This window comes from Paractinoplanes pyxinae, assembly GCF_026626335.1.
Taxonomy (GTDB): domain Bacteria; phylum Actinomycetota; class Actinomycetes; order Mycobacteriales; family Micromonosporaceae; genus Actinoplanes; species Actinoplanes pyxinae.
This window is the reverse complement of the sequence record NZ_JAPNTZ010000014.1, coordinates 113,274-170,944: the sequence shown is the minus strand read 5'-3', so window position 1 is coordinate 170,944 and position 57,671 is coordinate 113,274. Positions and strand designations below refer to the sequence as shown.

50 protein-coding genes (1 of these 50 only partly in view) are annotated in these 57,671 nt (G+C 69.9%); 31 read left to right on the top strand and 19 right to left on the bottom strand.

Annotation, left to right across the window (positions count from 1 at the left end; translation table 11 throughout):
• On the top strand, positions 1–2,101 hold the 3' portion of the coding sequence (locus OWR29_RS34700; RefSeq protein WP_267567669.1) for a putative bifunctional diguanylate cyclase/phosphodiesterase. The gene continues 104 nt to the left of window position 1, outside the view; 2,101 of the gene's 2,205 nt are visible here — the last part of the coding sequence; the start codon falls outside the window, past its left edge; the stop codon is at positions 2,099–2,101.
• Here OWR29_RS34700 and OWR29_RS34695 read toward each other — a convergent pair.
• From OWR29_RS34695 to OWR29_RS34685, 3 genes are all read right to left on the bottom strand, one after another.
• Positions 2,070–2,861, bottom strand: a complete 792-nt coding sequence (locus tag OWR29_RS34695; protein WP_267567668.1) for an SDR family oxidoreductase — start codon at positions 2,859–2,861, stop codon at positions 2,070–2,072. The two genes, OWR29_RS34700 and OWR29_RS34695, sit on opposite strands and share 32 nt — an antisense overlap.
• Positions 2,862–2,870: 9 nt before the next feature.
• Complete coding sequence (locus tag OWR29_RS34690) at positions 2,871–3,923, bottom strand: aldo/keto reductase (RefSeq protein WP_267567667.1); 1,053 nt, start codon at positions 3,921–3,923, stop codon at positions 2,871–2,873.
• Positions 3,924–4,172: 249 nt separating this feature from the next.
• The gene (locus OWR29_RS34685; RefSeq protein WP_267567666.1) at positions 4,173–4,994 is read right to left on the bottom strand and encodes an SDR family oxidoreductase; all 822 of its coding nucleotides are present in this window, start codon (positions 4,992–4,994) and stop codon (positions 4,173–4,175) included.
• Positions 4,995–5,117: 123 nt separating this feature from the next.
• Here OWR29_RS34685 and OWR29_RS34680 point away from each other — a divergent pair, with 123 nt between their 5' ends.
• Positions 5,118–5,678 (top strand): TetR/AcrR family transcriptional regulator, encoded by a 561-nt coding sequence (locus OWR29_RS34680; RefSeq protein WP_267567665.1) that lies wholly within the window; start codon positions 5,118–5,120, stop codon positions 5,676–5,678.
• 287 nt (positions 5,679–5,965) lie between these two features.
• Here the strand turns inward: OWR29_RS34680 and OWR29_RS34675 are convergent, their stop codons facing one another.
• Complete coding sequence (locus OWR29_RS34675) at positions 5,966–6,304, bottom strand: ArsR/SmtB family transcription factor (protein WP_267567664.1); 339 nt, start codon at positions 6,302–6,304, stop codon at positions 5,966–5,968.
• A gap of 197 nt (positions 6,305–6,501) precedes the next feature.
• Between OWR29_RS34675 and OWR29_RS34670 the strand changes: the two genes are divergently transcribed.
• Positions 6,502–6,873 (top strand): hypothetical protein, encoded by a 372-nt coding sequence (locus tag OWR29_RS34670; protein WP_267567663.1) that lies wholly within the window; start codon positions 6,502–6,504, stop codon positions 6,871–6,873.
• Here the strand turns inward: OWR29_RS34670 and OWR29_RS34665 are convergent.
• On the bottom strand, positions 6,848–7,495 hold the full coding sequence (locus OWR29_RS34665) for a TetR/AcrR family transcriptional regulator (RefSeq protein WP_267567662.1): 648 nt from the start codon (positions 7,493–7,495) through the stop codon (positions 6,848–6,850). The two genes, OWR29_RS34670 and OWR29_RS34665, sit on opposite strands and share 26 nt — an antisense overlap.
• A 57-nt stretch (positions 7,496–7,552) precedes the next feature.
• Here OWR29_RS34665 and OWR29_RS34660 point away from each other — a divergent pair, with 57 nt between their 5' ends.
• From OWR29_RS34660 to larC, 5 genes are read left to right on the top strand one after another with little or no spacing between them, the layout of a single operon-like run.
• On the top strand, positions 7,553–8,437 hold the full coding sequence (locus tag OWR29_RS34660; RefSeq protein WP_267567661.1) for an SDR family NAD(P)-dependent oxidoreductase: 885 nt from the start codon (positions 7,553–7,555) through the stop codon (positions 8,435–8,437).
• 24 nt (positions 8,438–8,461) lie between these two features.
• Complete coding sequence (locus OWR29_RS34655) at positions 8,462–10,093, top strand: fatty acyl-AMP ligase (RefSeq protein ID WP_267567660.1); 1,632 nt, start codon at positions 8,462–8,464, stop codon at positions 10,091–10,093.
• A gap of 57 nt (positions 10,094–10,150) precedes the next feature.
• Positions 10,151–10,993, top strand: a complete 843-nt coding sequence (gene larE, locus OWR29_RS34650) for an ATP-dependent sacrificial sulfur transferase LarE (RefSeq protein WP_267567659.1) — start codon at positions 10,151–10,153, stop codon at positions 10,991–10,993.
• Positions 10,990–11,655: a nickel pincer cofactor biosynthesis protein LarB gene (larB, locus tag OWR29_RS34645; protein WP_267567658.1), complete on the top strand. Its 666-nt coding sequence runs from the start codon at positions 10,990–10,992 to the stop codon at positions 11,653–11,655. The genes larE and larB overlap by 4 nt, the downstream gene beginning before the upstream one ends.
• Positions 11,652–12,872, top strand: a complete 1,221-nt coding sequence (larC, locus tag OWR29_RS34640) for a nickel pincer cofactor biosynthesis protein LarC (protein ID WP_267567657.1) — start codon at positions 11,652–11,654, stop codon at positions 12,870–12,872. Before larB ends, larC begins: the two co-directional genes overlap by 4 nt.
• Before the next feature lie 162 nt (positions 12,873–13,034).
• Here larC and OWR29_RS34635 read toward each other — a convergent pair whose 3' ends face one another.
• Together OWR29_RS34635 and uxaC are read right to left on the bottom strand one after the other, a co-directional pair.
• The gene (locus tag OWR29_RS34635) at positions 13,035–14,267 is read right to left on the bottom strand and encodes a mannitol dehydrogenase family protein (RefSeq protein WP_267567656.1); all 1,233 of its coding nucleotides are present in this window, start codon (positions 14,265–14,267) and stop codon (positions 13,035–13,037) included.
• A complete protein-coding gene (gene uxaC / locus OWR29_RS34630; protein WP_267567655.1) occupies positions 14,264–15,661 on the bottom strand; it encodes a glucuronate isomerase in 1,398 nt (465 codons plus the stop codon). The genes OWR29_RS34635 and uxaC overlap by 4 nt, the downstream gene beginning before the upstream one ends.
• A gap of 162 nt (positions 15,662–15,823) precedes the next feature.
• On the opposite strand from uxaC, the gene OWR29_RS34625 reads away from it, so the two are divergent.
• Genes OWR29_RS34625 through OWR29_RS34590 form a run of 8 tightly spaced genes read left to right on the top strand, consistent with a single transcriptional unit; the run spans position 15,824 to position 24,135 of the window.
• Complete coding sequence (locus OWR29_RS34625; RefSeq protein WP_267567654.1) at positions 15,824–17,152, top strand: extracellular solute-binding protein; 1,329 nt, start codon at positions 15,824–15,826, stop codon at positions 17,150–17,152.
• Positions 17,152–18,096 carry a carbohydrate ABC transporter permease gene (locus tag OWR29_RS34620; protein WP_267567653.1) on the top strand — a complete coding sequence of 315 codons (945 nt, stop codon included), beginning with the start codon at positions 17,152–17,154 and terminating at the stop codon, positions 18,094–18,096. Before OWR29_RS34625 ends, OWR29_RS34620 begins: the two co-directional genes overlap by 1 nt.
• Before the next feature lie 55 nt (positions 18,097–18,151).
• A complete protein-coding gene (locus OWR29_RS34615) occupies positions 18,152–19,021 on the top strand; it encodes a carbohydrate ABC transporter permease (protein ID WP_267567652.1) in 870 nt (289 codons plus the stop codon).
• On the top strand, positions 19,018–19,962 hold the full coding sequence (locus tag OWR29_RS34610) for a Gfo/Idh/MocA family protein (RefSeq protein ID WP_267567651.1): 945 nt from the start codon (positions 19,018–19,020) through the stop codon (positions 19,960–19,962). The genes OWR29_RS34615 and OWR29_RS34610 overlap by 4 nt, the downstream gene beginning before the upstream one ends.
• Positions 19,963–19,974: 12 nt before the next feature.
• Entirely contained in the window at positions 19,975–20,802 is an 828-nt protein-coding gene (locus OWR29_RS34605; protein WP_267567650.1) for a sugar phosphate isomerase/epimerase family protein, read from the top strand.
• On the top strand, positions 20,799–21,908 hold the full coding sequence (locus tag OWR29_RS34600; RefSeq protein ID WP_267567649.1) for a Gfo/Idh/MocA family protein: 1,110 nt from the start codon (positions 20,799–20,801) through the stop codon (positions 21,906–21,908). The genes OWR29_RS34605 and OWR29_RS34600 overlap by 4 nt, the downstream gene beginning before the upstream one ends.
• Complete coding sequence (locus tag OWR29_RS34595; protein WP_267567648.1) at positions 21,905–22,840, top strand: sugar phosphate isomerase/epimerase family protein; 936 nt, start codon at positions 21,905–21,907, stop codon at positions 22,838–22,840. The genes OWR29_RS34600 and OWR29_RS34595 overlap by 4 nt, the downstream gene beginning before the upstream one ends.
• Positions 22,837–24,135, top strand: coding sequence for a lactate racemase domain-containing protein (locus tag OWR29_RS34590; RefSeq protein WP_267567647.1), 1,299 nt, complete (start codon positions 22,837–22,839; stop codon positions 24,133–24,135). The genes OWR29_RS34595 and OWR29_RS34590 overlap by 4 nt, the downstream gene beginning before the upstream one ends.
• 54 nt (positions 24,136–24,189) lie before the next feature.
• On the opposite strand, the gene OWR29_RS34585 is transcribed toward OWR29_RS34590, so the two are convergent.
• Positions 24,190–25,194, bottom strand: a complete 1,005-nt coding sequence (locus OWR29_RS34585; RefSeq protein ID WP_267567646.1) for a LacI family DNA-binding transcriptional regulator — start codon at positions 25,192–25,194, stop codon at positions 24,190–24,192.
• A gap of 135 nt (positions 25,195–25,329) precedes the next feature.
• Here OWR29_RS34585 and OWR29_RS34580 point away from each other — a divergent pair, with 135 nt between their 5' ends.
• Positions 25,330–26,298 (top strand): hypothetical protein, encoded by a 969-nt coding sequence (locus OWR29_RS34580; protein ID WP_267567645.1) that lies wholly within the window; start codon positions 25,330–25,332, stop codon positions 26,296–26,298.
• Positions 26,299–26,334: 36 nt separating this feature from the next.
• Positions 26,335–26,790: a hypothetical protein gene (locus tag OWR29_RS34575; protein ID WP_267567643.1), complete on the top strand. Its 456-nt coding sequence runs from the start codon at positions 26,335–26,337 to the stop codon at positions 26,788–26,790.
• Positions 26,791–26,842: 52 nt separating this feature from the next.
• Here OWR29_RS34575 and OWR29_RS34570 read toward each other — a convergent pair whose 3' ends face one another.
• Positions 26,843–27,379, bottom strand: a complete 537-nt coding sequence (locus OWR29_RS34570; protein WP_267567642.1) for an RICIN domain-containing protein — start codon at positions 27,377–27,379, stop codon at positions 26,843–26,845.
• Positions 27,380–27,609: 230 nt separating this feature from the next.
• On the opposite strand from OWR29_RS34570, the gene OWR29_RS34565 reads away from it, so the two are divergent.
• The gene (locus OWR29_RS34565; RefSeq protein ID WP_267567641.1) at positions 27,610–29,103 is read left to right on the top strand and encodes a lysyl oxidase family protein; all 1,494 of its coding nucleotides are present in this window, start codon (positions 27,610–27,612) and stop codon (positions 29,101–29,103) included.
• Here OWR29_RS34565 and OWR29_RS34560 read toward each other — a convergent pair.
• Entirely contained in the window at positions 29,100–30,473 is a 1,374-nt protein-coding gene (locus tag OWR29_RS34560; RefSeq protein WP_267567639.1) for an acyltransferase family protein, read from the bottom strand. The genes OWR29_RS34565 and OWR29_RS34560 overlap by 4 nt on opposite strands.
• A 288-nt stretch (positions 30,474–30,761) precedes the next feature.
• Between OWR29_RS34560 and OWR29_RS34555 the strand changes: the two genes are divergently transcribed.
• Positions 30,762–31,037, top strand: coding sequence for a hypothetical protein (locus OWR29_RS34555; protein ID WP_267567638.1), 276 nt, complete (start codon positions 30,762–30,764; stop codon positions 31,035–31,037).
• Positions 31,034–31,402, top strand: a complete 369-nt coding sequence (locus tag OWR29_RS34550) for a hypothetical protein (RefSeq protein ID WP_267567637.1) — start codon at positions 31,034–31,036, stop codon at positions 31,400–31,402. The genes OWR29_RS34555 and OWR29_RS34550 overlap by 4 nt, the downstream gene beginning before the upstream one ends.
• Here the strand turns inward: OWR29_RS34550 and OWR29_RS34545 are convergent.
• Both OWR29_RS34545 and OWR29_RS34540 read right to left on the bottom strand, forming a co-directional pair.
• Positions 31,399–32,061: a response regulator gene (locus tag OWR29_RS34545; protein WP_267567635.1), complete on the bottom strand. Its 663-nt coding sequence runs from the start codon at positions 32,059–32,061 to the stop codon at positions 31,399–31,401. The two genes, OWR29_RS34550 and OWR29_RS34545, sit on opposite strands and share 4 nt — an antisense overlap.
• Before the next feature lie 66 nt (positions 32,062–32,127).
• Positions 32,128–33,246, bottom strand: coding sequence for a sensor histidine kinase (locus OWR29_RS34540; RefSeq protein ID WP_267567634.1), 1,119 nt, complete (start codon positions 33,244–33,246; stop codon positions 32,128–32,130).
• 146 nt (positions 33,247–33,392) lie between these two features.
• On the opposite strand from OWR29_RS34540, the gene OWR29_RS34535 reads away from it, so the two are divergent.
• From OWR29_RS34535 to OWR29_RS34515, 5 genes are all read left to right on the top strand, one after another.
• Entirely contained in the window at positions 33,393–34,385 is a 993-nt protein-coding gene (locus OWR29_RS34535) for a carboxymuconolactone decarboxylase family protein (protein ID WP_267567633.1), read from the top strand.
• Entirely contained in the window at positions 34,385–34,864 is a 480-nt protein-coding gene (locus OWR29_RS34530; protein ID WP_267567631.1) for a DUF6220 domain-containing protein, read from the top strand. Before OWR29_RS34535 ends, OWR29_RS34530 begins: the two co-directional genes overlap by 1 nt.
• Positions 34,865–34,893: 29 nt before the next feature.
• A complete protein-coding gene (locus OWR29_RS34525) occupies positions 34,894–36,588 on the top strand; it encodes a multicopper oxidase family protein (RefSeq protein ID WP_267567630.1) in 1,695 nt (564 codons plus the stop codon).
• Between the two features lie 29 nt (positions 36,589–36,617).
• Positions 36,618–36,977: a YciI family protein gene (locus OWR29_RS34520; RefSeq protein WP_267567629.1), complete on the top strand. Its 360-nt coding sequence runs from the start codon at positions 36,618–36,620 to the stop codon at positions 36,975–36,977.
• 64 nt (positions 36,978–37,041) lie between these two features.
• Positions 37,042–38,988, top strand: a complete 1,947-nt coding sequence (locus tag OWR29_RS34515) for an acyl-CoA dehydrogenase family protein (protein ID WP_267567628.1) — start codon at positions 37,042–37,044, stop codon at positions 38,986–38,988.
• Between the two features lie 46 nt (positions 38,989–39,034).
• Here the strand turns inward: OWR29_RS34515 and OWR29_RS34510 are convergent, their stop codons facing one another.
• Positions 39,035–40,087 (bottom strand): M48 family metallopeptidase, encoded by a 1,053-nt coding sequence (locus OWR29_RS34510; protein ID WP_267567627.1) that lies wholly within the window; start codon positions 40,085–40,087, stop codon positions 39,035–39,037.
• Between the two features lie 244 nt (positions 40,088–40,331).
• Between OWR29_RS34510 and OWR29_RS34505 the strand changes: the two genes are divergently transcribed.
• Positions 40,332–41,192: an alpha/beta fold hydrolase gene (locus tag OWR29_RS34505; protein WP_267567626.1), complete on the top strand. Its 861-nt coding sequence runs from the start codon at positions 40,332–40,334 to the stop codon at positions 41,190–41,192.
• Between the two features lie 166 nt (positions 41,193–41,358).
• Here OWR29_RS34505 and OWR29_RS34500 read toward each other — a convergent pair whose 3' ends face one another.
• Together OWR29_RS34500 and OWR29_RS34495 are read right to left on the bottom strand one after the other, a co-directional pair.
• A complete protein-coding gene (locus OWR29_RS34500) occupies positions 41,359–42,453 on the bottom strand; it encodes an endo-1,4-beta-xylanase (protein ID WP_267567624.1) in 1,095 nt (364 codons plus the stop codon).
• Positions 42,454–42,547: 94 nt separating this feature from the next.
• Positions 42,548–43,108, bottom strand: coding sequence for a GNAT family N-acetyltransferase (locus OWR29_RS34495; protein ID WP_267567623.1), 561 nt, complete (start codon positions 43,106–43,108; stop codon positions 42,548–42,550).
• A 64-nt stretch (positions 43,109–43,172) separates the two neighbouring features.
• Between OWR29_RS34495 and OWR29_RS34490 the strand changes: the two genes are divergently transcribed.
• Positions 43,173–45,146 carry a protein kinase domain-containing protein gene (locus OWR29_RS34490; protein ID WP_267567622.1) on the top strand — a complete coding sequence of 658 codons (1,974 nt, stop codon included), beginning with the start codon at positions 43,173–43,175 and terminating at the stop codon, positions 45,144–45,146.
• Here the strand turns inward: OWR29_RS34490 and OWR29_RS34485 are convergent.
• Entirely contained in the window at positions 45,139–46,224 is a 1,086-nt protein-coding gene (locus tag OWR29_RS34485) for a phospholipase D-like domain-containing protein (protein WP_267567620.1), read from the bottom strand. The two genes, OWR29_RS34490 and OWR29_RS34485, sit on opposite strands and share 8 nt — an antisense overlap.
• A 66-nt stretch (positions 46,225–46,290) precedes the next feature.
• On the opposite strand from OWR29_RS34485, the gene OWR29_RS34480 reads away from it, so the two are divergent.
• A complete protein-coding gene (locus OWR29_RS34480; RefSeq protein ID WP_324291288.1) occupies positions 46,291–46,842 on the top strand; it encodes a phosphoesterase PA-phosphatase in 552 nt (183 codons plus the stop codon).
• Here the strand turns inward: OWR29_RS34480 and OWR29_RS34475 are convergent, their stop codons facing one another.
• Together OWR29_RS34475 and OWR29_RS34470 are read right to left on the bottom strand one after the other, a co-directional pair.
• Entirely contained in the window at positions 46,843–48,009 is a 1,167-nt protein-coding gene (locus OWR29_RS34475) for an RtcB family protein (RefSeq protein WP_267567618.1), read from the bottom strand.
• Positions 48,010–48,073: 64 nt separating this feature from the next.
• Positions 48,074–49,135, bottom strand: a complete 1,062-nt coding sequence (locus tag OWR29_RS34470) for a hypothetical protein (RefSeq protein WP_267567617.1) — start codon at positions 49,133–49,135, stop codon at positions 48,074–48,076.
• A 109-nt stretch (positions 49,136–49,244) separates the two neighbouring features.
• Between OWR29_RS34470 and dacB the strand changes: the two genes are divergently transcribed.
• Together dacB and OWR29_RS34460 are read left to right on the top strand one after the other, a co-directional pair.
• Positions 49,245–50,729, top strand: coding sequence for a D-alanyl-D-alanine carboxypeptidase/D-alanyl-D-alanine endopeptidase (gene dacB, locus OWR29_RS34465; RefSeq protein ID WP_267567616.1), 1,485 nt, complete (start codon positions 49,245–49,247; stop codon positions 50,727–50,729).
• Positions 50,730–50,738: 9 nt separating this feature from the next.
• Complete coding sequence (locus OWR29_RS34460; RefSeq protein ID WP_267567615.1) at positions 50,739–52,130, top strand: serine hydrolase domain-containing protein; 1,392 nt, start codon at positions 50,739–50,741, stop codon at positions 52,128–52,130.
• A 13-nt stretch (positions 52,131–52,143) separates the two neighbouring features.
• Here OWR29_RS34460 and OWR29_RS34455 read toward each other — a convergent pair whose 3' ends face one another.
• A complete protein-coding gene (locus OWR29_RS34455; RefSeq protein ID WP_267567614.1) occupies positions 52,144–57,585 on the bottom strand; it encodes an ATP-binding protein in 5,442 nt (1,813 codons plus the stop codon).
• Between the last annotated feature and the right edge of the window lie 86 nt (positions 57,586–57,671).

Sequence of the window (57,671 nt, the reverse complement as noted above, 5' to 3'; positions counted from 1 at the left end):
GGTCTCGGTCGGTTCCTGCGCGGTCATGGTGGCCGGTGCACGGCGGCACAAGGCACGGTTCGCGCTCGCCTGGTACCTGTTCGCTGCGGCAGTGGCCGTCTGGAGCAGCGGCGACCTCGTGTTCGCGTGGTTGACCCAGACCAACCGGATGACTTATCCGTCTTGGGCCGATGCTCTCTATCTGAGCGCCTACCCGTTCCTGGTCGCGGCGCTGTTTCTGCTGACGCGGCAACGAGGGCGGGTGCGGGCCGGCACCGCCATCGACTCCGCGATCATCACGGTGGGCGTGGGCATCGTCTACTGGACCACCGTGATCGAGCCGATCCTCATGGACGGTTCGCTGCCGTTCCTCATGCGGGCGGTCACGGCCGGCTATCCGACGGCGGGCGTGCTGTTGTGCGCAGTCATCGTGCCCATGCTGTTGCAACGCGGCCCGCGCACGGCAAGCCTGTGGCTGCTGACCGCGGCCAGCGTGCTGACTCTGGCCGCCAACGCCGTCTATTCACTGCTTCCGGAGTTCTCGGCCAGGTTCAGCTCCGCCGTCTTCACTTGCTACTTATTGGCGTACGTCCTATGGGCGGCGGCCGCCCTTCATCCCTCAGCCGCGCACCCGCCGCCGGCGCAGACCGACCGCCTCGGCCGCGGCCGCCTGCTCGTGCTGACCGGCTCGATGCTGCTGGTTCCCGCGCTCATGCTGGCCCACGGCGAGCACGGCGCCGAGCGGCAGGTCTGGCTGACCGCCGCCTTCGGCTCCATCGCCCTGTTCCTGCTGGTCGCCACGCGCCTGTCCGGCTACATCGCACGGGTCGACCGGCAGGCGGTCCAGCTGCGCGACCAGGCCGAACGGGACGACCTGACCGGCCTGCCGAACCGCCGCCAGTTCGAGCGGCTGGCCGCCCGGGCCGCCGCGGACGGCCCGTGTCAGGTCGTCATGCTCGACCTGGCCGGATTCAAGAACATCAACGACCGGCTCGGCCGCGAGGCGGGCGACCAGGCGCTGGCCGCGGTGGCCGGGCTGCTGCGCGAGAGCGTCCGCGAGCACGACCTGGTGGCGCGAATGGGCGCCGACGAGTTCGCCTTGCTGGTGCGGGACACGCGGCCCGGCGAGGCCACGGCTGTGGCCACGCGAATCGCCGAACTGGTGCGCCGGCCGGTGCACGCCGGCGAGCACGAGTTGCTGCTCAGCGCCCGCCTCGGCGTGTCGACCGGGTCGGAGCAAAGCGCGACCGAACTCGTACGCCGGGCCGACACCGCCCGCTATGCGGCCAAGGCCTCCGGCGGGCAGCTCGTGGTTTACAGCCCTGAACTGGACGAGCGGGCCGAGGCGGCCGAGCGGCTCGGCGCCGACCTGCGCCACAGCCTGTCCGACGGCGACTTCCACGTGGTCTACCAGCCGATCGTCGAACTGTATGACGGTCGCACGGTGGCCGTGGAAGCCCTGGTGCGCTGGGTGCATCCGGTGCGCGGCTTCGTCAGCCCGGCCGTCTTCATCCCGGTGGCCGAGGACAACGGGCTCATCGTCGAGCTCGGCGAGTGGGTGCTGCGCACGGCCTGCGCACAGCTGGCGGTTTGGCGACGGGAACTGGGCGAGCGTGCGCCGTGCTACGTCAGCGTGAACGTGTCGGCTCGTCAGCTCAGTGAGCCCGGCTTTCCCGCGGTGGTCACCGCCGTACTGGCCGAATTTGGTCTGGAACCGCGCGCTCTGCTCGTCGAAGTGACCGAGACGGCCATCTTCGGCGGTGGGGTGGCCATCGAGGCGGTGGAGGCGCTGCACCGGGCCGGCGTGCTGATCGCCCTGGACGATTTCGGCACCGGACACTCATCGCTGGGCTTGCTGCGCACGGTTCCGGTCGACGTGCTGAAGGTCGACAAGTCGTTCGTCGACGAGATCAGCGAGGGCGGCCGGGCCGTCATCGTGGACGCGCTCATCCACGTCAGCAACGGCCTGAGCCTGCGCGCGGTGGCCGAGGGCATCGAGACCGCCGAGCAGGCCGCCTATTTGCGGGCGCTCGGCTACCAGTACGGGCAGGGCTATTACTTCGGCAAGCCGGCGGCCGAGCTGGAACTGGTCAGCGCGCCAGGTCGTGGCGGCGGTGCGTAAGCTTCTCGGCCAGCCAGACCGGCAGCAGCCGCCGCGCCGGGAAGACGAGCGCGGCGTTGCTGCCCACGGCGTACCGCTGACGGGGTTTGTCCTTCTCGATGGCGGCCACGATGGTGGCGGCGACCCGCTCGGCCGAGGTGCCGGCCGACTCGTTGCGGTTAAGCGCGGCCAGCATGCGCTCGTAGTCGCGGCGATGCGGTGAATCGGGCTCGATGTAGCTGGTGCGGCGCTCGCTGATGCCCGTGCTGATCGAGCCCGGCTCGACCGTGGTGAACCAGACCCCGTACGGCGAGAACTCGTGCCTCGCTCCGTTGCTGAAGCCCTTGATGGCCGCCTTGGTGGCGACGTACGACGAGCGGTAGGCCAACGGGAATGACGCCAGCATGGAGCCCACCATCACGACCCGCCCGTAGCCCCGCTCCCGCATGCCGGGCAGGGCCAACTGCGTCAGCCGTACGGGACCGAGGACGTTGATCTGGAAAAGCCGGCGCAACGCCTCGCCCGGCAGCTCCTCGAACGGCCCCGACTGGCTCTCGCCGGCGTTGTTGACCAGGACGTCAACTTCCTTGAGCCGATCCGCCAGGGCCTCGATCGAGTCGGGCTCGGTCAGGTCGAGTTGCAGGAACTCGATGCCCTCATGCGGTTTCACGGACTCCGGGTTCCGGCTGGTGCCGAGCACCCGGTAGCCGCGGGCGGCAAGCGCTTCCGCCGTGGCCAGCCCGATGCCGGACGAGGCGCCGGTGACCAATGCGGTTCGCATGGGCGCACTCTAGCGGGCGCCCGCGTTGATGCCGTTGATCGACGTGCTGCCCTGTTGTGCGGGGACGCCGAAGTCGCGCAAGAAGTTGGCCGGGAAGTTCAGGTCCGGTGTGGTCAAAGCGTTCAACTGTGCGCATTCGGCGACGGTCAAAACGACGCTCAACGACGCCAGGTTGTCGTCGAGTTGAGCGATTGTGCGCGCGCCCACGATCGTGGCGGTGACCAGTGGCTGCTGCCGGACCCAGGCCAGGGCGACCGCGGCGACCGTCGTCGAGTGCGCGGAGGCGATCTCGGCGAGCGTGTCCAGGAGTGCAAAGGTGCCCTCATTGAGGTGGCGGCCGACGAACAGGCCACGGCCGGCGCCCTCGGGCGAGGCGTTCTCTCGCGTGTACTTGCCGGTGAGCATGCCGTTGGCCAGCGGACTCCACGGCATCACGCCGAGGCCGAGCGCCCGGGCCGCGCCGAAGAGCTCGCCCTCACTCGTACGCTCGAGCAGGTTGTATTCGACCTGGATGGCCGCGATCGACGCCCAGCCGCGCCATTCGGCGAGTGTCGCCATCCGAGCGACCGCCCAGGCCGGCGTGTCCGACAGCCCGACGTAGCGCACCTTCCCCCCGCGGACCAGGTCGTCCAGAGTCGACAGCGTCTCTTCGAGCGGCGTGTGCCTGTCCCAGTTGTGCTGCCAGTAGAGGTCGAGGTAGTCGGTGCCGAGCCGCCGCAGCGACGCGTCGATGTGGTGGCGGATCGCCTTGCGCCCGGTGCCGCCGCTGTTGGGGTCGGCCGGGTCCATGCTCAGCGCGAACTTGCTGCCGATGACCAGGCTGTCCCGCCGGTGCGGTTTCTTTCCCAGGTACGCGCCCACGACCTCTTCGGAGCGGCCGGCCATGTAGGCGTTGGCGGTGTCGATGAAGTTGCCGCCGGCGTCAAGATAGCGCTCGAGGATCGCGGTCGAGGTGTCGTCGTCGGCACCCCACGACGGGTCGCCGAAGGTCATGGTGCCGAGCGCGACCGGGCTGACCCGCAGGCCGGTGCGGCCGAGGGTGCGGTAGTCGGTGAGGTTCATGGTGCTCACTTTCGATTGCAGGGTTGTCAGGCTGCTTCGGTTGCAGGGGCTTCAGGTTGCTTCGACTGCATGGGCTCCAGCTGCTGCGACCGCAGGGGCTCCAAGCTGCTGCGACCGCAGGGGTTCCAGGCTGCTGCGACCGCAAGGGCTTCAGATTGCTTCGACTGCAGGGGTCTCGGGCTGCTTCGGTCGCAGGGCTTCAGGCTGCTTCGATCGCAGAGCTCTCAGGCTGCTTCGACTGCAGTTGTTTCAGGCTGCGAAGTCGGTGGAGGCGGCCAGGGCGGGGTCGAGTTCGCCCAGACGCGCATCGAGGGCGGCACGGACTGCCTGGTAGGCGTCGCTGCCGAGCACCAAGCGGCGGGGAGCGGGGTCGACCGCGGCCGAGGCGATGACGGCGGCGGCCACCTTGACCGGGTCGCCGGGCGCACTGCCGGTGAGGTTGCCACCGCTCGCCGCGACGTAGCGGTGGACCTGACCGGCGGGCGTGCCGGCATAAGCGGCCATCGGCTCGGCGATCGACAGCGCCGCGCCGAACCCGGTGCGTACGCTGCCCGGCTCGACCATGGTCACGCCGATGCCCAGCGGGGCGACCTCCGGAGCCAGCGACTCGAGGAATCCCTCGATCCCCCACTTGGACGAGTGGTAGAGGCTCGCCCCCGGGCTGCTGATCTGGGCGCCCATGGTCGTCGTCTGGATGATGCGCCCACCGCCCTGCGCCCGCAGATGGGGCAGCACCGCCCGGACGAGCTGGATCGGGCCGGTGAGGTTGACGGCGATCTGCTCGGCGATCGCCTCGTCGGACAGTTCCTCGGCGGCGCCGACCGCGCCCCGCCCGGCGTTCGAGAAGACCACGTCGATGCGTCCGAGCTCCCCGAACGCCCGGCTGACGACGTCGCGAACGGCTTCGGTGTCCGTCACGTCCAGATCGGCCGTCCACAGGTTGCCGCTCAGGTCTTTCAGACGGCTTGCGTCGCCCGCCGTTGCCGCAACACGGTGGCCCGCGCGCAGAAGTTGTTCGGTGACCGCGCGGCCGATGCCCGCGGATGCTCCCGTGATGAACCAGGTCGCCATTGCTTTCGCCTCTCGATGCTCGGCGTTTCTCGTTTAAACCAACTAGATGGTTGGAAAGGTAGGCGGCACCGCGGCGCGAAGTCAACCATCTAGTTGGTTTGGTCACGCGGTACGCTCTGGCGCATGGCCTACGACTCCGCCGCGACGCGTGCTCGGCTGCTGGACGCCGCCTACGGCGAGTTCGTGGAGCGGGGGCTCGCCGGCGCCCGGGTCGACCGGATTGCGGCGGCGGCGCAGGCCAACAAGCAGGCGATTTACGCGTACTTCGGGTCGAAGGAAGGGCTGTTCGACGCGGTTCTGGCGGCCCGGCTGAGCGTGCTGGCCGACGAGGCGCCGTTCGACCCGGACGACCTGCCGGGGTATGCAGGGTCGCTGTTCGACGCGTTGGCGGCCACCCCCGGCCTGATCCGGCTCACGCAGTGGAGCCGGCTGGAACGCGCCGACGCCACGCCGGGCGAGATCGAGTCACACCAGGAGAAGGCGCGGGCCGTCCGCGAGGCACTGAAGCTGCCCGACGACCTGGCCGCCACCGACATCCTGGAGATCGTGATCGCGATCGCCACGACGTGGTCGAACATGCCGCCGGGCTTGAAAGCCGCACGCGGCGTGAGCGCTTCGGCCCGCCAGCAAGTCCATCGGGCGACGGTCGTCGCGGCCGCCAAGGCGGTCTGCCAGGCACTCTGACCGCCGGACCGGCGGTTCAGACCCGAACGACAGCGACGGCGCGGCGTCCGAACCCGCGCGACATTAACCGCGCGTGTCCGAGCCTGCACGACCATGACCGCGCGGTGTCCGAGCCTGCACGACCATGACCGCGCGGTGTCCGAGCCTGCACGACCATGACCGCGCGGCGTCTGAGCCTGCACGACTGTGACCGCGCGGCGTCCGTGACCGTGCGGCGTTCGAACTGCGCGATAGCGACCGCGCGGCGTCCGAAGCTGCGCGGCATCGGCGGTAGCGAAGCGTGCGGTCTAGTCCGTGGGTGAGTTCGCTCGGAGTTCGGCCAGGAGGCCGTCGCGGTCGGTGAGGACGGCGCTCAGGATGCGGCGGCCGGCGGCGAGCAGGTCGGCCACGTCGGGGGTGCTCAGGGCGTACATGACCAGGCCGGCGTCGCGGAACGAGACGACCACGCCGGTTCGGCGGAGGACGGCCAGTTGCTGGGACAGGCTGGACGGCTCGACGTCGATCTCGGCCAGCAGGTCGCGGACGGGGCGCGGGCCGGCCTGCAGCAGCTCGAGCACGCGGATGCGCACCGGGTGGCCGAGCGTTCGGAACATCTCGGCCTTGGCCTGGTACAGCGGCACGGACATCGGCATCTCCCCCACCCGAAACGCACCGCGCAAATCATGAATTGCCCAGGTGCCGAATTGCAGAATTCTTCAATTCCCGGCGTAATCACCTATATCTTCTGAGCCGCGCGTCGGGAAACGACGGACACGCTGTCCGATCGACTGCGGCAACCATCGGTCATGCTCGTTGCACAGCCCAGGGAAGGAGCACACGGGGAATGGCCGACATGGACGTGGCACTCAAGGACGCGCTGCAGCTGGACGGCGCGCTGGCGGTGGCGATCGTGGACTGGACCAGCGGAATGGCGCTCGCCACGGCGGGTGGCGGCTACGGGTTCGACGTGGCCGTGGCGGCCGCGGCCAACACAGAAGTGTTGCGGGCCAAATTGCGCACGCTGGAAATGCTGGGCCTCAACGAAAACGTCGAGGACATTCTGGTGACCCTCGATTCGCAATACCACCTGACCCGCCCGATCACGGCCCCGGACGGCGGTGGGCTCTTCATTTATCTCGCCCTGCACAAAGACCGCGCCAACCTGGCGATGGCGCGGCACAAGCTGCGCATCATCGAGCAGCAGCTGGAGATCTGAACCCGGCGATCAGCGCGCCCAGCACGCGGACCAGGCGGGGCTCGACGTCGACGACCGCGTGGGCCAGTTCGGGCTCGGATTTGTAGAACTCGCGCAGTTTCGTGCCGGGCGCGGCCATCTGCCACAGCGCGCCGGCCAGACCGGCGGCGGTCGCGACAACGTCGTACGCCTGCTGCTCGCTCAGCCCCTCGCGGCTCGCCAGATCGCCGGCGACTGCGCGCACGGCGGCCAAAGATGTTCGTTTGTAGCTGCGGACCGACGGAAACGACACGTTTCGCTCGAGGTTGAGCGGGATGTGCGCGAGCAGGTCGCAGAAGAGCGGCCGGCTGACGAACGACCGGGCCAGCACGACCTCAGGCGGCCCGCTAGCCCACGACGAACGAACACCTTCAGTCCAATCGCGCCACTCATCGGCGGCCAGCGCCAGGAAGATCTGCTCGCGCGTCTCGAAGTAGCGCAGCATCGCCGACTTGTGCAGCCCGACCGCAGCCGCCACGTCGGTCAGCGTCACCTCGCGGACGCTGCGAGCGGTGGCCAGCGCGCGGGCAGCGTCGAGTATCGCTCGTTCGCGCTGCTGCTTGGCCTCGGCGCTGCGCGCTCGCTGCGGGGTATCGGACGTCACACACCCATGTTACACAACGCGGTTGCGGTATTAACGAAACCGCGTTTCACTAAACCCATGACACAGACATGGTTCATCACCGGTTCCTCGCGGGGCTTCGGCGCCGCCCTCGCCCGCGCCGCTCTCGAGGCGGGCGACCAGGTCGTGGCCACGGCGCGCAAGCCGGCCGACCTCGACGAGCTCGTCCAGGCGTACGGGGAAAGGGTCTTGCCCGTCGCTCTCGACGTGACCGACCGGGAGGCCGCCCTCGCTGCGGTCGACCAGGCCGTCGCACGCTTCGGGCGCATCGACGTGGTGGTCAACAACGCCGGCTACGCGAACGTCGGGCCCATCGAGACGACCGACGAGGACGACTTCCGCCGGCAGTTCGACACCAACTTCTGGGGCGTCTACAACGTCACCAAAGCTGCACTGCCGGTCCTCAAACGACAGGGAACGGGCACCATCGTGCAGTTCTCGTCAGTCGGCGGCCGCGTGGGCGGAACGCCAGGCCTCGGCTCGTACCAGGCGGCCAAGTTCGCCGTCGACGGCTTCACCCGGGTGCTGGCGGCCGAGACAGCGTCGTTCGGCATTCGCACATTGGTGGTCGAGCCGAGCGGCTTCGCCACCGACTGGGCCGGATCGTCGATGAGCGTCCACGAGATCCCCGAGGAGTACGCGGCGACGGTCGGCCTGGTGGCCGGCGGCGGCGCGGGCCGGTCGGCCAACCTGGTCGCGGGTGACCCGGCCCGGGCCGGCGAGATCCTGGTGCAGGTGGTCAGGCGCGAGCACATCCCGACCCACCTGCCCATCGGCGTGAACGCCGTCGAGATGTCGCGCACTTACTCCGTACGGCAGATCGCCGAGGTCGACGAGTGGGGCGCCGTCGGGCGGTCGGCCGACTTCGCCGAGCCCTACCCGGCGAGTTATCCACAGGACGCCGAAGCCGTCACGCGATCATGAGCCGTTCCGCGTAGCGTTCTTCGCGTGAGCCGCTTCGTGGAAAGTGTCGTCGCCACCGCCGGCCGCGCCCGCACGGGCATGGTGACCGGCGAGCCCGGCCCGCCTGTCCGTCGTACGTGGAAAGAGCTGCACGAACAGGCCCGCCGCATAGCCGGCGGCCTGGTCGCGAGCGGGCTGCAACCGGGGCAGGCGGTGGCGGTGCTGGCGGGCCAGCCGGCCGAGACCGCGCCGGTGGCCCAGGGTGTGTGGCTGGCCGGCGGCAGCATGACCATGTTGCACCAGCCCACCCCGCGCACCGACTTGGCCGTCTGGCGTGACGACACGTTGCGGGTGCTGCGGATGATCGACGCGCGGTCGGTGGTCGTGGGCGCGCCGTTCGGGCAGATGGCCGCGGCCCTTGACGCGTACGGCATAAGGAACTTCTCCCCCGCCGATCTGAGCGAGGGGCAAGAGATCGAGCCCGTGCCGGTCGACGAGGACAGTCCCGCCCTGCTGCAGCTCACGAGCGGTTCCACCGCCGAGCCCAAGGCCGTGCGAATAACTCACCGCAACCTGTACGCCAACCTGACCGACTCCAGCCGGCACCTCAGCTGCGGCGAGGACGGCGTGATGGTGTCGTGGCTGCCGATGTTCCACGACATGGGCATGATCGGCTGCCTGGCGCTGCCCATGCTGAGCGGGCTCGAGCTGGTCAGCGTCACCCCGGCCGACTTCCTGGGCCGCCCGCTGCTGTGGGCCGAACTGCTGAGCCGGTACGGCGGCACGATCACCACCGCGCCCAACTTCGCCTGGGCCGTGCTGACGCGGCAGCTGGCCCGGGTCGAGCCGGGCGAGCTCGACCTCTCGAAGCTGCGCGTGGCCTGCAACGGCGCCGAGCCGATCGACCCGGCCACCATGCGCGCGTTCGTCGAGGTGGCGTCCCGCTTCGGCTTCGACCCGGGCGCCGTCAACTGCTGCTACGGCGCGGCCGAGAGCACTCTGGTCATCTCGATGTCCGGCGTGGCCGATCCCATGGCCCTCGACCGGGTCAACGCGGCCGCGCTCGAACAAGAGCGGCGGGCGGCTCCGGGCGCCGAGGGCGGCGCGGTGCGCGAGATTCCCATGCTGGGTCGCCCGTTCCCGACCGTCGAGGTGCGGGTGGTCGACGATGAGGGCAAGCCGCTCGGCGACCGGCAGGTCGGCCGCCTGCAACTGCGCGGCGAGTCGGTGACCGACGGCTACCTGACGCCCGACGGCTGGGAGCCCGCCCGCGACGCCGACGGCTGGCTCGACATCGGCGACGAGGGCTACCTGGCCGATGGTCAGGTGGTGGTGTGCGGCCGGCGCAAAGACGTGATCATCATGGGCGGCCGCAACATCTACCCCACCGACATCGAGCGCGCGGCCGGCTCGGTGCCGGGCGTCCGCGAGGGCAACGTGGTGGCGGTGCGCCTGCTGGCCGGCGACGGCGTGGCCCGCGAGTCGTTCGCCGTGCTGGCCGAGTCCCGCCAGGCCACCGACGAGGCAGCCGTGGCCCAGATCGTCCGTGAGGTCACCTCCCGGGTGGTCTCCGAGATCGACGTCCGCCCCTCGGCCGTCCGCATCCTGCCGCCCGGCTCCCTGCCCAAGACCCCGTCCGGCAAGCTTCGCCGCGCGGCCGCCCGTGGACTCCTTTAGCCGCAACAAATGGCAACCACTTGCCACCGGGCCGGGATCAAAGCGTGGAATTGCGGGGTGACATCTGTGGAGATCGACGAGGCGGCCCAAGCCACGGCGCATGTGGCGGAGCAGTTGCGCAACGTCGGACGGCTCGGCGTGGCGTTCTCGGGCGGGGTCGACTCGTCGGTGCTGCTGGCGCTGGCCGTCCGGGCGCTGGGCGCCGACCGGGTGGTGGCCGTGCTCGGGGTCTCCCCCAGCCTGGCCGCCGACGAGCGGACGGCCGCGCATCTCGTGGCGAAGACGATCGGGGTGCCGGTGGTCGAGGTCGAGACGCGCGAGGACGAGCGCGAGGCCTACCGCGCCAACGGGCCCGACCGGTGTTTCCACTGCAAGGACGAGCTGTTCACCCGGATCGGGGCCGAGGTCGCCGGTCGTTATCGGCTGGACGCGGTCGCGTACGGGGAGAACGCCGACGACGTGCGGCGGCTCGACCGGCCGGGCGCGCGGGCCGCCGCCGAGCACGAGGTGCTGACTCCGCTCGCCGTCGCCGGTCTGGACAAGGCGGCCGTACGGCGGATAGCGCGCACTTTCGAGCTGCCGTGCGCCGACAAGCCGGCCGCGCCCTGCCTGGCCTCGCGCATTCCGCACTATCAGATCGTCAGTCCCCGCAAGCTGAGCCAGGTCGAGCAGGCCGAGGCGGCGCTCCGGCGGCTTGGCTTCGCCGATTTCCGCGTACGTCATCACGGGGAGATAGCCAGGCTCGAACTGCCAGCCGGCGACCTGCTCCGAGCCGCGAGCGAGCCGCTGCGTCACCGAATCCTCCAGGCGGTGACCGAGGCCGGCTTCCGCTTCGTTGCGCTCGACCTGGCCGGCCTCCAGTCCGGGGCGTTCACCAGCGCGTTTGTGCAGAACACATGACCGACGACCTGTCCTCCTACGCCGACCTCGACGTGGACCGGGCGCGGCGGCGGGGCTACCCCGAGGCCGTCTTCTGCGCGGGCAAGACTCCCGAGCAGGTGGCGGGCATCGCGGCCGCCCTCCGGGAGCACACCGAGGCGGTCACGCTGTTCACTCGGGCCGGCGACGAGCACGCCGCGGCGGTTCTAAAGGTGCTGCCGGACGCGCTTCACGACCCGGTGGCCGGGCTGCTCGCGTGGCCGCCCGAGCCGCCCGAGCCCACCGGCGGCCGCGTCGTCGTGGTGGCGGCCGGCACGTCCGACCTGCCGGTGGCCCGCGAGGCAGCGCTGACCGCGCGGTACCTGGGCCGCGACACCGAATCGATCGTCGACGTGGGTGTGGCCGGGCTGCATCGCATCCTCAAACACGTCGACCTGCTGCGCGAGGCCCGGGCGGTGGTGGTGGCGGCCGGCATGGACGGCGCGCTGCCGGGCGTCGTGGCCGGGCTGATCTCGGCGCCGATCATCGCGGTGCCCACCTCGGTCGGGTACGGCGCGGCCTTCGAGGGGCTGGCCGCGCTGCTCACCATGCTCAACGCCTGCGCGCCGGGGGTCGCCGTGGTCAACATCGACAACGGCTACGGGGCGGGGCATCTGGCCGCTCAGATCTCGGCGCCGGCGTGACGCGGCGGCACGCCTGGATCGACGCGTCGGCCGGGATCGCGGGCGACATGCTGCTGGGAGCCCTGCTCGACGCGGGGGCCTCATTGGCGGCGGTGCAGTCGGCGGTTGATGCCGTCTCGGGTGGCCAGGTCCGGGTTCGTACGCGGGAAGTGACCCGAGCCGGACTGCGGGCGCTCAAGGCCGAGGTGGAGCCGCTGACCAGTTCGCTGCCTCACCGCAGCTGGCGCGACCTGCGAGAGCTGCTGAAGAACGCCGGCCCGGCCACCGCCGTGTTCCGGAGGCTGGCCGAGGCGGAGGGCCGCGTGCACGGCATCCCGGCCGACGACGTGCACTTCCACGAGGTGGGGGCGCTGGACGCGATCGCCGACGTGGTGGGCTGCTGCGCGGCGCTGGCCGACCTGGGCGTGGCCACGGTGTCGGCCGGGCCGGTGGCGCTGGGTTCGGGCAGCGTGCGCGCTCAGCACGGCCGGCTGCCGGTGCCCGCGCCCGCGGTGGCCGAGCTGGCCAAGGGCTGGCAGGTGTCGGCGGGCGGCGACGGCGAACTGGCCACGCCGACCGGGCTGGCCCTGCTGCGCACCTTCGCCCGCGCCTGCGAGCCGCTGCCGGCGATGGCGCTCGACCTGGTCGGCGTGGGGGCCGGCACGCGCGACCCGGCCGGGCATCCGAATGTCGTACGCGTGCTGATCGGCGCGGGCGAGGGCTCGGGGGTACAGCCCGATCCGCCCAGCCCGGAGCGGGACGCGGTGCTGCTCGAGGCCAACGTCGACGACCTCGACCCGCGGTTGTGGCCGGGCATCATCGCCGCGCTCCTGGAGCGGGGAGCCTCGGACGCGTGGCTGGTCCCGATCCTGATGAAGAAGGGGCGTCCGGCGCACACGTTGAGCGTTCTCTGCGCACCCGAACTGGTGGACGCGCTGCGCGATCAGATCTTCCGCGACACCAGCACGCTGGGCGTCCGGCACAGCCCGCGCGGCAAGGTGGCCCTCGAACGCGCCTTCGCCGACGTGACAGTGGGCGACACGCGCATCCCGGTCAAGGTCGCCCACCGCGACGGCGTGATCGTGCAGGTCATGCCCGAGTTCGAGGACGTGGCCGCCCTGGCCCGTCGCCAGCAGCGGCCCGAGCGTCTGGTGCTGCAGGAGGCGCTGGCCGCGGCCGGCGTGGCCGGGCTGGTCGTCGGCGCCCCACTCCCGGAAAGCCTGCGTCCCGAGCAGTAGCCCGCGCCGATCTATCAGCGCGCGGCCACGTCCGATCAGCAGCCGGCCACGCGTCCGATCAGCAGCCGGCCACGCGTCCGATCAGCAGCGGGCCATGCGTCGGCGCGACGGGCGTCAGCGCGACGGAAAGTCGTCGGTGCCGACCGGGTCGTCGGCGACGGGCTAGCGGTTGGCTTTCGACTCCTGCACCAGGCGTTCCGTCTCGGCGATCAGGTCCTGGTCGCCGTCCAGGTCGGGGGCCAGCAAGCTCAGCACCTCTCGCACAGAACCGGCCCGTTCGATGTACGGCTGAGCGCCCGCGTCGGACACCGGCGCCCCGAAACCGCGCAAGTGGTCGATCCAAGCGGCCAGGATGCGCACGGCGCCGGTCGGCATGCGGCCGTCCGCCCGCTCGGCGCGCAGCACCGGCAGCACGCGGATCGGGATCTTCTGCGAGCCGTCGGCGGCAATCTGAGCCAGGGTGTGGCGGATCCGCGGGTTGGCGAAGCGTTCGAGCAGCGCCGCTCGGTAGGCAGTCAGCTCATCGTCCGGTAGGGGCACGTGCCGGCAGGCCTCGTCCCACCACTGCTCGAGCCAGGCGCGGCAGTCCGGGTCGGCCACGGCCTCGGCCACCGTCTCGTGACCCCGCGCACTTCCGGCGTACGCGAGCAAGGAATGCCCACCATTGAGCAGCAACAGCTTGCGCGTTTCGTGCGGCACGACGTCGTCCACGAACCGCGCGCCGCCCCGCTCCCACGCGGGCCGCCCGGCCGGGAAGTCGCCGCTCAGGATCCATTCCGTGTACGGCTCGGTGATGACCGGCGCGGCGTCGGCCCAGCCGTCGGCCTCGGCCACCTCGCGTACGTCGGAATCGGTCGTCTTCGGCGTAATGCGATCGACCATGGTCGTGACGAACGAAACGTGCGCGCTGATCCATTCGTCGAGCGCCGGATCGAGGCGAGCGGCCAACTCGTGCACGACACGTGCAGTCACTTCGCCGTTTCCGGGCAGGTTGTCGCACGAAACGATCGCGATCGGACCGGAACCGGCCAGCCTTCGCGCGGATAGCCCCGCCACCAGACGATCGGCGACAACTCCGTCCGGCGCATATGCAGCTTCGGTCATGGTGATCGTCACGACGGACACCGCCGGATCGGCCACCAGTGACCGCCAGGTGGTGGCGTCGCTGCCCGCATAGGCGGCAACCACCGACTCCTGAACCTGCAGATCGTCGGAATCGGGCCCGCGTACGACCAACGTGTACCGGCCGTCCTGCCGGGTCAGCGCCTCGGCCAGCCCCGCCGAGCGACCGGTGAAGGCGGCGATCCCCCACTCCTCGTCGAAACCCGTGTACCAGGCTTGATGAGCGCGGAAGAAACCGCCAAGTCCCAGGTGCACGACGCGTACGGGCCTCACAGCTTGAACACCTCCCGCGGCTGGGTGACGACCAGGCCGGTCAGCGTTTCGAGAGCTTCGTCCTCGTCGAGGCGGTGCTCGGCGACCAGACCGGCCAGGAAACCGGCGTCGAGCCGGCGGGACATGTCGTGCCGCGCCGGGATCGAGCAGAACGCGCGCGTGTCGTCGATGAATCCGGACAGCCGGCTGAACCCGGCGATCTCGGTGACCGACTGCTGATAGCGGCGGATCTCGCTCGGGTTGTCGAGGAACCACCAGGGCGCCCCGGCGTACACCGACGGGTAGAAGCCGGCCAGCGGCGCGATCTCCCGGCTGTAGACGTCGGGGTCGACCGTGAACAGCACGAGGTGCAGGTTCGGGTGGGTGCCGAAGCGTTCGAGCAACGGCTGCAGCGCCGCCGTCAGCTCGACCGCGACCGGGATGTCGTGCCCGGTGTCCGGACCGTGCGCGGCGAGCGTCGCCGGGTGGTGGTTGCGCCAGACGCCGGGGTGCAGGGTCATCACCAGGCCGTCGTCGCACGACATGCGCGCCATCTCGAACGTCATGTGCCGGCGGAAGGCGAGCGCTTCGCGCGGAGTGACCGTACCGCTCAAGGACGAACGATAAATTCGCTCAGCTTCGCTCACTTCCAGCGGTTCCGTGCCGGCGTCGAAATGCCCGTGGTCGGCCGAGACCGCGCCCAGCGAGATGAAGTACCGCCGCCGCTCCTCCAGCGCCGCGATGTAGCCCGCGTAGTCGCCGGTGTCGCCGCCCAGCTCCTTGACCAGCTCGGGCCAGCCCGGGCGGCCCACCTCGAGGTAGCGGTCGGGGCGGAAGGTCGGCACGATCCGGGTCTCGATCGACTCGTCCTCGCGCAGCGCGCGATGCGCGGCCAGATCGTCGGCCGGGTCGTCGGTCGTGGCCAGGAACGCGATGTCGAACTTCTTCAGCAACGCGCGCGGCCGGTGACTGTCCTGGTTCAGCTGACCGGCGATCTGATCGAAAAGCGCATCCGCGTTGTTCGCCGATGGCCGTTCGCTCACTCTGAAGACATCGGCCAGCGACGATTCGAACCAATAACGCACAGGCGTTCCGCGCAACAGTGGCCAGTTCGCGCAGAACAACCGCCAAGCCTCGCGCGCCCGCTGCTCGGGCAGCGGCCCCTCGCCCACCCCGAGGTCGGTCAGCGGCACCCCGGCCGAATGCAACAGCCGCGTCACGTAGTGATCGGGCTGGATGAACAGGGAGGTCGGATCGGCGAACGGCCGGTCGTCCAGGATCAGCCGCGGGTCCACGTGCCCGTGCGGGCTGATGATCGGCCGGTCGCGAACCTCCTGGTACAGGCGGCGGGCGATCGACCGTACGCCCGGATCGGCGGGCAGCAGCCGGTCGGGATGCAACGTGAGGGCAGCCATGCGCCCGAGCCTCACCGCCCGAACGTGCCCCTGGCAACCAATTGCCAAATGTTGCCACGACGGCGGGGCAACAACTGGCAACTCATTGCGCGCAGGTTAACGGGAGTCCCACAGTGACCCCCATCACTGCCTCCGGCTAGCAGCTCAGAGGAGACGTTTTTTATGAACGCGAAGAAGCTTACGGCGCTGGCCGGTGTTGCGGTTCTGGCGCTCGCATCGGCCGCTTGCGGCGGCGACGACGAAGGCGGCGAAGGCGGCGCCGGCAAAACGCTCAACGTGCTCATCGCCGCCAATACCCAGTACCCCGACGAATTCGCGGCCTGGCAGAAGGACATCAGCACCAAGTTCAAGGCGGCGACCGGGGCCGAGGTCAAGTTCGAGACGTTCGCCAGCGCCAACGACGAGCTCACGAAGATCCAGACCTCGGTCGTGTCGGGCTCCGGCCCCGACGTCTACGCGGTCGGCACCACCTTCACCCCCACCGCCTACTCCACCGGCGCCTTCGTGAAGCTGGGCGACGAGGAGTGGCAGAAGATCGGCGGCAAGGAGAAGTTCAACCCGGCCACGCTGGGCATCTCGGGGCCGGACGAGCAGAACCAGGTCGGCATCCCGTGGGTCAGCCGGCCGTTCGTCATGGCCTACAACACGGACATGCTCAAGGCGGCCGGCATCGACAAGCCGGCGACCACCTGGGACGAGCTGGGTCAGCAGGCCAAGCAGATGACCAAGGGCGACGAGTACGGCCTGGCCATCGCGTACAAGGACAACTTCGACCCGTGGAAGTTCGTCTGGGGCATGTCCGTGCAGGCGGGCAACCCGCTGGTCGACGGCAAGACGGCCAAGCTGCAGGACCCGACCGTGCAGAAGGCGTACGACACGTACTTCGGCTGGCTGACCCGCGACAAGGTGGTCGACCCGGCGTCCGTCGGGTGGACGAACCCGCAGGCGGTGGCCGCGTTCGCCAAGGGCAAGACCGGCTACTTCATGCTGACGACGACGACCGCCACCAACTCGCTCGACCAGGGCGCGGTGAAGGGCAAGTGGAAGTTCGCACTGCTGCCGACCGTGCCGCCGGGCGCCACCAGCCGTCCGTCCAACGGCGTCGAGGCCGCCAGCATCCTCTCCGGCGACAACCTGCTCGTGGCGGACTACTCCAAGAACAAAGACCTTGCTTTCGAGTACGTGAAACTGGTGACCGACCAGGAAGTGCAGCTCGACTACTACAAGAAGTTCGGCAACCTGCCGGCCAACGCCGCCGCCCTGCAGACGCTGTCGTCGGACCCGCAGCTGGGCCCGGTGACCGAGGCGGCCAAGAAGTCGGTGGCCACGCCGTTCACCGGCGCCTGGGGTGACATCCAGCTCGCACTGACGAACGTGGCCGTGCAGTCGCTGCCCGACCTGGGCAAGGGTTCGATCAGCACGCAGCAGATCGACTCCCGGATCGCCGACGCGCAGAAGTCGGCCCAGACCGCGCTGGACCGGGCCAAGTAATGACCACCCTCGTCCGGCCGCCGGCTTCGTCGGAGGCCAAAAAGGAACAGCGCCGCCGGGGCGTGACCGAGCGACAGCGTCCGCTGTGGCTGCTCACGCCGGGCGGGCTGCTGATGGTCGTCGTCATTCTGATCCCGCTTGTCCTGGCCCTGTGGATCTCGCTGATCGACCTCGACCAGTACACGCTGCGCCGGTGGGTCGAGGCGCCGTTCATCGGGCTGGACAACTTCGTCGAGTCGTTCAGCTCGGGCCTGCTCAACTCGATCTGGATCAGCGTGTCGTTCGCGGTTTTGTCGACGATCGCCACGGTGCCCATCGGGATCGCGGCCGCGCTGGTCACCCAGAACAAATATCGCGGTCGCGGCCTGGTGCGGGCGGTCTTCCTCATCCCGTACGTGCTTCCGTCGTTCGTGGTGGCGACGGTGTGGCGCACGATGCTGCAACCGGACGGTGTGGTCAACGCCTGGTTGTCGAAGGTGGGCATCGAGGGCGGGTTGTGGCTGACCGGGCCGCGCTCGTACTGGGCGCTGATCCTGGTCGAGATCTGGGCCGCCTGGCCGTTCATCTACCTGATGGCGCTGGCCGCGCTGCAGTCGGTCGACCACGAGGTGCACGAGGCGTCGGCGGTCGACGGCGCGCCTTGGTGGCCGAAGCTGCGCCGGGTGATCCTGCCCTACCTGCGCGGCCCGGTGCTGCTGGCCTGCCTGCTCGCGACGCTCAACCACATCAACAACTTCACGTTGCCGTTCGTTCTGTTCGGGGCGCCCGCGCCCGAGGACGTCAACGTGATGCCGATGATCGTCTACGTGACCAGCTTCCAGAGCCTGCGCTTCGGGCTGAGTGCGGCCATGGCCGTGCTGTCCTTGGTGCTGATCGCCATCCCGCTGTTCATCTACCTGCGGGCCGTACGCCTGGACGTCCACGAGGAAGGAGGCCGGCGATGACCGACTGCACGTTTGTGAGCGACGTTGTCGCAGGGTGCGCGCAGGCGGTGCCGCGATGAGCGTTTCCGCTTCCGCCGAGGCGACCCGGCTGCTGCCGCGCTGGCTGCTGATCACGGTGACGACGCTGCTGGTGGCCATGGTGCTGATCCCGGTGCTGTACATCGTGCTCGCCTCGCTCAACAGCGACGTGGGCGTGGCGAGCGGCGAGTACTGGCCGAGCTCGTTCACCTTGGACAGCTACACGCGCATCTGGACGACGGCCGACCTGTCGACCGGCATCGTCAACAGCCTGATCGTCTGCGCGTTCACGGCGGTGGCCTCGGCGCTGCTGGGCACGACCACGGCGTACGTGCTGGTGCGGTACTCGTTCTTCGGGCGGCTGACGATCCTGCGCGGTCTTGTCGGTTTGCAGAGCATCCCGGGCACTCTGATGCTGCTGCCGGTGTTCGTGCTGTTCTCGTCGGCCGGCAACTACCTGGGGCTGACCGTGATCGGCACGCGATGGGGCCTGTTCGTGGCCTACCTGACGTTCGCACTGCCGTTCTCGACCTGGGTGATGGTCACCTACCTGCGCGGGCTGCCCCGTGAGCTGGAAGAGGCTGCCCGCACGGAAGGCGCTTCGACCGTGGTCATCCTGTGGAAGATCATCTTTCCGCTGAGCCTGCCTGCGATCGTCGTGTCCGGCATCTTCGCGTTCTTGCTCGGGTGGAACGACGTGTTGTTCGCCTCGGTGCTCACCCGGCCGGAGACGCACACCGCCGCCGTCGCTCTGCAGATCTTCGGCTCGCAGCAAGAGGGCGGCGCCCTGCCGGTCTACTCGCAGATGATGGCCGCGGCCCTGATCTGCGCGGCCCCGGTGGTGCTGCTGTACCTGGCCTTCCAGCGCTACCTGGTCGGCGGCCTGACGGCGGGTGGCGTCAAGTGACCTCGGCACTCCCCCGCGTCGCGTTGATCGGCCCCGGCACCGTCTCGGTCGTGCACCTGGCGGCGATCGAGAAGCTGGGGGCGACGCTGGCCGGAGTGTGCGACTCGACGCGCGACCACCGCGCGTTCCTGGACGAAGTACGGCCGGATGTTGTCCATATCTGCACGCCGCACGACCGTCACGTGCAGTTGGCGATGGACGCTCTCGAGCGAGGCGTGCACGTGTTGCTCGAGAAGCCGGTCGCGCACACCATCGAGCAGGCCGAACTGCTCGTGGCGGCGGCCAAGGACCATCCGACGGCCAAGATCGGCGTCTGCCTGCAGAACCGCTACAACCTGACCACCCAGGCCGCCCGCGAGATCCTGGGCGCGGGCGAACTGGGACGGGTCATCGGCGCCTCGGCGAGCGTGCTTTGGCACCGGAACGCTGCCTATTACGACGCTCGTCCGTGGCGTTCCGTGCGCGAACGTGCAGGCGGTGGCGTCCTCATCAACCAGGCGATCCACACGCTCGACCTGCTGCAGTGGCTGGTCGGCGACGTGATCACGACGACCGGGCACGCCGGCCGCTACGGCGGGCTGCCCGGCGACGTCGAGGACACCGCGCATCTGGTGCTCGACCACGCCGGCGGCGCGCGCAGCGTCTTCTTCGCCACGGTCACCAATGCCACCGACTCGCCGGTGACGCTCGAGATCGTCGCCGAGCACGGCACCCTGCTGCTGCGCGGCGACCTCACCGTGGCGTACGCCGACGGCCGGGTCGAGACGATCGCCGAACTGGCCCCCGGCGGCACCGGACGCTCGTACTGGGGCGCCTCGCACGAGATCCTGATCGCCGACTTCTACCGCTCGTTGGACAGCCCCGAACCGTTCTGGATCGGGCCGCAGGAGGCGCTCAAGGCGCAGCGCCTGATCGACGAGATCTATCGAACCACCAGCTGAAGGGCACCGCCGATGTGGACTCTCTCCGGTTTCTCCGACGAGATCTCCCCCGACTTCACCGAGCAGTGCGAGGTCGTCACCGGCCTGGGCATGACGCACGTCGAGGTGCGCAGCGCCTGGGACGTCAACATCCTGGACCTGTCGGCCGAGCAGCTCGACAAGGTCAAGAAGACCCTTTCCGCGTACGGGTTGAAGGTGTCCTCGATCGGGTCGCCGATCGGGAAGATCGGCATCACCGACGACTTCGCGCCGCACCTGGAACGCATGAAACACGCCGCCGAGGTGGCCCGTCTGCTCGAGGCCCCGTACATCCGGATCTTCTCGTTCTTCATCCCGGCCGGTGACGACCCGGCCGTGCACCGGGCGGAGGTCATTGAGCGAATGCGCGCGTTGACGCGCGTCGCCGAGGAGGCCGACCTGGTCCTGCTGCACGAGAACGAGAAGGAGATCTACGGCGACGTGCCCAGCCGCTGCCTGGACCTGATCCGCTCGGTGGGCTCGCCCTACCTGCGGCTCGCGTGGGATCCGGCCAACTTCGTGCAAGTGGGCGTGCGGCCGTACACCGACGGGTACGCGCAGTTGCGTCCGCACGTCGAGTACGTGCAGATCAAGGACGCGTTCCTGAGCGACGGGACGGTCGTGCCGGCCGGGCAGGGCGACGGCGAGGTGGCCGAGACCATCCGGGCGCTGCGGCACGACGGCTTCGACGGCTTCTTCTCGCTGGAGCCGCATCTGGCCGGGGGCCACACCACCGGCGGCTTCTCGGGGCCCGACCTGTTCCGCACCGCCCACAGTGCCTTCACCGGCCTGCTCAAGACCGAGGAGATCGAGTTCGCGTGAGCGATCCCACCGTCAACGAAACGAACACCATCGCGCAGCAAACGCGCAGCGGCGGCCGGCCCAAGGTCGCCATTGTCGGCGCGGGAGTGATCGGCAAGCAGCACGGGCTGGTCACCAGCCAGCTCACCGACCGGCTCGAACTGGTCGCGGTGGTCGACGTCGTCGCCGAGCGGGCGGCCGAACTGGCCGCTGCGCGCGGCGGCCGGCCGTATTCGTCGCTGGCCGACGCGCTCGCCGCCGAACAGATCGACGTCGTGGTCGTGTGCACGCCGACCGGACTGCACGGGGTCGTCGCCATCGAGGCTCTTGAAGCCGGCAAACACGTGATCATCGAGAAGCCGGCCGAGATCACGGTGGCCAAGACCGACGAGATCATCCGGGCCCGGGACAAGGCGGGCACGCTGGTCACGGTCATCTCGCAGCACCGGTTCGACCCGTCCACCGAACAGACGCTCGCGGCCATCGCGGCAGGCGAGTTCGGGCGTGTGTCGTCGGGCATCGCGGCCATCGACTGGTGGCGCGGGCAGAGCTACTACGACTCCGGCGACTGGCGCGGCACGTGGGAACTCGACGGCGGCGGCGCGCTCATGAACCAGGGTGTGCACACGGTCGACCTGTTGGTCGCGGCGCTCGGCCGGCCGGTGGAGGTGTTCGCGTACACGGGCACACTCGCGCACGAACGCATCGAAGTGGAAGATGTGGCGACAGGGGTTGTGCGTTTCGAGTCGGGCGCGCTGGGCGTTCTGCACGCGACCACCTCGGCCTACCCGGGACTCAGCGCCCGCCTGCAGGTGCACGGCGACCGCGGCTCGGCGGTCATCGACAACGACCAGCTCGCCTTCTTCCACTCGACGCCGGTCGGACAGGACATCGAGGAGCGGCTGATGGGCACGACCCAGGTCACGTCGGGCGGCGGTGCGGACACGGCCAGCAGCAACCCGGGCCAGCTGTCCGACGCTCACCGCCTGCAATACCTCAACTTCCTCGATGCCCTGGCCGGCACCGCCCGCCTCCGGGTCGACCTGGAGACGAACCGCCAATCCATAGCGGTCATCACCGGCGCGTACGAGTCGGCCCGAACCGGAAAGCCGGTGAAACTCACATGAGCAGGATCGCCGCGAATCCCATCCCCTACTGGGCCACGGCCGGCAAGACGCGGGAGGTGCTCGACGAAGCGTTCGGCGACTTCCATGCGATCGGGTTCACCGCGGTCAAGGCGGACGTTCCCGAGGACATGACGGCCGACGAGTACCGGGCGTGGATCGGCCGGTACGGGTTGTCGCCGTCGCTCAGCCTGTTCAACTCGCCGTTCGACGACACGGTCAAGGTCGGCGACGAGGTGGAGAAGGCCAAGCGGTTCGCGGCCACGCAGGTCGCGCTCGGCCTCGATCGCACGATGGTGTCGTCGATGAGCGTTCCTGCACGCATCGAACAACCCGCTGTCGGGGCGGCGTTCGACGAGGGCCGCCTGAGCCAGGCGATCGACATGTGCGGCGCGGTGTGCCGGGCGCTGGCCGCCGAGGGTCTGCGGCCGTTGCACCACTCGCACGTCGGCGGCGTCTTCGAGACCGAGCACGAGATCACCCGGCTGCTCGACGACCTCGGTCCCGACGTGATCGGTTTCGGGCCGGACACCGGGCACCTGCGCTGGGCCGGCATCGACCCGGCGCCGTTCATCCGGCGCTACGCCGACCGCCTCGGCGGCATCCACATCAAGGACGTGTTCCCCGACTATCTGGCCGGCGGTGCAGACGGCGAAGAAGCGCAGGAAGACAGCGGTGACGCGCAGGGCAGCGAGGGCACCGGCAGCGGCAAGGCCGGTGGCTCGTACCGGGAAAAGACGGCGTCGAAGCGGCTCTGGGCCGAGCCGGGGCTGGGCGTGGTCGACTTCGACGCCGTGCTCGAGGCCATCCCGGCGTCCTACGACGGCGACTTCATGATCGAGGTGGACGAGCCGAGCGTGGATTCGAAACTCGAGTCGCATCGTATGTCGTTCGAGTGGGCCCGGCGGGCGCTGGCAGGCAGGATCGAGGAATGACTGCTGTGGTGACCGGGCCGGCCGCCCGGGTGGGTGGCGCCGACCGGATTCTCGGTGAGGCCGAGGTACGCGAGTTCGTGGGGGCACAGCTGGCCGGGCTCGACCTCGACGGGCGGAGCGTATGCCTGCTCGTGCCGGACGCGACGCGCACCTGCCCGCTGCCCCTGCTCGTCGAAGCTGTGCACAAGGCGCTGCACGGGCGGGTGTCCCGGCTGACCGTGGTGATCGCGCTGGGAACGCACGGCGCGATGTCGGACGAGGCTTTGGCTGAGCACGTCGGCGTCTATCCGGACACCGAGGTGATCAACCACGAGTGGTGGAAGCCGTCGACGTTTGCCAACCTCGGAACGATTCCGAGTGAGCGGATCGAGCAACTTTCGGACGGCCGGATGCACGGTGATGTTCCGGTTCTGCTCAATCGCGCAGTCGTCGAACACGATGTGGCGATTGTTGTCGGGCCCGTGCTGCCGCATGAAGTTGTCGGCATGTCGGGCGGCAACAAGTACTTCTTCCCGGGTGTGGCCGGGCAGCAGATCATCGACGTGTCGCACTGGCTGGGCGCGCTCATCACCTCGGCCGAGATCATCGGGACGACGGGACTCACGCCCGTACGGGCCCTGATCAATGACGGCGCCGCCTTGATCCCGGCCGAGACGTACGCGTTCTGTGTCGTCACCGCGGAGACGGCCGACGACCCCGACGTGCCGGGGCTGGCCGAGGGCGACCGCAGCAGCGCGCTGCACTCGATCTCGTTCGGCGACTGCATCGCGTCGTGGGCCAGCGCCGCCGAGATCAGCGCGGCCACCCACGTGACATACCTGGATAGGCCCGTCAACCGGGTGCTCTCGATCGTTCCGGCGATGTACGACGAGATCTGGACCGGCGCCAAGGGCTTCTACAAGGTCGAGCCGGTGGTGGCCGACGGCGGCGAGGTCATTCTGTACGCGCCGCACATCACCGAGATCGCGACCAGCCACCCGCAGATCCACGAGATCGGCTATCACTGCCGCGACTACTTCGTGAAGCAGTGGGACAGGTTCGAGCACATCCACTGGGGCGTTCTCGCGCACTCGACACATCTGCGCGGAGCCGGCACGTACGACCCCGAAACCGGCGTGGAGAAGCTGCGCGTTCAGGTGACGCTGGCGACCGGCATCCCCGAGGAGGTGTGCCGCGCGGTCAACCTCGGCTATCGCGACCCGGCGACCATCGACATCGCGGCGTTCACGGCCGACCCGGACACCATGGTCGTCCCCCGGGCCGGCGAAGTGCTGTTCCGGCTGACCGGCCGCTGAAACTGAGCGAACGCGCACCACTTTGAGCGAACGCGCAGAACGCTCAACAAACGCTCAACGTGGCCGGACGCTCAACCGTCGTACTTGAGCGGTCGAGCCACGCACCACCAGCCGGACGGGCAGCACAAGGGGCCGCCCGCTCGGCTTGGCCCCCTGGGCGACTGCGATGCAGTTCTGCACGCCCGTGAACCCCATGCGGTAGAGCGGCGACGCGATCGTGGTCAGCTGCGGCTCGACCAGCTCGTCAAAGATGATGTTGTCGAAGCCGACCACGCTGACCTGATCGGGAACGGTCACGCCCAGCCGCGAAAGGCCTTTGACGATGCCGATCGCGAGCTGATCGTTGTACGCCTGCACGGCCGTGGCGTCGGTCTCGACCACGCGCAGCGCCGCGCTCAGACCGGCGAGGACCGTCGGCTCGTACGGTCCGATCCGGCGCGCTTCGAGGCCGAGCTCCGACGCGGCCTGGCGCAGTGCGCGCCATCGGACGCCGTCCGACCAGCTCGTCTCGGGGCCGGCCACGTACGTGACCTTGTCGTGCCCGAGCGAGGCCAGATGCTCGACGGCCCGCCGGATCCCGCGTTCGGCGTCGTTGAGCACACAGTTGGCCTCCGGGATGATCCGGTTGAGCAGCACGACCGCCTTCTGCTTGGCCACCATGCGCAGCGCCGAATCGGTCATCCGCGAGCTGGCGATGACCACCCCGTCGACCTGGGCCAGCTCCTGCTCGATCGTTTGTCGCTCGACCTTGGGAGACTCGTTGGTGTGCGACAGGATCAGCTGATAGCCCGCCTCGCGCGCGGCCTCGTAGGCGCCCTTGATGATGTCGCCGTAGAACGGGTTCGTGACGTCGGCGACCACCAGCGCGATCGCGTGTTGCACGGCGCCCGCACGCGGTTGAAGAGCGTTCGCCGTACGGTATCCGAGCTTTTCGGCCGCCTCGAAGATCCGCCGCGCGGTGTCCGCGTTGACCCGCCCCGGCCGCGCGTAGGCACGCGAAACCGTCGAGGCGGCCACTCCCGCCTCGCGCGCCACGTCGTAAATGGTCGGGCGACTCATGACCAGGATGTTAAATCGGTCATCGTGCGCACAACAGTCCTTGTCCTTGCGACGACCATCATGGCGCTGGTTGCGCCGCCGCCGGCCTTCGCCATGGCCGATCCTGCGCGAGTGTGCACGATTCGCGACCAACGGTTGGACGAACTGTCAGGTCTGGTGGCCGTGGGCGACGGTTTTGTGGTCGTCAACGACGGTTCCGACTTCGCCGACCGGCGACGGATCTTCTTCCTCAACGGCTCGTGCAAGGTGACGAAAACTGTGCGTTACCCGACGCGGCCGCGCGACACGGAAGACCTGGGCCGCGCGGCCGACGGCACGCTGTGGGTGGCCGACATCGGCGACAACAGCGAGAGCCGCAGCACGGTCGCGCTGTGGAGGCTGGCTCCGGGCGCCAAGACACCGACCCTCTACCGGTTGACATATCCGGACGGCGCTCACGACGCCGAGGCCGTGCTGATCGCGCCCGATGGCGCGCCGGTCATCGTCACCAAGAGCGGCGGGACGGCCGGCCTGTACGAGCCGGCCGGAGCGTTGAAGCGCGGCGGCACCACCCCGATGCGCAAGGCGGGCGAGGTGACCGTTCCGTTGACCAGCACGAGCAACCCGTTCTCGTTCCTGGGCCGGGCGGTCGTCACCGGCGGCGCCACCTCGCCCGAAGGGCGCCACGTCGTCCTGCGCACCTACGCCGACGCGTTCGAGTACGACGTACCGGACGGCGATGTGATCAAGGCTTTGACCACCGGAAAGCCCAAGCAGATCGCCCTGCCTGACGAGCCGCAGGGCGAGTCCGTCACCTACAGCGCCGACGGCCGCTCGCTGCTGACCGTCTCCGAGTCGTCCGGCGACGGCACACCGCCGGTCATCCTCCGCTATCCCTTGCCCGACCGCCCGGCGGCGACCCCGTCGCCCTCCCCCGCAACATCGCCGTCCTCCGGCGCAGGGCCGTCGGAAGCCGCACCTGCCAGCCCGCAACCGACCGTGGTTGCCGCGCCGGACGACCAGCCGCGTTTCAACTACATCGCCGTCGTGGCAGGCGCCGTCGCCCTGATCGGAGTCGCCCTGGCCGCCGTCCTCGTGCTCACGCGGCGCGCTCGGAAGCGGTAGCTGTCACGAATAGCGGCCGCCGATAGTCCTTCAGGCATGACTACTGGATCTTCCGACACCACCGTGCACACCATGAAGAAGTGGCTGCGCGGCGGCCTGTTCACGTTGGCCGGCCTGCAAACGTTCGTCAGCTTGTGGCAGTACGTGTTCTCCCGCTCGTTCTACGACAACTTCCCGACCGTCGAGCTCGACCCGCCGTACAACCAGCACCTGGTCTCCGACGTCGGCGGCCTCGGCCTGGCGCTTTGCGCCACCCTCTACATCGCCGCCGTGACCCTCGACAACAAGGTCGCCCTGACGTCGCTGGTTGGCTATCTGGTGTACGTGGCGACACACTTCTTGTTCCACGTGACCCACTTCGACAACTTCTCGCTGCTCGAAGCTGGAGGCGTCGGCACCGGGCTAGGCATCGAAGTGGTGCTCGCCCTCCTGCTGCTTTATGTCGTACGCCTGATCCAGCGCGCCGAAGCCCCGGCGGTCGCGGCCCGCTGAGACCAATCGTTGCGCCGGCCCCGGAGGCGCCGGCCCCATAGGCACAGGCGCATCAGCCGTCGGTCTTGAACCACCAGCGCTGGCTCTTCATGTTCTTGTTGCACGCCAGGACATAGAGCGGGTCGCCGCTGTCATGGACGTCCCCCGGGGAGCCGAGGCACTTGCCGCTGGCCGGGTTCTTGAGCTCGTACCGGGCGGTTCCGGGGATCGGGATCGCCCGCCAGATCTGGTCGGGGTCGCCCGGCGTGTCGGTGTAGACGTTGACCGGTTTGTTCACCCAGTCCACTCCGCTGTTCACCGTGAGCGCGTACTGGTGCTTGGTTCTGGCGCTTCGGAACCGGAACAAGCCACCATCGGACACCTTCTTCCAGGCTTGCATGTACGACGGTTGTGTTCCGGGGACGGGAATCTCGATGCCCTGGACGGCTCGGGTTCCGTTGCCCTCATCGAGGGAGGTCAGAGAGAACCCCCAGTCGTTGACGAGACGGATCCACTCGTCGTTCGGGTTCGCCTGTGCGGTCGCGGCGGGCACCAGCGCGACCGCGGTCAGGACGGACGTGAGGGCGGCGAGCACCTTGCGTCGGCTCAACTGACTGCTCCATTTCCGGCATAGATCTTGTGGTGCACCGAGTATGGGAAAGTCGGCTCTCGATCCACTGTCGGTCGGCTCTCGTCGCCGTCTCGCCCGCTCAGACGGTCGGATCGCCGACAAGACATGGCTGATTCGACCCTCGTCGGGGCCGGGCTCACAGCTAGCTCACAGGTCACCCGATCTCATAGGCCCACATTCATTTCGTACGGGCCAATGGGGGAACGATCGTGAGTCGAGCTCGAAGGTGGGGGCTGGCGGCGCTGGCGGGAGTCATGCCCGCGACGCTGGCCGTGGTGGGGATCCAGGTCGCGGATGCGGCCGCGGCGCCGGCCGGGCCGCGGTTGATGGCGGCCGGCAAGAACGTCACGGCTGAGCGATACGACGCCGGCGATCAATTCGCGGTCAGCCTCGACCTCGGCCTGAACGTCGTCGCCGGGCAGGAACCGATCCAGGTGCGCGCGAAGCGCAAGTCGTACGCGGAGCCGATCATCGCCGAGGCGGTCAGCAAGAGCGGCAACAAGCGGCTGCCGGCCGCCAACGTCCCGGACATGTCCGGGCTCAAGCGCTTCTCGACCGTCACGATCAAGGACGCCAAGGGCAAGGTGATCCGGCTCTACACGACCAACTTCTGTCCGAACACGTACGACTCGGTGCGCACCCGCCCGGACGCGCCGGCGCAGACGCCGTATCCGCTCATGTGCAATGAGGGAAACCCGTTCACTCTCGGGTCGGTGTGGGGCATCCAGGCCGGATGGGCCGCCTCGACCGAGGACGCGCCTCCGACCGGCAAGCTGTTCGACCTGCCCGTCGGCAAGTACACGGTCGGCGTCACGGTGAACGAGGCGTACCGGAAGGCGTTCGGCATCGCGCTCAAGGACGCGTCCGTATCGCTCAATCTGACCGTCAAGAAGGGCGAGTTCAGCGAGAAATCGCTCACGAACGAGCAGGACCACGCACATCATGGGCCACAGGTGTCCGATTACCGGCCGGAGTACCGGGTCGCGGCCAAGCGGCCCGCCGCCGCGAAGGCGCCGGCCAACGGACCGAAGCCGGACCTGCGCTCGCTGCCCGCGTGGGGTATCTCGATCTCGCAGGGCGCCAAGAACAAGTGGTACGTCAACTTCGGTGCGACGGTGTGGAACGCGGGCAACTCGCCGCTGCTGGTCGACGGTTTCCGCCGCAGCGGCCAGGGCCTGATGGACGCGTACCAGTACTTCTTCGACGCCCAGGGCAACCAGGTCGGCGCCGCCCCGGCCGGCACGATGGAGTGGGACGCGAGGGCCGGGCACCAGCACTGGCACTTCACCGACTTCGCGCAGTACAACCTGCTGCGGTCGGATCAGAAGCTGGCGGTGCGTAGCGGCAAGGAAGCGTTCTGCCTGGCCAACACCGACCAGGTGGACTACACGATCCCGCTCGCCAAGTGGCGGCCGCTGAACACCGATCTCGAGACGTCGTGCGGCCTGGAGAACTCGGTCGGCGTGCGCGAGGTGCTCGACATCGGAAACGGCGACACCTACACGCAGGACCGGCCGGGGCAGTCGTTCGACATCACCGGCCTGCCCAACGGCACGTACTACATCCAGGTGAAGGCCAACCCGGCCGGCAAACTGAGCGAATTGAGCGCAACGAACAACACCGCACTGCGCAAGATTGTGCTCGGCGGCACCGCGAAGAAGCGGACGCTCACGGTGCCACCGGTCAACGGCATCAAGGGCTAGCGGGGCGGGTTCTCCGGATCGGAGCCGGGCACGCGGGCAGCCCCGCTGGCCCGGCTTCCGTACACAGTTCCGCTGCGCGGCGCCGCCGGCTCGGCGGGTGGCGCGGCCGCGCTGTGGAAGTCGACGCTCACGCCGGCTCCGTAGCCCGGGTTCACCGACCGACCGGCGGCCGGGTTTTCCGCCGTACGCGGGGAAACCGCGACCGACGCAGCCGGGGTGACCGAAGCGCCGGCAACCGCCACTGCCGGGGCGCCCGCACCGGCCAGAGCCGGCGAAGCAGCCGGCCACAGGGACGCCTTGCGCTTGGCCGACACGTCCTCGACCCAGCCGAACAGCAGCACCGCGACCAGCACCATGGCCGTCTCGAGCACGAGCATCCACACGATGTACTGGAACGTCGCCCACGGCACCTGGTAGTGCTCGAGCACCAGCGCGCCCAGCGTGATCAGCGGGAAGTGCCAGAGGTAGATCGTGATGGCGCGGGCGTTGATGACCCGCACCGACTCGGACAGCCACTTGTAGTTGGCCTTGTCGAGCACCGCGAGCGTCGGCCGGAAGCGCAGAACGATCAGAACGAACGCAAGTGACCACATCGTGCGCGCAATCGGCTCTTCATTGAGGTCGAAGCCCCACGCCGTCGGGTGCGTGAACAGCCAGTACAGGCCGATGCCGCCGATGACGGCCGTCACCGACGCCCAAACGAACACCGGCAACTTGTGCAAACGGCCATCGCGGTGAGCGAAGCCGGCGATCCAGCACGCGGCGTACGTGACGAAGTCCCACATGATGCCGTCGATCGGGTCGGGCAGCCGGAACCCGGTCAGGTGCAGCGCGGCCAGGGCGGCCAGCGGCAGGACCAGAACGACCCAGCCGAGCTTCTTGTACGCGAAGTACAGGATCGGCGAGACCAGGACGAAGATCAGGTACGCCCGGAGGTACCAGAGCACCTCCCAGAACGGCTCGCCCCACGAGCTGCCCGGCGGGTCCTCGAGCGGGAACAGCCAGAAGATCAGGTTCAGCTTGTGGAGCGGGTGGTCGGGGTCGCTGGTCGACCAGCCGTGCCAGAACATGAGCGGCAGCGCCACGGCGGCGAACGTCCAGAGCGCGGGCAGCAGGCGGCGGATGCGCGACCAGACGGCCTTGCGCGCGCCGCCCTTGGCCAGCGAGGCGGCCATCAGCGAGCCGGCGATCGCGAACATGACGCCCATGGCCGGCAGCACGTAGGTCAGCCAGGCCCAGCCGAACGCGTGGTAGACGACGACGCGGACGATGGCGAGTGCACGCAGCGTGTCGATGTAGCGGTTGCGGGGCGGCTTGGCCGCCGGTATCGGCACGGCCGTGGGATCGGCCGCAGCGGTTGTCGCAGTCATGGGATGGGCCTCCGCCACGGGTCGTGATCACACAGCCCTCGTACAGGATCATGGCGACGACCTGCGCGTAAACCATCGAACGCCGTACGACAGCCGTCCGTCCGGTCAGGTTGGTGTGCCCGTCCGGTGGCGTGTTTCCAGAGGTGTCGAGGCACGCCCATCATGGCTACGCAAAGTGACGGTCTGGCTCCGACGCGGCTGCGGCCTAAAACTTGTCGTACCCCAGGACTAACTTGAGCGATGAGTTACCGACGTCTCGTTGGTCCTACCACCGAGGAGGAGATGACGATGAAGACTTTTCTGACCGCCGCTCGCGCCGAGGCCCTGTTCACGAGCCCGCTCGCCACCGGCAGCCGCCCCTCGTTCGACGCGGTCGACGACGCGATCCGCATAGCTGTGCGTAACCACCACGGCGTGCGCGGCTGCGCGGCCGACGTCGCCGGTGAGTACGGCGACCACCCCGACGTCGCGGTCCCCCGCATGCGTTGGGCCCGCCGCCTGGTCGAAGAGCTGTACGCCGCCCGTCCCAGCCACCGCCGGGACCACTGGGCCCTCGTCGCGTGACGGTTCACGGCCGCATGATCGCCGACGGGCTGCGGCCCGGCGCTGAGTTCGCGCCGCCGGGCACGCGAATCGTCAAGGTCTTCCGCGTCGACCAGGGCAACTCGGCCGGGCCGGGCCAGCCCCGGTTCTGGACGATCATCGACTTCGAGGCCGACGACGGCGAGGCGGTGGCGTCCGCGCTCGCCGGGTCGCTCGACCCGGAGGGCGGTTGGTACGCCGACTTCCAGGACGGTGACGACCACGTCGTCGTCTACGCCGGCAAGGTCTTCCGGTACGGGCCGGACGACCGCGACACGTACGTGGCCGCGGTCGAGTGGGGGCGCCGGGTGGGCGTCCCCGAGCATCAGCTGGACTGGGAGAGCTAGCGCCGCCGGGGCGTGACCAGCCCCGACTCGTAGGCCCAGACCACCAGCTGAGCCCGGTCGCGGCAGTGCAGCTTGGTCATCGCCCGGTTGACGTGGGTCTTGGCGGTCAGCGGGCTGATCACCATGTGAGCGGCGATCTCGTCGTTGCTCAGGCCGCGCGCCACCAGCTCGACGACCTCCTGCTCGCGGGCGGTCAGCACGTCCCGCCCGGCCGTGGGGTGAGCCGGCGGGTGGCTGGAGGCAAACTCGCTGATCAGGGTGCGGGTCACTGCCGGGGCGAGCAGCGCGTCGCCGCGGGCGACGACGGTCACCGCCTGCAGCAGGTCGGCCGGGTCGGCGTCCTTGAGCAGGAAGCCGCTGGCACCGGCGCGCAGGGCGGCGAAGACGTACTCGTCCAGGCCGTAGTTCGTCAGCATCAGAACGCGTACGCCGGTCAGCGCCGGGTCGGCTGCGATGCGCCCGGTCGCCTCGATCCCATCGAGGCCCGGCATCTGCACGTCCATCAGCACGACGTCCGGCTCGAGCTGCCGCGCGAGGTCGACCGCGCCGGCGCCGTCGGAGGCCTCGCCCACCACCTCCAGGTCGTCCTCGGCGTCGAGCAGAGCCCGGAAACCGGCCCGCATCAGCGCCTGGTCGTCCGCGAGCAACACCCGGATCATGCGGCGCCGTCCACGTGCGCCATCGTTTTGTTCACGCGGCGCCGTCCACGTGCGCCAACGTTCTGTTCATGCGGCGCCGTCCAGGGGGAAGGTCGCGCGTACTGAGAAGCCGCCGCCGTCGCGGTGGGTGGCTTGCAGCGTGCCACCCAGGCCGGTGACCCGCTCGCGCATGCCGCGCAAACCGACGCCGGGCGTCACCGGCCGGTCGGCCGACGCCTCACCGTCGTCGAGCACCGAGACGGTCAGCCGGGCCGGCGCGTACTCCACGTGCACCTCGGCGCTGGCCGGACCGGCGTGGCGGGCGATGTTGGTGAGCGCCTCCTGCACGACGCGGTAGCCGGCCTGATCCACCTCGGCCGGCAGTTCCGCCGGCCCGCCGGTGACCGTCAGCTGCACCGGCACCCCGGCCGCCCGGGTTCGTTCGGCGAGTTCTTCGACCCGCTCGAGCCCGGCTCGGCTCAGCTCGGTCGGCGATCGCAACACCTCGAGCGTTTCGCGCAGCTCGCGCATGGCGGCGCCACCGGCCTCCTGGATCGCCAGCAGCGCACCCGGCGGTTCCTCGCCACGCTTGCGCGCAAGATGCACAGCGATTCCGGCCTGCACCTTGATGACGGAGATGCTGTGAGTGAGCGAATCGTGCAAGTCGCGCGCAATCCGCAGGCGCTCCTCCCCCGCCCGGCGCAGTGCGACTTCCTCGCGGGTGCGTTCGGCGTCGACCGCTCGCTGCTCGACCTGCTCCAGGTAGGCGCGCCGCTGCCGGGCGACCAGCCCCGCCACGTTGGCGGCCACGAACCAACCCAGAAGCAGCGTCGTACGCTCGACGATCTGCTGGCCGGGCTGGCCTTCGGGGGCGACTGACACGTCGTACGCGAGAAAGCCGCCGAGGAAGACGAGGCTGGTCACCGCGGCGGCTGCCCGATAGCCACGCCAGGCGGCAATGTAGACGGTCGCCAGCACGGCGAAGGCAGCCGACACCCCGGCGTGCACGCGCACGTGCAGGGTCAGCATGCTCGCGGTCACCACGATGAGCGATGACACCGGAAAATGACGGCAAACGGCCAACGCCGCCGCCATGACCAGAACGAGAGCGACGTCTATCGCTCCCACCGGGCCGGCGTCGGGCGCGATCGCGGCGTTGGCCAGCAGGAAACCGCCGAGCACGACGCCGCCGAGTAGGTAGAGCACGTTTCGCACTCTAGGACGGCGAATGGTCCTGAGGCGTCCCTCCGGCGCGGTAGAAGTCGCGTACTACGGCCGCGGTATCGGGTGATCGGGAAGTGTCTACTGAGGCAGGACGCTTTCGCGGGGCGTCGGGCCGAGCATCGGATGCCATGACATACCGCTTCTTCACACCCTCGATGGCCAAGGCGGCGACCGGCCGCACCGCGCACGTCTACGGACAATTGCGCGAAGACTTGCTCGGACCGTTGCCCACCTTCCAGGCCCTCTCGGCCGAACCAGAGATTCTGACCGCGACCTGGGCGTTGATGCGCGAGGCGCTACTCGCCGGCGGCGCTTCCCGGGTTGAGCGCGAACTGATCGCAGCTGTCGTTTCGCGCACGAATCGCTGCTCGTTCTGCACGGACGCGCATGTGACGTTGTTGCATGCGCTCAGCGAGCACGAACTGGCCGAAGTGATCGCTCGCGGCGATCCGCCGCCGAGACCGCGGCACGCGACGCTCGCCCGGTGGGCGGCGGACAGCCGCAGTCCGCGGGCGTCGAGGTGGTCGAGCCCGTACTGCCCGGAGATCACCGGCACCCTGCTGGCGTTCCACTTCATCAACCGGATGGTGTCGGCGCTGCTCGCCCCGGACCTGCTGCCGGGCGGCCTGCAGCGGTTCCCGGCGGTGCGGTCGGCCGGCGGCCGGTTCTATGCGCGGACTGTGCGAGAGCCGAAGGAACCTGGCCGGAGCCTGGCGCTTCTTGACGACCCGGGTGCGGAACCGCCGGCTTGGGCCGGTGACAGCCCGGTGGGCGTGGCCTATGCGTCGTTGCGGACAGCCGCCGAGCGCGGTGGTGCGCTCTTGAGCGAAGCTGCACGCGAAACCGTCGTGGCCACCGTGAGCTGGGAGGACGGGCGGCACCCGGACCGGCCCGGCGAGTGGGCCACCGACCTCGTCCGCGAGCTGCCGGGCCGTGACCGGGTGGGCGCCCGGATCGGGCTGCTGGCCGCGTTCGCGCCGGCCGCGATCAGTCCGGGCGATGTCGCATTGTGGCGGCTTACGCATCCGTCCGACACCGATCTTGTACGACTGCTGGCGTACGGCGCGATGGCGGCCACCGAGCATGTAGCGCAGACGCTCGTCCCCTCCGGGAGGCCGTGATGCGCCGGGCGTTCGTTGTCGTCAGCACGATCACGCTTGTCGTGTTCGCCGTTCAGTTCGTGTTCGCGGCTGTCGGCGCGTTCACCGAACCTTCGAGCGACAGTGCGTACGTGTTGCACAGCCTCACCGGCATGGCCGTGATCCCGGCGCTGGTGTTGCTCACAACCTTGTTCGCTGTGCTGGCCAAGGCGCCCGGGAAGTTGATCGGGATGGCGATCCTGCCGCTCGGGCTGACCCTGCTGCAGGCGTTGCTGGCCGCGCTGCCGGACGCCTTCGCCGACGAGACGGGCGGCAGCACGGTGGTCGGCCTGATCTTCGGTGGGCTGCACGCCGTGAACGGGATCATCGCCGTGCACGTGGTGGTCGGAGTCGTCCGCGGGGCAAGCCGCCTGGCGTCGTCGGGCGTTCAGGAGCCGGCCTCGACCGACGCTTCGGAACCGGCGCCGGCCGGCTCTCTCGGAGCGGCTGAGCCGACATGACCACGGGTTCGATCATCGCCGCCGACCTGGTGATCGCGGTGCTGGCGGCCGCGGGGTGGCTCGGGGCCGGAGGGACTGCGGTCGCCGGGCGACGGCGGATCGCCACCGGGTTGGCCGCCCTGGCGCTGGTCGCCACCCTCGCCCGGGCGGCCACCACGGTCGCGCTGGCCCGGGCCGGTTGGTGGTTCGCGGCGGAGAAGGTTGTGATCGCCGCGCCTCTGTCGCTGGCGGCGGTTGTGGTCGGTGTCCGGCGTACGCCGGTGGCGCTCTTTTTCGCCGGATTTGCGGCGACCGGGGCGGTGCTGGTCACGGTTCTGCACGGCTATCCCGTTTCGGCGGCGGCGGCATTACTCACGGTGGCCGGGATTGCCGCGGCCACTGCGGTGACGTGGCGTTTGCTGCATCGGCGGACATCGCGTCCGAGCGTGGCGGTGGCCGTTGTCGCACTCGTGGCCGGCACCGGCTTCGCCGTGATTGCGACCGCCTCCCCTGAGCCACCGCACCGCCATGTGCCGGTGGCGGCCGCAACAACGACCACGTCGCGTCAGGCTGTGAACGGGCCGACGAAACGTTTGACCCTGACGGCCGGGACGATCGACGGCGCTTGGGCGTTTAACGGCCAGGTGCCCGGCCCCGAGATTGCGGTCACGGTGGGCGACACCCTTGAGGTGACCTTGCGCAACCGGGATATCGATCGTGGCGTCACGCTGCACTGGCACGGCTACGACGTCCCGAACGATCAGGACGGCGTGCCCGGCGTCACCCAGGATGTTGTGCTGCCCGGCGGGCAGTTCGTCTACCGGTTCAAGGCTGATCAAGCTGGGACCTACTGGTACCACACGCATTCCGCCTCCGACATCGGCGTCCGCATGGGCTTGTACGGGGTTCTGGTGGTCCGCCCGGCGCCGGGCGCAGCGACCACTGGCGACAACGAATGCGCAGTCCCGAACGGGTCATGCGCGGACGTCACCGTGCCCCTTCATACGCTCGGTGGCCGGCTGCTGCCCGAGCCCACGACCGCCCAGCTCGCTGCGGGCACGCCCGTGCGCCTGCGGCTGATCAATACGGATAGCACCACCCATCGATACGCGGTCGCCGGGGCACCGTTCCGGGTCGTCGCCATCGACGGCGTGAAGTTGGACGGCCCCACCCCGCTGGAGAACACCGCTCTGCTGATTCCCGCCGGCGGCCGGTTCGATGTGCTCACCGGAGCTCCGGCCGCGCTGTTCGTCGACGGGCGTCTCGTCCACTCGACTGGCCCGGTGCCGCCGACGCCGGGCGCGTGGCCGGTGTTCGATCCGCTCACTTATGGCGCTCATTCACGCGCACCTTGGTCGCACATTGACCGTTCGCTCACTTTGGTGCTCGATCGTGGCCTCGACCTGCGCGGTTTGCTGCCCCGATACGCGCATACGGTCAACGGCGCCGCCGATCCCGACATCCCGACCCAGGTCGTCCATCGCGACGAAGTCGTCAGGCTGACCATCGTCAACCGCTCATTGGTCGTTCATCCTTGGCATCTGCACGGCCATCATGTGCTCGTTCTCGCGCGTAACGGCAAGGCGCCGACCGGAAGTGCGCTGTGGCTGGACTCGTTCGACGTCCGCCCCGGCGAGGTGTGGGAGGTGGCGTTCCGCGCCGACAACCCGGGCATGTGGGCCAACCACTGCCACAACCTGCCCCACGCCGAAGCGGGCATGATGCTGCACCTCATGTACGCCTAGCCTGCACGGAATGCTCGTAGGCTGCGCGCATGAGGTTCGATCAGCACACGCTCGTGTTGTTGGTGCGGCCGCCGGACGCGCCGGAGTTGAGCGAGGCCGAGGCCGACGCGCTGCAGGACGCCCACCTCGCCTTCCGCGCGGATCTGCGCGACCGCGGCTATCTGATCGGCGGCGGCCCGCTCGTCGGCCAGGACGACGAGCGGCTGCGCGGCATCTCGGTGATGGCGACCGACCCCGAGACGGCCCGCGAACTCAGCAACGCCGACCCGGCGGTGCGCGCGGGCCGCCTGGCCGTGCAGGTCATGACGTGGATGGTGCCGGCCGGCAACCTCCGCTTCACCGATGTGCCGGCGCCCCGCTCGATGGCCGAGGCGCAGGCCGATGACTGACGGTTGACTCCCAGACTCGCGGGGTATGGTTGCTACTCGTCAGTAACAAAGGGTGGAGGGCGACATGCTCAGCTCGCGTCTGCAAGAAGTGCTCGATGGCCGGTGGGCGCACGTCCGCAAGGCGGCCCGCGCCGAACTCGCCGGTGACAAGTTCGTGGCAGTGCCCGGCGAGACCATCGACGAGGCGCGCGAACGCGTCACCCGGCTGCTGCGGCAGCTTCCGTCCGACCCGGGCGTCGCGGCCGGCTTCCCGATCGAGTACGGCGGGCAGTCCGACCCCGGAGGCTCGGTGGTCGCGGCGGAGATGCTGGCCCAGATCGACCTGTCGTTGATGGTGAAGGCAGGCGTGCAATGGGGCCTGTTCGGCGGCGCCGTGACCGCGCTCGGCACCAAGCACCACCACGACCGCTACCTGCGCGACATCATCTCGGCCGACCTGCTCGGCTGCTTCGCGATGACCGAGACCGGCCACGGCTCGGACGTGCAACAACTGCGCACAACGTGCACGTACGACCCGTCGACTCAGACATTCGACCTGCACACCCCGCACGAGGCCGCGCGTAAGGACTACATCGGCAATGCCGCCCGCGACGGGCGCCTGGCCGTCGTCTTCGCGCAGCTCATCACCGGCGGCAAGCGTTACGGCGTACACGCCTGGCTGGTTCCGATCCGCGACGACGAAGGCAACCCGCTGCCCGGCGTGACGATCGGCGACGACGGCCACAAAGCCGGCCTGCTCGGCGTCGACAACGGCCGCCTGTCTTTCGACCACGTCAGTGTGCCGCGCGACATGCTGCTCGACCGGTACGGCCAGGTGGCGCCCGACGGCACCTACACCAGCCCGATCGACAACGACGTCCGGCGCTTCTTCACCATGCTGGGCACCCTGGTCCGCGGTCGCGTGGTCGTCGGCGGGTCGGCTGCCAACGCCGCCAAGAGCGCGCTCACCATCGCCGTCCGCTACGGCGAGTCGCGCCGTCAGTTCGCCGCCCCCGGCGAGTCCCGCGAGATCGCCCTCAACGACTACCTGGCCCACCAGCGCATTCTCGGCATCAACCTGGCCCACACGTACGCGTTGCACTTCGCCCAGGACGAGCTGGTGGCCACGCTGCACGAGGTGCAGACGGCCGAGGGCCCGGTCGACGAGCACCGCCAGCGCGAGCTCGAGTCACGCGCCGCCGGCCTCAAGGCGGCCCAGACCTGGCACGCCACCCGGGCCATCCAGGCCGCGCGCGAGGCGTGCGGCGGCGCCGGCTACCTGGCCGAGAACCGGCTGCCCGGGCTCAAGGCGGACACCGACGTCTTCACGACGTTCGAGGGCGACAACACCGTACTGCTGCAGCTGGTCGCCAAGGGCCTGCTCACCGGCTACAAGGACGCGTTCGGCTCGCTCGACGGCTGGGGCCGCGCCACCTTCGTCGCCGAGCAGGTGCGCTCGATGGTCTTCGAACGCACAGCAGCCCGCGGCCTGATCCAGCGTTTGATCGACGCCGTGCCCGGCCGCGACGAGGAGGTCGCGCTGACCGACCGCGGCTGGCACCTGGCCTTGTTCGAGGACCGCGAGAAGCACCTGCTGGAAGGGGCCGTCCGGCGGCTGCGTGCGGGCGCCGGCCAGAAGAAGGCCCGCCAGTTCGACATCTTCAACGACGTGCAGGACCACGTGCTCGAGGCGGCCCGCGCGCACATCGACCGGATCGTGCTCGAGGCCTTCGTGGCCGGCATCGACCGCACCGCCGACGACGAGGCCCGCGCGCTTCTCTCGAAGGTCGCCGACCTCTACGTCCTGAGCACGATCGAGGCCAACAAGGGCTGGTACCTGGAGCATCAGCGCCTGATGCCGGCCCGGTCGAAGGCGGTCACGGCCATGGTCAACGACCTGCTGCGCCAGCTGCGCCCGCAGTTCACCACCCTGGTCGACGCCTTCGCCATCCCCGAGGAGTGGCTGAACGCGGCGATCCTGCGCGAGGAGCCCGGCCGCCAGGACACGATGACCGCCCACGACGAGGCCTGATCCCCCGGCGGCGGCGCGGCCTCGATTCCGCGCCGCCGCCGGACGGTCAGGCGCCGTCCCCGTTGTTGCCGCGGCCGTTGGCCCAGTTGCGAGCCCCGCGCGCCGCCGACCCAACCAGGTCGGCCGCCCCGCCCGCGGCCTTCCGGGCGAAGGTGACCAGCGGGTCGGGCGAGTCATGGAACGAGTCGCGGTAGCTGGCCGCGGCCGCCTTCACGTCCGCGGTCACCGAGGCGTCCCGGTCGTCGTCACGGCGCGGGTAGTCGCCGCCGAGGATGCGGCCGTAGTCGCCCGAGTCGACCCACTTCTGCAGCTCGGCGGCGCGGGCCACCGGAACCGGCTCGCTGCTGAAAGCGGTCATGCCGATCTTGTGGATGCTGTCGCGCAGGTCGCCGCCGCCCTCGTACTCCGCCGCCTGCTCGAGGAAGGCCGCCGTGTCGATCTGCGACAGGTCGCCGCCGCCGGCCAGCTTCATGAACAGCCGCAGCGAGGCCGCCGGGTCTTGCGCCGCGAGCAGCCCGGCCCGGTCGGCCGACAGCTCCGCCTTGCGCCACCACTCGTACATCGCCGCAATGATCGCCCGGAGCGCGATCACGCCCACCGGCAGCCAGCTGACGTTCGTCACCCAGCGAGTGAGGATCGTCAGGATCGTCTGGTAGACGGCGTGACCGCTGCGCACGTGGCCGATCTCGCGCCCGAGCAGCGTACGAAGCTCGTCGTCGTCCAGCTTTTCGACGGCGCCCGTGCTGATCACGATGAACGGCTTGTCCATCCCGATCGCCTTGCTCGTGATGATCGGCTGCTGGCTGACGTAGAGCTCAGGCCGCTCGGCCACGTCGAGCGAGTCGGCCGCCTCGGCGAACAGGCCGTGCACCCGCGGGTATTGCCGGTGGTCGACCCGGATGGCGCCGGCCAGGTACGACAGGCGGAACCCCCGCTCGTTCCACATGCCGAACAGACCGCGCACCACGTCGTCGAAGCCGCGCAGCTCGCGCAGCGCGGTGAGCGCGCCCCGATCGGCCGGATGCTCCCAGGCCCGCGAGCTGATGCCGGTCAGGGCGACCCGCTGCCGCGCCGGCCGGTTGTCGTCCTCCATGGTCATGTGACCCTCCCGTCTGAAGTTCCGGTGACGATAGTGGCCGATCCCGCCGACCGGCACATCCGGCCAAGGAACTGGTTCGGGCAAGCGCCGACTGCGACTTTCGGCCGATACAGAAGCGCATCGGAGCCGGTACGAAGGTCGGGGTCGCACCCAGTACCGAAGTAGCTCCCGCCGGGCTCGGGAAGCCGCGAGAATTTCCCCACGAGAGCCGATGAGTTCGCGAAGAGACAGAAGTCCTAGGGGCATGACTGCTGAGACGCACACCCTCACCACCGACGGCGCCGAGGTCACCTACGACGTGCGCCCGGGCGACGGCCCCACCCTGCTGCTGGTCGGCTCGCCGATGGACGCGGTCGGCTTCACCACCCTGGCCGGGCACTTCGCCGACCGCAAGGTGGTCACCTACGACCCGCGGGGCATCGGCCGCAGCAAGTTCACCGCCGGCCAGACCACCACGACCCCCGAGCAGCACGCCGACGACCTGAGCCGGGTCATCGACGCCGTCGGCGGCGGCCCGGTCGACGTCTTCGCCTCCAGCGGCGGCGCGGTCAACGCGCTCGCGCTGGTCACCGCCCACCCCGAGCAGGTGCGCACGCTGGTCGCGCACGAGCCGCCGGTGCTGGCCGTGCTACCCGACCGCGAGAACGCCTCGGCCGCCACCAAGGGCATCGCCGAGCTCTATCAGCGCGAGGGCATGGGCCCGGCGATGGTGAAGTTCATCCTGATCACCAGCCACAAGGGCGAGGTGCCGGCCGGCTGGATCGACCAGCCCGGCCCCGGCCCGGCCGACTTCGGCATGCCCGCCGAGGACGACGGTTCGCGTGACGACGTGTTGCTGTCGCAGAACCTGATTCCCTGTACGCACTACGAGCCCGACTTCGCCGCCCTGCGCGCCGCCTCCACGCGCATCGTGATCGGCGTGGGTGAGGAATCGGTCGACGAGCTGGCGCACCGCGGCGGCGAGGGCGTGGCCGCCGGCCTCGGTGTCGAGCCGACGTCGTTCCCGAGCCACCACGGCGGCTTCCTGGGCGGCGAGTACGGCCAGCAGGGCGACCCCGACAATTTCGCGGCGACCCTGCGCAAGGTGCTCGACGAGCAGGCCTGACCCTAGCGCTGCGCAAGGTGCTCGACGAGCAGGCCTGACCCTAGCGCTGCGCAAGGTGCTCGACGGCCGGACCTGAACCGCACGGTGAGAAAGCGGGCCGACGAAAGGGCTTGACCCGCACGCCTGCCCTGGCCTGGGAACGGGGGGCCAGGGCAGGCGGGGGTGATCAGCGACGGGCGCGGGCCAGCGTGTCGCGCAGGGTGTAGTAGGCCGGCTTCTTGCCGAAGTCCTCCCACATCACGGTGGCGGCGCCTTCGGCCGGGAAGAAGACCGGCACCCACGAGTACTTGTCGGTGAAGCCCCAGATCGTGAACGAGTTGCAGTCGTCGACCGCGAGGCAGGCGTCGAGCACGGTCTTGTAGTACGAGGCCTGCGTCTGCAGCTGCTCGGCGGTCGGCACGCCGCCCTCGGGCAGGTCCATGCGCACGTCGAGCTCGGTGATCGCGGTCTTGAGGCCGAGGTCGTCGAAGCGCTGGAGCACACCGGCCAGCTGGTCGGGCGCGCCATAACGCATGCTCAGGTGGGCCTGCGACGCGAAGCCGTGCAGCGGCACCCGTTGGGCCAGCAGCTGCTTGGCCAGAGCTTCGTACGCGTCGACCTTGACTCCCGGCCACTCGACGCCGTAGTCGTTCAGGAACAGCTGCGCCTTGGGGTCGGCCTGGTGGGCCCAGCGGAAGGCGTCGGCCACGATGCCCGGACCGAGCCGGGTGATCCAGATGTTCTCCGGCCGGTACTCGCCGTTCTCGTTGAAGATCTCGTTGGCCACGTCCCATTGCTGGATCTTGCCCTTGTAGCGGCCGACCACCGTGAAGATGTGCTTCTTGAGGATCGAGCGCAGCTCCGCGTCGGTGAAGGTGCCCTCGTTGAGCCAGGCCGGGTTCTGGCTGTGCCACAGCAGGGTATGACCGCGGACGACCTGGCCGTTCTGGCGCGCGAAGCGGACGATCGCGTCGGCCGGCCCGAAGTTGTACTTGTTCCGCTCGGGGTGGATGAACTCCCACTTCATCTGGTTCTCGGGCGAGACCGAGTTGAATTCTTTGGCGAGCACCCGACGGTAGGGCTTGTCGTAGGTGAACGGGTCGGGGTAGGGCTGGTCGAGGTGGTGGCCGCCGCCGGCGACCGCGGTGCCGATCCGCAAGTCTCGGGGCGCTACCGAGCGGAGCGTCTTGGCCTGCGGATGAGCCTGTACCGGCTGAACCACAAAACTGAGAGTTGCCGTGGTGGCGAGGACGGCCACCACGGCCCGGGCTGCGTTTCTCATATGGACTCCTTCGAGGAACGATCGATGGATGTCGTACCCGTAACTTCCGGAGGTTCCTCGAAACTTATGCGTCGCAGCGGAGTCCGTCAATCTCTCAGGCGGTAGCCGGCGGGGACGAGTCAACCGACGGATAGATGCGGATGATTGTCGTGCCGCTCTCCCCCGGCGCCTCGACCTCGCGGTCCTCGCGGGCGGCCTCGGCGAACCCGGCCTTGATGGCCACCGCGCCCGAAGCCTTGTTCGCCTCGTCGTGCTTGATCGCCACCCGCTCGATCCCGGGCAGCGTCAGGGCGACCCGGGTGAGCGCCCGCACCGCCGCGGTCATGAAACCCCTTCCCGCGTACGGCGTTCTGGTCCAGTAGCCGATCTCGAGCACCCCCGGACCCATCCGGGTCATGAGCCCGATCGAGCCGGCGAGCTCGCCGATCGCGGTGAAGATCGCGTAGTTGTACTGGGTGCCGGCGTCCCAGTCGGCCCGCGACCGCGCGATGTACTCGCGGGACTCCTCCAACCCGTACGTGTCGGTGGCCCACGGAAGGAATTGCCGCAGCTCAGGCAGCGATTCCTGGATGGCTTCGACGGCGGCCGGGGCCCACTCGAGCTCCCAGCGCTTGAGCACCAGCTCACCGGCATTGATCATCTCTGGCGGTTCCATCCGCAGAGCCTCCCGCCGCCCGCCTCGCGCGGCAAATCGTTTCCGCCGGGTAGGTTTGGCTGCCGTGGCAGATCAACTCCGACCCGGCGACCCCGCGTACATCGGTCGTTACCGGACGCTGTCGCGGCTCGGCGAGGGCGGCATGGGTTCCGTCTTCCTGGCCGAGGCGCCGGGCGGGCGGCTGGTCGCCGTCAAGGTCATCCGGCCCGAATACGCGCACGAGGAGGAGTTCCGCGCCCGGTTCCGCAGTGAGGTGAGCCGGGCTCGCGAGGTGCCGCCGTTCTGCACGGCCGAGGTGCTCGACGCCGACCCCGATCACGCCACGCCGTACCTGGTTGTCGAGTACGTCGACGGGCCGAGCCTGAACGAGGTCGTCGCCGAGAACGGGCCGCTGGGCGGGGGCAGCCTGCACGGTGTGGCCGTCGGTGTGGCGGCCGCGCTGGCCGCGATCCACGGCGCCGGCGTGATCCACCGTGACCTCAAGCCCCGGAACGTGCTGTTCGCGCTGGGCACGCCCAAGGTGATCGACTTCGGCATCGCCCGGCCGCTGGAGCCGACGAGCTATCACACCCGGCCGGAGGTCGTGGTCGGCACGCTGGCGTACATGGCTCCCGAGCGCCTCGACCCCGAAAGCGACCGGCTGCTCACTCCGGCCGTCGATGTCTTCGCGTGGGGCGGCGTGGTCGCGTACGCGGGAAATGGTCGCACCCCGTTCGGTGGCGACACCCCGGCGGTGACCGCGGCCCGGATTCTCACCCAGCCGCCTCGCGTCGGCGACCTGCCGCCGTACCTGGCCGAGCTGGTCACCGCATCGCTCGAGAAAGACCCGGCCAACCGCCCGACGGCGCCCGAACTGCTCGACCGCCTGCTGGTCAGCGGCGCGTCGAGCGCTCCCCCGCTGCCCGCTCCGCTGCGCCAGGAGGCCGAGGCGGCGGCCCGGCAGAACCGTCGTCCCCGTCGTCGTCGCCTGCTGATCGCCACCGCCGCCGTCACCGCTCTCGCCGCCGTGGCCGGCGCGGGCTTCCGTCTCACGGCCGGACCGGAACCGGCGCCGCCACCGGAACCGGCCGCCGCCGCGGCACCCACCGGCCCGAGCATCTTCGACTCGCTGCGGCGCGACGCCTTCTTCGGCAAGACCAGCGACGAGAACGGCTCTTGCAGCTTCCGCAACGGACTGCGCATCCGCACAGCGAAGTACATGGTGTGCGCGCCGTACACCGGCACAGTCTTCCCGCCGAGCCAAAGCGTCTCGGTCAACGCGACGCTGACCGGCGCCCGGTCGTGCGCGACGGTCTGGTTCCGCGCCACCAAGGAGCAGGAGAACTACGACTACCTGGCCGACGCGTACAAGGTCGCGCTGTGCCCTGGCGAGGTACGCTTGAGCAGCACGATCGATGGCCGCGAGACGGTGATCGCCACCGAGAAGCGGAACACGACGATCGGTGCGGCCCACCGGATCGAGGTGGTCGCCAACGAGCGGGAGGCGACAGTCGCCGTCGACGGCTCGCCGGTCCTCGGCGGTCCGCTGACCGAGACTTCACTGGTCAGCGGGCGGGTCATGTTCGGCGCAGCGGGCACCCGAGCCGACGTGACGTTCACCGACGCTCAGTTGCGCTCGGGCGACAACCTGGGCGCCCCGGCCGTTCCCGGGTTCGTGACCGGTGATGCCCGGTTCACGGCGGGCGCCTATCTCACGTACGACATCGGACGAGTCGCCATCGTCGAACCGACCGACTATCTGCCCGGGGCGGAGTACTGCCGGCGCTACGCCGTGGCCGCCTCCTCGCCCAAGTGCGCGCAGAAGTACGTGCCCGCGCCGAGTTCGACGCAGGTCACGCTGCCCATCGCCGAGAACCGGACCTACTTCGACTACCGCAAGAACCCGGTCAAGTGCCTCGATGCGAAGACGCGCGCCGGCACCTGCGAGGTCAGCTTCGACCAATTCGTCACCACCACCGGTGAGCCGTCCCCGCGACCGCTGCTGGTGACTGTCCGTGGCGGCGAAGTGGTGTCGTTCGCCCGGCTCGACGTCAGCTGACCGGCCGGGACAGATCGGCCACGATGCGGTCGATCTCGGCCAGCACGTACGCGGCCAGTTCGCGTTGCGCCTTCTCGGCCGCCGGGTCGGTTTCCTCCAGGTCGCCGAGCACCACGATGTTCTCGTCGTTCAGAGTCGCCGCCGGCGCGGTGTAGTTGAAGCTGCCCACGATGACCAGACGCTCGTCAATGACCATCAGCTTGTGGTGCACCTTGCGCACTCCGTTACCGGGCGTGTTCTCGTACAGAAGGGCGCCTTTGGTCTTGAGAGGTTGCGTGGCCGCCCAAGCCTGGCTGCCCTGGCCGCGATCGAGGACGCCGCGCACCGGAATGCCCGCTTTCAGCAGCCAGAACATGGTGTCGTCGATGCCCGAGGACTGCGCGAAGGTGAACATCGCGAAGTCCACCCGATGCTCGGCCTTGAGCATCTGCTTCATGATCTCCATCTCCGGGCCCTGGTGCGGCGCGAAGATCGGCTTGATCCGGATGCGGCCGAGGCGGAACTCGCGCGGCTTGGGCTCCCGCCGTTCGCGGAGCTCGCCGAACGTACCGCTGCGCAAACGCTCGAACTCGCGCAAGTAAAGCGACGCCGCCGTCTGGCCGTGCAGAACGAGCACATGGTTGAGGTTGTTGCCGTTGTCGTTCTTACCGGTGTCGGTGAGCGTGAAGTTGGTCGAACCGGTGAGCACCGCCGCGGTGGGCGCCCCAGGGTCCCGTACGACGAATTTCTGGTGGAAGATCTTGGGGTTGAGGTCGGTGACCAGGTCGACGCCGGCCCGCAGGAGCGCCGAATGGATCACCCGGTTGTGCTCGTTGTCGCCGGCGAGACTCCACGGATCGGCCAGCGGCGGATCCTCGACCAGATAGTCGCCCTCGAGAATGATCTGCACGCTCACCTTGCGCGCTTTTGCCGCCAGCACGGCCTCCGCGACTGCTCGCGAGTCGAGTTCCTGCACCGCGATCAGCAACGAGTCGGTCGCGCCCGCGATGAAGTCGCGGATCACCACGTTCAGATCGTCCGGCCCGCCGAGCACGGACGGCCCCGTGTAGAACTCCACACTGCCCAGGTCGATCCCCATGCGGTCAGTGTGCGGCCTCGGCGCACCGGCCGGTGTCACCTGAACGACGGGCCGTATCGTTCCGGGGTGACCAAGATCGGATTCGCCCGGGTGCTGACCGAGGTGTTCGCGCCGGGCGTGCTGGTCGCGGTGCTGCTGATCGTCGTCGGTGGTTGGTGGGGCGTAGGCGCGGCGGCTTTCACGGCGGGCATTCCCATGGCGTACGTCTTCCGGGGCGTCCGCCGCGGCCGGCTGACCGACCATCACATCCCCGAGCGCGAACATCGCCGAGGGCCGCTGCTGTTCGGGCTCGCCTCGGTGGCCGTCGGCACGACCACACTGGTGCTGCTCGGCGCGCCATGGCAGTTGCTGGCGCTTCTTGCGGCCGGCGCGACAGGTCTGGTCGTGTTCGCGCTCGTTACCGCGCAGTGGAAGATGTCCATTCATGCCGGGGTGGCCGCCGGGACGGTGGCAGTGCTTGTCGCTGTGTACGGGCCGGTCGCGTTGGTCGCCGCGCCCCTGGTGCCGTTGATCGGATGGTCCCGGCTCGTGCTGAAAGCGCACACCTTCGCGCAAGTCGTGGCCGGGACGACCGTCGGAGCGGTGATCGCCGCGACGGTCTTCCCGGCCCTGCGCTAGCTAGTCGCCCTTGACGTTGACGATCTGGCGCAGCGTGTGCCGCACCTCGACCAGGTCGTCCGCGTCCTGCATGACCACGTCGATCGGCTTGTAGGCGCCCGGGATCTCGTCGAGGAACGCGTCGGTGTCGCGGTACTCGATGCCCTTCATTGCCTCACGCAGCTGCTCGCGCGTGAAGGTCTTGCGCGCCTTCGACCGCGACAGCTGACGGCCCGCCCCGTGCGGCGACGAGTTCAGCGCCACCGGGTTGCCCTTGCCGACCACCACGTACGAGGCGTCGCCCATCGACCCCGGGATGAGCCCCGGCCGGCCCTTCTCGGCGTTGATCGCACCCTTGCGTGAGAGCCACACCTTCTTGCCGAAGTGCGTCTCCTGCTCCGTGTAGTTGTGGTGGCACTGCACCCGCTCCAGCTCGTGCACCGGGCCGCCCACGAACTCGGCGAAACAGTCGACCACCCGGTCCATCATCTCGTCGCGGTTGGCCAGCGCGAAGTCCTGAGCCCAGCGCAGCTGACGGATGTAGGTCCAGAACTCGTCGGTGCCCTCGGCCAGGTACGCGAGATCCGGGTCGGGCAGGTCGATCCACCACCGCTTGGCGGCCTCCTGGGCCACCTTGATGTGATAGGTCGCGATCTTGTTCCCGACCCCGCGCGAGCCCGAGTGCAGGAAGAGCCAGACCTGGCCCTTCTCGTCCGCGGTGACCTCGATGAAGTGATTGCCCGAGCCGAGCGTGCCCAGCTGCAGCTCCCAGTTGCCGGCGAACCGGCCCGGCTCGAACCCGGCCTTGTCCGCCTTGGCCGCCAGCTCGTCGAGCCGCTTGCGCGCCGTGCCGGTCACGCTCGTGTTGTACGACCCGGCACTCAGCGGCACGGCGTTCTCGATGGCCGTCCGCAGCTTCGCGAGGCCCGGCTTCAGCTCGTCGCGGTGATACTGCGTCCGTACGGCGGCCATCCCGCAGCCGATGTCGACGCCCACGGCGGCCGGGATGATCGCCCCCAGCGTCGGGATCACCGAGCCGACCGTGGCCCCCTTGCCCAGGTGCGCGTCCGGCATGAGGGCGATGTGCGGGAAGATGAAGGGCAGGCGGGAGGCTTTCTCGGCCTGTCCCTTCGTCTCCGCTTCCAGCATGCTGGCCCAGTTCACCAGACGCTCGTTGATCTTCTCCATCGCAGTCACTCCTTCCGGATTCGGCCTGCTCACGCTAGCTGGCCAAGATCCGGAGCGCCTCCGATTAACGCGCCACGACGGTGACCTGTCCGCTCGTGCCGAACGCCACGTTCTTGCCGCCGGTGGCCACGACCCGCAGCGGCCAGGTGCCCTTGGTGATCGTCTTGGGGATCGCGTACGAGCCCCCGGCCTTCACGGTGCTGACGGCGACCACACCCCACTTGCCGCCGGCGTAGCGCTGCAGGCTCACCTTGGCGCCGGCCTGCGCGGGGCGGACAGCGCCGGTCACCGTGATCCTCTGGTTGGCCTTGGGCTTGGTGGTGCTGGCCTTGATCGTCACCGCGAAGCGGACGGTGACGGTGACCGAGGAGCTGGCGGGCCACTGGCCCTCGGACCCGGCGTAGGTGGCACGGAAAGCCGTGGACACGGTCTGCTGAGTCTTCAGGGACCACCGCAGATTCGCGCCGGTCTTGAGCGTCGTCACCTTGGTCCAGGTCGGGGTGCCCGCCGCCCGTCGCTCGATAAGGATCGGCTCGCCTGCCCGCGGGCCCGAGCCGGAGACCGTGACCGAGGCGCCGGCCGTCGCTGTCGCGGGCGCGGCGGAAGGAGCCAGCGTGGTCTTGTGCAGAACCTGCTCGGCCACCCCGCTCTGGCCCTTCGGGCCGCTCGCCCATACCCGTACGCCGTAGGTGAGAGCGGGGTCGAGCCCGGTGAACTGCGTCGACCGGGCGGTCGCCGGCAGCTCCCGAGAGGCGATGGGCGTGGGCGGCAAGGTGCTGCCCGGCGTCGGCGTCGGCGTCACACCTGGTCTGGGCGTCGGCAACGACGGCGGCGTGGCGTCGTAGAGGCTCACGTAGAAGTGGTTGAACGTGACGCCGTCGGGCCGGTCGCCCTCGGTCCACTCGACGAGCGCGACGCCGCCGGATCTACCAGTGACGGTGAGCTCGACCGCCGGCGCCACCGGGGGGACCTGGGTGAACATGGGCCGGAGCGTCACCTCGGCCGCCGCCTGCCCCGTCGTCCCGGCCGAGGACTGCGATGCGAAGATCATCATGCCTGCGCCGAGGGCCGTGGCGGCCACCGTTGCGATGATCATGCCGCGTACTCGGGTCTGCCTGATCGTCATGCGTCTCCCTCGCCGATACCGATGACGGCGGAACGGTACCGGACCGGCGTTCTCCCGCGATTCCTCCGAACGCCCGACCCCGTCGGAGTGTCCGCTCGTTGATCAACACATGATCCGCTTACGGCGCGGCGCGCTGGCGCTTGGACTCAGCCTGTCCCTCGCTTTCGTAGCACCGGCCTCGGCCCTAGCTTCGACCCCGGCTTCGGCGGCGGAGCCGGCCGGGATCGCGCAGTCGATCGACGACATCCTGGCCGATCCCGTCCTTGCCGGATCGCAGGTCGGGGTCGTGGTGGCCGACGCGCGTACCGGGGCCACGCTGCTGGATCGCGCGGGTTCGCGCCGGCTGCTGCCGGCCTCGAACGCCAAGCTGTTCACCTCGGCCGCCGCGCTGGCGATTCTCGGGCCTGGTCATCGCTTCACCACGGAGGCCCGGGCGTTGGGCGGTGACCTCTATCTGCGCGGCGAGGGAGACCCGGCGCTCACTCCGGGCGGGCTCGACGCGCTGGCCCGTGACGTGGCCTCGTCCGGACTGCACGAAGTCACCGGTGATCTGGTGGCCGACGACACCTCCTTCGACTCGCAGCGGCTCGGGCTCGAATGGGCCTGGGACGACGAGGCCTTCTCCGGCGCGGCTCCCGTCTCGGCGCTGACCCTGGCGCCCGACAAGAACTATCTGGCCGGAACGGTGAACGTCAAGGTGTCTCCGGCGCCTGTGGACAGAGCGCCGGCCCGGGTCTCGACGAGCCCGGCGAGCGAACAACTCACCGTGGTCAACAAGACCGTCACCGCGCATGGGATCACTCCGGTGACGGTGACGCGGAGCCACGGCGGGAACACCATCACGGTCACCGGGGCCATCGGCCAGGGCACGCCGGCGGTGGTCGAGCCAGTCACCGTCCGAGATGCGACAGCGTTCACCGCGGACGTCTTCCGCCAGGCACTGCGCCGGCACGGCGTACGGGTAAAGGGCCGGATTATCACCGGTCGGGCGACTCCGGCGGAGGCCTTGACCGTCGCCCGCCACACCGGACCGCCGTTGCGAGAGCTCATGGCGCCGCTGCTCAAGCTGTCCAACAACAACATGGCGGAGCTGCTGATCAAGGCGATCGGGCGCAAGGCGGCCGGCGTCGGCTCGTGGCCGGCCGGCGCCAACGCGGTCGCCGCCTATCTGGGCCGGCTCGGCGTCGACACGAGCACGATGCGGCAGGTCGACGGCTCCGGACTGTCCCGGCGCAACCTCGTCCCGCCCTCGGCTTTCGCGCGGTTCCTGATCGCCGTACGGGCCGAGCCCTGGTTCCCGATCTGGTCGGCCGCCCTGCCCGTCGCGGGCAATCCCGACCGGATGATCGGCGGCACGCTCCGCAACCGGATGCAGGGAACCGTCGCCGCCGGCAACGTGCGCGCCAAGACCGGAACCCTCACCGGCGCCTCGGCTCTGTCCGGCTACGTGACGACGCCTGATCACCGTCCGCTCGTCTTCTCGGCGATCATCAACAACCAGCTGTCACCCTCGGTCACGCCCGTCCTGGACCGCATCGCCGTGGCGCTCGCCGGTTATCCACAAGCCCCGAAAACTGTCGGTCCGCTGTTGTAGTTTCCCGGCATGCCATCGACCCAGCCGGATCTGCTGCCCGAGACCGACCGCGCTCTGCGCCACCGCCTGGCCACCACCCAGGTGTCAGCGCGGGCGCCCTCGCTGGTCGGCGCCGTCGTCCGCGACGGCCGTCCGGTGTGGCTCGAGGGCCGCGGCAGCATCGACGGCGCACCGCCCGGCCGCGACACCCAGTACCGCATCGGCTCGATCACCAAGACCTTCGTGACGCTGCTGGTGCTGCGCCTGCGTGACGAGGGCCGCCTGACGCTGGCCGACCCCCTGGGCGACCATCTGCCCGGCACCGCGATCGGCGACGCCACCATCGGCTCGCTGCTGGCGCACACCGCCGGCCTAGCCGCCGAGCCGCCCGGCCCGTGGTGGGAACGCAGCCCCGGCTTGCTCCGCCCCGAGCTGGCCGACGTGCTGCGCGACGACCCGCTGGTGCACCCGCCGGGCCGGCGCTTCCACTACTCGAACCCCGGCTTCGCTGTGCTGGGCGCGCTCGTTGCCCACCTGCGCGGCAAACCATGGACAGAGGCGTTGGCGGCCGAGGTGCTCGAGCCGCTCGGCCTGACCCGCACCGGCCCTCAGCCGAGCGCTCCGCACGCCACCGGCTGGGCCGTGCACCCGTGGGCCGACGTGGTGCTGCCCGAGCCGATTCAGGACTACGGACCGATGGGCCCGGCCGGCGAGCTGTGGTCCACGGCCGGCGACCTGGCCCGCTTCGCCGCGTTCCTGCTGGCCGGCGACGATCGGGTGCTGGCCCCGGCCAGCCTGGAAGAGATGCGCTTCCCGGCCTCCGCGCCCGAGGCCGGCTCCTGGCAGTCGAGCTACGGCCTCGGCACTCAATTACTGCGCCGGGGCGACCGCCTGCTGACCGGCCACACCGGTTCCGTCCCCGGCTTCCTGGCCACCGTCTGGGTCAACCACGACGAAGGCGTGGGCGCCGTCGCCCTGGCCAACACCACGGCGGGCCTGCCGATCGGCGGTTTCACGGCCGACCTGCTCGAACTCGTCGCCGACCGCGAACCGCGCATCCCCGACCCGTGGCAGCCGCTCCCCCACGTCGACCGGGCGCTTCTCGACCTGGCCGGCCCCTGGTACTGGGGTCCCGCCCTCTACGTGCTGCGCCCGCTGGCCGACGGCTGGCTCGAGCTGGGCACTCTGGCCGGTGGGGACCGCGGCACCCGCCTGCGCCCCACCGGCGACGGCACGTGGGTCGGCCAGACCGGCTACTTCGCCGGCGAACTCCTGCGTCCCCACCACGACGACGCGGGCGCCGTGACCCACCTCGACCTCGGCACCTTCGTCTTCACCCGCCAGCCCTACGCTCCGCCCGGCGTCATCCCCGGCGGCATCGAACAGCCTGGCTGGCGGACCGATGAGCCGGGGACGAGGTGACGGCGTGCGGGGCTCAGCCCTGGCGGCGCAGGGCGCTGTCGATGGCCTCGATGATGCGCGGGCGCATCTCGGCCGCCTTGATGACGGCGTCGACCGAGCCGACCTCGACCGCCCGCTGGATGCTGTGGACCCGGTCGAACTCGGTGGCCACCTCACCCAGCTTCTCGGTGCGGACAGCGTTGCGGAGTTCCTCCAGCTCGGCGGCCAGCGCGCCCCGCTCGGCGCCGGTGACGGCGGCCAGGCGAGCCTCCGCCTCCTTCACGCGCGAATCGGCGGCCGTGCGGCGGTTGACGTCGCCGGTGAAGACGACAGCCGCGGCGGGGGCGCCGCCCAGCACCGAGGCGAACGAGCCCTCGAGCGCCAGCACGGTCATGTTCGGGTTCAGCATCTTCGAGAAGACGACGAACGCGCCACCGTGGTAGCGGGAGATCACGGTGAAGATGATCGGGCCGCGGAAGTTGACGATGGCCCGGCCGATCTCGGCGCCGTACTCCAGCTGCAGCTTGCGCATCGACTCGGGCGAGCCGTCGAAGCCCGACAGGTTGGCCAGCACGACGAGCGGGCGGTTGCCCGACGCCGCGTTGATCGCGCGCGCCGCCTTCTTCGACGAGCGCGGGAACAGAGTGCCCGCCGTGTAGGTGTCGGGGCCGTCGGTGGGCGGGAAGCCGCGCCGCGGAACCGACTGCGACTCGATGCCGAGCAGGCAAACCGGGATGCCGCCGAGGTGCACGTCCTGCACCACGGCCGTCTCGGCGTCGGCCATGCCCGCCCAGCGCTCCAGCACCGCGTGGTCCTGGTCGGCCAGCGCGCGCATCACCACGCGGATGTCGAACGGCTTCTTGCGGTCCGGGTTGGCCGACGCCGAGAAGATCTGCCCGACCGTGGTGAAGTCGCTGCCCGGCACGTCGTGCGGGAAGTCGGAGATGTCACGGTCGGCCGGGTCGGTGGTGACGGCCCGGCGCGGCGAGGTCTCCCCCGGTACGACGTACGTGTGGTCGTAGTGCGCCATCAGCACGTCGCGGGCCGCCGCCAGGTTGGGCGCCCAGTACTGCGCCTGACCGTTGGGGCCCATCACCCGGTCGTAGCCGCCGATGCCGAAGTTGTCCTCGGCCGACACGCCGCCCGAGAAGTCGAGCGACTGCTTGCCGGTCAGCACCATGGCCGAGTCCGGCGTCATGATCAGCACGCCCTTGGTGTGCATGAGCATGGTCGCCTCGGCGTTCCAGTACGGCTGGGCGCCGACGTTGATGCCGGCCACCACGATGTTGATCTCGCCGCCGGCCTGGGTGAACTCGACGATCCGCTTGAGCGCGGCCGCGACCCAGTCCATGTTCTCGGTGCCCGACTCCATCGAGATCCGGGCGCCGGCCGAGAGCGCGTACCACTCCAGCGGCACACCCATCGACGAGGCCAGGTCGAGCGCGGCGATGACGCGGCGGCACTCGGGCTCCGAGAGAGCGCCCAGCGCCTTCGTCGGGTCGCCCAGCAGCACAACCCGCTGGATCCCCTCCGGGTGCCGCGACGTGACCGTGGTGACCACACCGGCGACCAGCGCCGCCGTGTTGCGTCCCTTGGGCCGGTCGACCGGCACCAGCGCGTTCGAGGCGTCCAGATCGTGCTCGACGAACGAACCGAGCAGCCCCGTCAACTCGTACGGGTAAACGGTGTTGCGCGCCGCGGCCCGCAGGACCTTCAGGCGGTAGTTGTCGAGCGGCTCGACCGGCTCCTCGGACGGCTCGCCGACGGTCAGCACCGGGGCGCCCGTGGCGTCGTTCGAGATGCGGACGGCCACCTTGGCCAGCGTGCCCGTCGCCGGGTCGCGGTAGCGGCCGATGAACATGATCTCTTCGAGGCCCGCGCCCACGCTGGTCGGCAGGATGCGGCGGGCGATCATCTCCATCTCGTCGCGGGTGATCGAGATCGGCGGCCACACGTAGATGACGATCCGGTTGGTGCTGAACCGCTTGTCCGACGGCCGCTGGGACTGCGCCCGGCGGATCGAGTCGAGGCAGGTCGCGATCGTCTCCTCGGCCGTCGGCAGGGCGACCAGGCGGCCGTCGTGCTCGCGCAGCTCGGTCAGGTCACGCACCTGCGCGAACGCCACGAGCCGGTCGTCGCCCGGGTTCTCGCGGGCGACGCAGCGGAAGAGGTAGATCTCCTCGTCCGACGACGGCAGGCGGGTCAGGTCGAACTTGCGGAGCCGTTCGAGCTGCATGCGCTGCGCGATGTACGGGTGCAGGCCGCGGATCAGCCTTTCCTCGGTCATGCCGGTGCTCGACGGCCGCCACGTGAAGTGGTGGTGCATGACGGCCCCGCCGCGCCCGGCGACCGTGGTGGTGAGCCGGCGTACCTGCGAGGGCAGGGCGTGAGCGCTGACGACCTCGTGCAGCCGCGCGGCCATCGCGTCGGGATCGGCCGGCTGGCCCTCCCACGAGAGGTAGATGTCGGCGTCGATCGGCGCGTCGCCGGCCAGCTCGGCCAGCCCGTCGAGCGCGGCGCCCAGCTGGTCGAACGGCACGGCGGCGGAGACGATCCACGAGCCTTCCCGCTCGGCGACGACGAACGTGCCCGAGGTACGCAGGTCGGTGAGCCCCTTGTTGCCGTAGTACCGGCGGGTCAGCACCTCGAGCATGACCGAGTTGTCGAGGTCGTGCCGCACAAGACGCTGGCCCAGCAGACGCACCAGCGGCTCGGTGCTGCGGACCATCTCGGCGATGCGCTCGGCACGGTCCGGCGCGGCCGGGTCGGCGTCGAGCAGGCGCAGGCTCTTGCGGACGCCGGCGTAGACCCGGGCCCGGTTGCGCAGCAGCAAGGGCTGGCCGAACCACGAGAACACGACGCCGCGGGCCAGGTCGGCCAGGGCCGGGTAGCGGATCTGGGTGGCCGCGATCAGCCTCTCCAGGGCCAGACCGGACGGCTCGCGCAGCGTCTCCTCCGGCGGGGAGGCGGTGAGCCACGCCCGCAGCAGGGCCGCGATCGTCGAGGCGTCGGCCGCGGCGCGCTGCTGAGCCAGGAAGATCCGGAAGACGGCGGCCTCGAGCTCGGGCGTGCGCTCCAGCTCCTTGACGCCGTAGTGGCCGAGCGCCTTGGCCAGGCGGGCCTGGAACGACTCGGGCAGGCCGGCCCGCTCGACGTCGAGGCTCTGCAGGTACGTGTGGAAGTACTCCCGCGCGCTGCGAACGTGCGTGTCCGACGTCTCCTCGCCGGCCGGGCGGTTGCGGCTCAGCTCGGCCAGGTCGGCGAAGACCTCGATCAGCTCCACCTCGCCGGCCAGCGGACGGTGGCCGGTCTCGGACGCAGCGGCCAGGTAGTCGGCGAGCACGCGGCGCTCGTCCAGCGGGTCGGCGTCGAACCCGAGCAGCTGGCTGCGCAGATCCTCCTGACCGCGGGCGGCGCGCCGGGCGGCCGACGCCTCGGCCGGAGCGGCGGGCAGGTCGAGCTCGACGTGCTCCGAGGCCGCGTCCTGCTCGGCCTCGGCGTCGCCGATCGGCTCGAGGCGCAGCAGCGGCGCCCCCGAGTCGACCTTGGCGCCGACGGTGACCAGGCATTCCTTGAGGCGGGCCTTGAACGGGGCCCGGATCACGGCCTCCATCTTCATCGCCTCGAGCACGAGCACGGGCGCGCCCGCCTCGACCTCGGCCCCCACCTCGAGCGGGGTGGCGATGACCAGCGCGGGCATGGGCGAGCGGAGCACGCCACCCTCGTCGCGGCTGACCCGGTGGGTGACGCCGTCGACCTCGACCAGGTGGATGGCGCCGTGCGCGCCGGTGAGGATCTTGTGGCGCTCGCCGTTCACCGTGATGCGGCCGGCGTGCTGGTCGAAGCGCTCCAGCTCGACGTCGGCCAGGCGCACGTCGTGGCCGGCCTCGATGCCGACGCGGAACCGGCGGGCCCCGACCCGGGCCACGCGCACCCGGTAGGTGGCGCCGCGCAGCTTGAGGTCGAGGGGTCGGCCGCTCTCGTGGCGCACCTGCGGGCGGCCACCGAACGCGGTCGACAGCAGGCGCTGCTTCTCGGTGAGCTCTTCCTCCTCGTACGCCTCGATGGCGGCCACGGCCAGCGCGACGGCCGAGTGCTTGTGCGAGACGAGGCGGCCCTCACCGCGTACGCGGTCGATCCAGCCCGTGTCAGCCGAGCCGTCGATGACCTCGGGCTGGTCGAGCAGGTCGAGCACGAAGCTCTTGTTCGTGGCGCCGCCCTCGATGACCACGGTCGTCTCGGCCATCGCCCGGCGCAGGCGGCCCAGGGCCTCGTCCCGGTCCTTCCCGTACGCGATGACCTTGGCGATCATCGAGTCGAAGTCGCCCGGGATGGTGTCGCCCTCGCTGACACCGGTGTCGACGCGGATGCCCGGGCCCGCCGGCAAGTCGAGCCGCGCGATGCGGCCCGGCGACGGAGCGAAGTCGCGGTCCGGGTCCTCGGCGTTGAGCCGGGCCTCGACGGCGTGCCCGCGCTCGGCCGGCGGCGTCCCGGTCAGGCGACCGCCCGAGGCGACGTGCAGCTGGGCCTTGACCAGGTCGAACCCGGTCGTCGACTCGGTGATCGGGTGTTCCACCTGCAGGCGGGTGTTGACCTCGAGGAAGGCCAGCAGGTCGTCGCCGGGGTGGTAGAGGAACTCGACAGTGGCCGCGCCGCGGTAACCCACCCGGACGGCCAGCCGCTCGGCCGACGTCTTCAGCTCGAGAACCCGTTCGGCCGGCAGCACCGGCGACGCCGACTCCTCGATGACCTTCTGGTTGCGGCGCTGCACCGAGCAGTCGCGCACGCCGAGCGCCCACGCCGTGCCCTCACCGTCGGCGATGACCTGCACCTCGACGTGGCGGGCGCCGGTGACCAGGCGCTCCAGGAAGACGATGCCGCTGCCGAAGGCACGGGCCGCCTCCTGGCTGGTCCGCTCGTAGGCGTCGGCCAGCTGGTCGGGGTCGCGCACGACGCGAATGCCGCGGCCGCCACCGCCGGCCGTGGCCTTGAGCATCAGCGGATAGCCGATGGTCTCGGCGGCGGCCAGCGCGGCCTCCAGGGTCTCGACCGAGCCGCGGCTCCACGGCGCGACGGGGACGCCGACCTCCTCGGCGATCAGCTTGGCGCCGATCTTGTCGCCCAGCTTGCGCATGGCGTCCGGGCTGGGGCCGACGAAGGCGATCCCGATCCGCTCGCACAGCTCGGCGAAGGCCGGGTCCTCGGCCACGAAGCCCCAGCCGACCCAGGCCGCGTCGGCGCCCGTGTCGATCAGCGCCCGCTCGAGCGCCTTGAGGTCGAGGTACGGCCGGGAGGCGGCCGGACCCAGGTCGTACGCGATGTCGGCCTCGCGGACGAAGGTGGACCCGCGATCGACGTCGGTGAACAGCGCCACCGTCTCGATCGGGGCTCCGGTCTCCGCGGCCAGCTCACGGACGGCGTGGATGAGACGCATGGCGGCTTCACCACGGTTGACGATGGCGATACGACTGAACACTCGAACGAGTCCCTACCTCTGCCTGAAGCTTCGACAGGAGACTACAGAAGTGCCGCCGCGGGGGGTACGGCGTTCGGCTCCGGGTA

Coding starts and splice junctions, on each gene's coding strand:
- OWR29_RS34500 (WP_267567624.1), bottom strand. CDS start 42,453: ATGAGAAACGCAGCCCGGGCCGTGGTGGCCGTCCTCGCCACCACGGCA.
- OWR29_RS34505 (WP_267567626.1), top strand. CDS start 40,332: ATGACTGCTGAGACGCACACCCTCACCACCGACGGCGCCGAGGTCACC.
- OWR29_RS34690 (WP_267567667.1), bottom strand. CDS start 3,923: ATGAACCTCACCGACTACCGCACCCTCGGCCGCACCGGCCTGCGGGTC.
- OWR29_RS34470 (WP_267567617.1), bottom strand. CDS start 49,135: ATGACGATCAGGCAGACCCGAGTACGCGGCATGATCATCGCAACGGTG.
- OWR29_RS34485 (WP_267567620.1), bottom strand. CDS start 46,224: ATGGGGATCGACCTGGGCAGTGTGGAGTTCTACACGGGGCCGTCCGTG.
- uxaC (WP_267567655.1), bottom strand. CDS start 15,661: ATGGCTGCCCTCACGTTGCATCCCGACCGGCTGCTGCCCGCCGATCCG.
- OWR29_RS34530 (WP_267567631.1), top strand. CDS start 34,385: ATGCGCCGGGCGTTCGTTGTCGTCAGCACGATCACGCTTGTCGTGTTC.
- OWR29_RS34515 (WP_267567628.1), top strand. CDS start 37,042: ATGCTCAGCTCGCGTCTGCAAGAAGTGCTCGATGGCCGGTGGGCGCAC.
- OWR29_RS34680 (WP_267567665.1), top strand. CDS start 5,118: ATGGCCTACGACTCCGCCGCGACGCGTGCTCGGCTGCTGGACGCCGCC.
- OWR29_RS34560 (WP_267567639.1), bottom strand. CDS start 30,473: ATGACTGCGACAACCGCTGCGGCCGATCCCACGGCCGTGCCGATACCG.
- OWR29_RS34510 (WP_267567627.1), bottom strand. CDS start 40,087: ATGACCATGGAGGACGACAACCGGCCGGCGCGGCAGCGGGTCGCCCTG.
- OWR29_RS34545 (WP_267567635.1), bottom strand. CDS start 32,061: ATGATCCGGGTGTTGCTCGCGGACGACCAGGCGCTGATGCGGGCCGGT.
- OWR29_RS34555 (WP_267567638.1), top strand. CDS start 30,762: ATGAAGACTTTTCTGACCGCCGCTCGCGCCGAGGCCCTGTTCACGAGC.
- OWR29_RS34660 (WP_267567661.1), top strand. CDS start 7,553: ATGACACAGACATGGTTCATCACCGGTTCCTCGCGGGGCTTCGGCGCC.
- OWR29_RS34585 (WP_267567646.1), bottom strand. CDS start 25,194: ATGAGTCGCCCGACCATTTACGACGTGGCGCGCGAGGCGGGAGTGGCC.
- OWR29_RS34615 (WP_267567652.1), top strand. CDS start 18,152: ATGAGCGTTTCCGCTTCCGCCGAGGCGACCCGGCTGCTGCCGCGCTGG.
- OWR29_RS34590 (WP_267567647.1), top strand. CDS start 22,837: ATGACTGCTGTGGTGACCGGGCCGGCCGCCCGGGTGGGTGGCGCCGAC.
- OWR29_RS34695 (WP_267567668.1), bottom strand. CDS start 2,861: ATGCGAACCGCATTGGTCACCGGCGCCTCGTCCGGCATCGGGCTGGCC.
- larB (WP_267567658.1), top strand. CDS start 10,990: ATGACCGACGACCTGTCCTCCTACGCCGACCTCGACGTGGACCGGGCG.
- OWR29_RS34595 (WP_267567648.1), top strand. CDS start 21,905: ATGAGCAGGATCGCCGCGAATCCCATCCCCTACTGGGCCACGGCCGGC.
- OWR29_RS34670 (WP_267567663.1), top strand. CDS start 6,502: ATGGCCGACATGGACGTGGCACTCAAGGACGCGCTGCAGCTGGACGGC.
- OWR29_RS34575 (WP_267567643.1), top strand. CDS start 26,335: ATGACTACTGGATCTTCCGACACCACCGTGCACACCATGAAGAAGTGG.
- OWR29_RS34520 (WP_267567629.1), top strand. CDS start 36,618: ATGAGGTTCGATCAGCACACGCTCGTGTTGTTGGTGCGGCCGCCGGAC.
- OWR29_RS34475 (WP_267567618.1), bottom strand. CDS start 48,009: ATGGAGAAGATCAACGAGCGTCTGGTGAACTGGGCCAGCATGCTGGAA.
- OWR29_RS34620 (WP_267567653.1), top strand. CDS start 17,152: ATGACCACCCTCGTCCGGCCGCCGGCTTCGTCGGAGGCCAAAAAGGAA.
- OWR29_RS34605 (WP_267567650.1), top strand. CDS start 19,975: ATGTGGACTCTCTCCGGTTTCTCCGACGAGATCTCCCCCGACTTCACC.
- OWR29_RS34685 (WP_267567666.1), bottom strand. CDS start 4,994: ATGGCGACCTGGTTCATCACGGGAGCATCCGCGGGCATCGGCCGCGCG.
- OWR29_RS34675 (WP_267567664.1), bottom strand. CDS start 6,304: ATGTCCGTGCCGCTGTACCAGGCCAAGGCCGAGATGTTCCGAACGCTC.
- OWR29_RS34535 (WP_267567633.1), top strand. CDS start 33,393: ATGACATACCGCTTCTTCACACCCTCGATGGCCAAGGCGGCGACCGGC.
- OWR29_RS34625 (WP_267567654.1), top strand. CDS start 15,824: ATGAACGCGAAGAAGCTTACGGCGCTGGCCGGTGTTGCGGTTCTGGCG.
- OWR29_RS34460 (WP_267567615.1), top strand. CDS start 50,739: ATGCCATCGACCCAGCCGGATCTGCTGCCCGAGACCGACCGCGCTCTG.
- OWR29_RS34495 (WP_267567623.1), bottom strand. CDS start 43,108: ATGGAACCGCCAGAGATGATCAATGCCGGTGAGCTGGTGCTCAAGCGC.
- dacB (WP_267567616.1), top strand. CDS start 49,245: ATGATCCGCTTACGGCGCGGCGCGCTGGCGCTTGGACTCAGCCTGTCC.